Here is a 57223-nt window from a genome sequence, read left to right on the forward strand (position 1 = left end):
GCTCGAAAGTCGGGCTCCGAGCTTGCACATCATCGAATCGTCGGTGACGCTGCGTTCACGGAAACGAATGGGTTGGGAACTCGGTGCCCAGGGCCGCGCAACCGGATACGTCACCACTCTCGGTGGGTCGTCGTGGACGCTTCCACGGTGACTGTCCGCAGCTTCCGGCTCTTCAGGACGGTCGACGATGGTGTCCGGTTTGTAGCATATCCCTGGAGCGACTCCGTGTTCTGAGTTGCCAACAGTGCAAATACGGCGTTACCTGGACATCTATGACCTCCCGAACGCACGTACCGGTCGATTCGTCCGACCCTGACCGTCACCGGGTCGACGCAGGCGAGAGCGGGATCTCTACGGCATCGACGTCGTCCATCCGCCCACCTCGACTCGACAAAGTGGTCTTCGGCGTTGCAGCGGTCGTTGTGGTCGCCATCATCGTGTGTGGACTGGTGGTACCCGACAGTCTCGAGTCCGTCTCGTCGTCGACGTTGAACTGGCTCGTGACCAACCTCGGCTGGCTCTTCATTCTTGCCGCTACCGGGTTCGTGATCTTCTCGCTATATCTGGCGGTGTCCAAGTTCGGGCGTATCCCGCTGGGTGCAGACGGTGAGAAGCCCGAATTCAGGACCGTCAGCTGGATCGCCATGATGTTCAGCGCCGGAATGGGTATCGGCCTGATGTTCTACGGCGTCTCCGAGCCGCTGACGCACTTCGTCACACCACCTCCGGGAACGGACGGTGGCGTCGGAACCGCCATGGCCACCACCATGTTCCACTGGAGCCTGCACCCGTGGTCCATCTACGCAGTGATGGGCCTGGCGATCGCGTACGGCACGTACCGCCGCGGGCGTAAGCAACTCATCAGCTCCGCGTTCATTCCCTTGATCGGTCGCCGCGCCGAAGGTCCGATCGGCAAGGTCATCGACATCCTGGCCATCTTCGCGACGCTGTTCGGTACTGCAGCATCGCTGGGACTCGGTGCACTGCAGATCGGTTCGGGCTTCGAGGTGGTCGGCTGGATCGGTCAGAGCGGCACACTCTTGCTCGTCGCCATCGTCGCGTTGCTGACGCTGGCGTTCGTCGCATCGGCGGTGTCCGGTGTGTCCAAGGGCATTCAGTGGCTCTCCAACACCAACATGGTGCTTGCGCTTGTCCTGGCCATCTTCGTGTTCGTCGTCGGTCCGACGGTGTTCATCCTCAACATCATTCCGACGAGCATCGGCGACTACGCGTCTCAGCTGTTCGACATGTCCGCTCGGTCGGCAGCGAACTCGGATCCGGAGACGGCCTCGTGGCTCTCGTCGTGGACCATCTTCTACTGGGCGTGGTGGATCTCCTGGACCCCGTTCGTGGGAATGTTCCTGGCGCGCATCAGCCGTGGCCGCACCATCCGTGAATTCATCGTCGGTGTCATTCTGATCCCGAGTGCTGTGTCGCTGGTGTGGTTCGCGATCTTCGGCGGTGCCGGTATCGGTGAACAGCAAGACGGCATCGACCTCGCGACCCGCGACAGCACCGAATCGCAGTTGTTCGGAATGCTCGAAAACCTGCCCCTGTTCGGCATTTCGACCGTTCTCGTCATGGTGCTTGTCGGTATCTTCTTCGTCTCCGGAGCGGATGCCGCGTCGATGGTGATGGGATCGCTGTCGCAGCGCGGAACACTCGAGCCGAGCAAGTGGGTCGTCGTGTTCTGGGGCACGCTGACCGGCGCAACAGCGGCAATCATCCTGTGGACCGGCGGTTCCGACGCGCTCAACGGACTGCAAACGATGACCATCATCGCCGCGGCACCCTTCGTGGTGGTGATGATCGGACTGTGCGTCTCGTTGTACAGGGATCTGAGCAACGATCCAATGATTCTGAACCCGCCACCTCGGCGCAAGAAGGACAAGGTTTCGTAGAGCCTGTCGACTCCGGCCCCGAACTGCAGCAATGCGGTTCGGGGCTTTGTCGTTGTGCGTGGGTCTCGATCGGCCGCGTGTAGTTGCGTCAGCTTTCGTAAGATTTGGCGCGATCCAGCACGGACCACAGGAGTTCGTACAAACCGAACACCGCAGCACAGACCAGAACCACCCACCAGAACTCTGCCCCGAAGATGGTCAAGACGATCAACTGCGACAGCACCAGCATTCCGAAGAACATCCGCCATCGGCGCTGCTTACGCTTCTCGAATGCGGCATTCGGGTGCTCGGTGTAGTCGACCGGGCGCATAGGTTCCACTACCCCCACGGTGCCACAGGTCATCCGGTTGCACTGGAAGTAGAACGTTCCAATTCGACTCCGTCTGCCATCGTGGTGCCGTGAAGATCGTATCGATCAATGCGTGGGGCGACGGCATGTGCGACGAGCTGACCGACCTCGTCGGAGGTGCCGATACGCGAACAGCGATCTATACGAAAGGGATTCGGAGTGCCAGCTACATGTTGGTCGCGACATCGGAAGTGTCAGACCACCGAGCACTGATGCTCGAGTTCGGGTGACATCGCTCGCCGAGTTCGAGCGACGGTCAGGGCACAGCCTGGGTGTGCATGCGGTTGCCGTAGGTGGCGCGTTCGGCGGCACCGCGTAAGGCGTTCGAGATCGCGTACATGGCGGGGGTGTATTGACGCCGAGCGAGCGAGGCGATGTAGATGACTCGCGTCGGCACGTGGTCCGATTCCGGGAAGTCGATCGTAGTGACGTCGGGTCTGTGATGCACCACCGACAGTCGGGGGACCATGGCGATGCCGACGCCGGCCGCGACCATGGCCTCGATCTCCTGGTAGTCGTGGGCCTCGTACACGACGTCGGGCTCGAATCCTGCTACGCGACAACTGCGATAGAGAACCTCCGCTGCCGGGTGGTCGTTGCTTCGAATGATCCACCGTGCGCCTCGGAGGTCGTGCAGGGACACGTCCTGTCCTCGGCGATCGTCGTCGATCGGTAGCAACAGCACGGTCTGGTCTTCCATCAGAGGCTCGAGTGACAGCGAACGTTCCGCCTCCTCGGTCCAGGAGTAACTCCACAGCAGCGCCAGGTCGATTTCGCTCGAATGGAGCATGTCCAGCAGTTGTGGGCGAACGGCCGACCGAACCCGAACGTCGACACCCGGCCAGCGCGAGTGGTAGTCCTTCAGCGCATCGGAGAGCAGCGACGCACTGACAGTGGGAAACGAGCCGAGCCGGACCGAACCGCGTTCGAGTCCCCGGATGGCTTCGAGATCGCCGCTTGCGGCCCGCATCTCCCGTCGGAACAGGCGGGCACGGCTGGTGAGAATTTCACCCGCTTCAGTGAGCTGTACGCCGCGTGGCAAGCGGGTCAACACCGGTTGTTTGATGCCGTGTTCGAGCTTGCTGATCCGTTGGGATGCCGCGGAAGGGGTCATGTTCGCCCGTTCGGCACCTGCGGTCAGGGAGCCGGCCTCGGCAATGTCGAGAAGAAGGAACAACGTCACGATGTCGAACGTGTGGTTCATACGAATGTCCTTCAGCTCAGCTAAACGAGGGGGTAGTAAAACGATATTGTCCTAAAACGCATCGGTCAATAATGTGACAAGGGCAACGTTCGAGTGCGGATGTAACCCAGCACCTACCGGCCACCCGAAAGACCTTCCATGACCTCCATCGAGATCCTCCCGCTCATCGCTTTGGTTGCGATGTTCGTGATCGCAACCTTCTTCCCGATCAACATCGGCATCCTCGGCTTCATCGGTGCCTTCGTGGTCGGGTACTTCGCACTGGGATTCGACGACAAGGAAATCCTGAACGAGTTCCCCAGCTCGATCGTGTTGACCATCGTCGGCGTCACCTACTTCTTCGGTATGGCAAAACGCAACGGCACCATCGATCTGCTGGTGAACAGCTGCATCAGAGCGGTGCATGGCCGGGTGACGGTAGTGCCGTGGGTGTTCTTCTTCGTCGCCTCGGTGTTGACGGCGCTGGGCACTTTCAGTCCCGCCGCAGTTGCGCTCATCGTGCCCGCAGCGATGGCATTCGCTGCTCGGACCGGCATGAGCCCGCTGGTCATGGGCATCATGGTGATCAACGGTGCCCACGCAGGCGCGTTCTCACCGATTTCCGTATCCGGTGTTCTGGTCCGCGACATCGTCGAGTCCAACGGCCTCGCTCTCGACCCGTGGACCCTGTTCTTCGCCAGCTACGGCATCAACCTGCTGCTCTCGGTCCTCACTGTGACGGGCTACGCAGCCCTGGCTCGGATGAAGGGCTTCGCGTACACCGCAACTGGATCCTCCGACCCCGCACCCGGCAGCGGCCCGGTGGGCGGATCACCCGTCCGGCCTTCCGTCCCCACCGGCAGCGAAATGGGCGGCGGCAGCACTTCAGGCGGCAGCACCCAGGTGCTCACCCGTCCGACGACAACCACGCTGGTCGACGCACCGGCCCCGGTCACGTTCGTACAGAAACTCACCCTCTTCCTCATCGGCGCTCTTCTGGTGCTCGTTCTGGTCCTGCACCTGCCGATCAGCTTCATCGCGATCGCCGCAGGAGCCGTTCTGGCGTTCACCGATCTGAAGAAGCAGAACGAAGCCATCGCAGACATCAGCTGGTCGACGGTTCTGCTGGTCGCGGGCATGGTCACCTACATCTCGATCCTGCAGGAGGTCGGCACCATCGACCATCTCGCCGAGATGGCCATCACCATCGGAGCTCCGATCATCGTGGCCATCGTCCTCTGCTACGTCATCGGTGTCACCTCGGCGTTCGCGTCCTCCACCGCCCTGCTGGCCGCTGTCATTCCGCTGGCCATGCCGTTGCTGGGAACCGGTGCACTGCCCGTCGTCGGAGTGGTGGCCGCCCTGGCGATCTCGGCCACCGTCGTCGACGTCTCGCCCTTCTCGACCAACGGTGCGCTCGTCCTGGCCAACGCGCAGAACATCGAGCGCCCTCGCTTCTACCGTCAGCTCTTGCTCAACGCAGGAATCGTCGTGGCCATCGCGCCTGCCCTGTGCTGGTTGATCCTGGTCGTCGTTCCGGCTCTCCTCTGAGTGGACCGGTCGCGTTAAGCACTGCTGCATGGCATGAACATATTTCGTAATTGTGCTTGATCCTCCACTGTCGCAGGGTGGAAGGATCGGATACCGATCGGAAGGCACAGCAGATGTTCACTCTTCGTGGAACGTGGATGCGTGGGGGCACCAGCAAGTGCTGGTTGTTCAATGCAGTCGACATCGACCCGTACGTTGCCGACGCCGGCGGGCTGGACAACATCCTGACCGCAGCCTTCGGTTCCGGCGATCCACGGCAACTCGATGGAGTGGGTGGGGGCAGCTCGACGACCTCCAAGGCAGCCATCGTGCGACGCTCGAGCGCACCCGGTATCGACGTCGACTATCTCTTCGCTCAAGTAGCCATCGAGAGCCGAACCGTGGAGTGGGGCAGCAACTGCGGAAACTGCGCGACGGCGATCGGTCTCTATGCAGTGCAGACCGGTCTCGTCGCCGTCGACGATCGCATCACTGTCGTGCGGATGCGCAACGAGAACACCGGCGCGATTCTGGCGGCGGAGATCGCCACCCCGGGCGGACGCATTCCTGCGGAGGGAGACGCGTCCGTCCCCGGAACCACTGCCCTCGGCGTCCCGGTGGGGTTGACCTTCACCGATCCGGCCTCGGACCGAGTGACGATGCTTCCCACCGGTGCCGAGATCGATCGGGTTTCTCTCGGCGACAGAGAGTTCCGAGGAACGTTCGTTCGGGCCGGTGCTCCCGCAGCCTTGTTCGATGCCGCGGATTTCGGGCTCGGCGGGTCCGAGAGCAACGACCTCGTCGCCGCTCACGTTCCCACGCTCATTGCGCTGCGCACGAAGGCGGCTCTACGAATGGGGTTGAGCACACCCGAGGAGCCTGTGTCGCATGCTGTTCCGAAGGTCGGCATCGTCGGACCTCCGGCGGACTACACCACGACCACCGGGGAGCGCGTCCTTGCCGCAGACTACGACATCTCGGTGCGGATGCTCTCCATGATGGCCCCGCACCCGGCGATCGGACTCACGTCGGCGGTGGCCGTGGCAGCGGCCGTCACAGTCACCGGAGGTGTGGTCACCGCCAATGCCCGCATCGGCTGGCCCGGATCACTCCGCATCGGCACTGCGGCAGGCGTGCTCGATGTCGACTACGTCATGGACGGGGACGGATTTCTGCACTCGGTCACGCTTCATCGGGCGGTGCGACGTATCGCCACCGCCGATCTGTTCGTGGTGCCCGTGCGCACACTGGTCGGTGCCTACTCGGCCTGAGCAGCATCGCTTTTCAGAGGCGGGCCGCCACGTCCTCGAACATTTTGAGGAGCACGGTCGCGCTCGGCGACAGCTTCTGTTCCGCCAAGTGGGCCAGCAGGATGCGCCGAGACGGTGCGCCCTTCAACGGAACCAGGCGCACGTCGTCGCGAATGTTGGACAGTGCCATGCGCGGCGCGAACGAGACGCCGAGGTCCACGGCCACCATTGCCTGAGCTTCCTGGTAGTCGTTCGCAGCGAACGAGACCGAGGGCGAGAACCCGGCGGCATGGCATGCGCGTTCGAGCGCCGTACCGACGGGATGGGAATCTTCTCGAGTGATCCACTGCTCGTGCTCCAACTCGCTCATATGAACTGAAGTGCGCTCGGCCAGATGGTGATTGACTGCAACGACGAGCATCGTCGGGTCGATCATGAGTTGGTGCACGGTCAGTTCTGCGTCGGTGATTCGAGCCCATTCGTAGTCCCAGAGCAACGACAGCTCCACCTCTCGGGTGTCGAGCATTCCCCGTAGTCCAGCGAACCGGGAGCTACGAACCGTCAGGGCTACCGCGGGATGGCGAGATTTGAACAGCTTCACCACGGGCGGTAACAGGCTGGCACCCGCCGTGGGGAAGGTCCCTATTCGCAGTGTTCCTGCGCGCAGGCCGGAGAGGTCTTCGAGTTCGTTTCGCGCAGCGCGCAATTGAATCTCGATTCGTTCTGCGTGACGGACCAGAACTTCACCGGCTTCGGTCAGGCGAACGCCCCTGGCATGGCGCTCCAGTAATGGTTGCCCCGCTTCGAGCTCGAGTTTGCTCAGTTGTTGTGAGACCGCAGATGTGGTGAAGCTCAGCCGAGTTGCGGCTGCTGTGATGGATCCGGTTCGTACGACCTCCAGCAGAAGCAGCAGGCGTCGGGTATCGAACATGCGCGAACCGCCTTCAGTAAAAGTTAAGGGATCTCGACTTTTTCGTAATTGTACTCGACGGCTGTGTGATGCAGGCTATGTACAACACCAATACGAGAGCTGCATCACACGAGCGCTCCGCTCCCTGAATGTTCAACGGCTCGAACGTTTTCGAGAGCACCGATCGAAAGGCAATCCGAGGATGTATTCATTGCGTGGCACGTGGATGAGGGGAGGGACCAGCAAGTGCTGGCTCTTCAGTTCCGTCGACGTCGAGCCACTGATCGAACAAGCAGGAAGCCTGGACGAAATACTGGTTTCCGCCTTCGGATCCGGGGATCCACGCCAGCTCGACGGCGTCGGCGGTGGTAGCTCGACCACATCCAAAGCAGCGATCGTCAGTAGGTCCTCCGAGGACGGCATCGATGTGGACTACCTCTTCGCACAGGTTGCCATCGGCGACCGAAAAGTGGAGTGGGGAAGCAACTGTGGAAATTGTGCAACAGCTATCGGGCTTTATGCGCTGCAGCAGGGCTTGGTCGCGGTCGATCAGGTCACCACCGTCGTGCGACTGCGCAATCGCAACACCGGGGCGGTGCTGCTCACCGAGATCGACACCCCGGGCGGGGTTGTACCGTCCGAGGGTTCGGCCCAGGTTGCCGGCACGTCCGCGCTCGGAGTTCCGGTCGGGCTGACGTTCGTCGACCTCGCCGCCGATCGCACCCGCCTGCTCCCCACCGGCGCAGTCGAGGACACCGTCGAACTGGGCGGTTCACGGTACCGCGGCACCATGGTCGTCGCCGGAGCCCCCGCTGCATTGTTCGACGCATCCGATCTGGGAATGACCGGTGCGGAGACCACTGTCGAACTGGCAGAACGTGTTCCGCTGCTGGTCGAACTGCGTCGGAGCGCGGCACTGCTGATGGGTCTGTCTCGCCCGGAGGATCCGATCACCCATGCGGTGCCCAAGGTCGGCATCATCGCGCCGCCAGTGGATTTCCGCCTCGAGGACGGAACAGTTGTCTCGGCAGGCGAGTACGACGTCTGCGTGCGGATGCTGTCGATGATGGCACCACACCCGTCGATCGGTCTGACGTCGGCAGTGGCGGTCGCCGCTGCGGCAACCGTGCGCGGCGGTGTGGTGGATCGAGTCATCGGCGGTGCCACTACCTCGACCCTGCGCCTCGGAACGCCTGCCGGTGTGCTGTCGGTCGGCGTCGACTTCACTGCGGACGGCAATCTCACCAGCGTGACCCTGCACCGGGCAGCGCGCCGGATCGCGACAGCGGAACTGTTCGTTTCTGTTGCTGCTAGCGCACTTTCGATCGGATAGCTCCATCTCTGAACACGGTATCGACGTCTGAAGAAAAGGAAGACCATGAAGGTTAGTATCGAGAATCTGAGCCTCGCCTACTCGGGAAACACCGTCGTCCGCGACCTCGACCTGGAGATCGCCGACGGAGAATCCCTGGTGTTGCTGGGGCAGTCCGGCTGTGGCAAGACCAGCACGATGCGCTGTGTCGCAGGGCTCGAGACCCCGAGCGCCGGCCGCATCACCATCGGTGATCGCGTCGTCCACGACTCCGACAAGAACAAGACGATCCCGCCGCACAAGCGCAACGTGGGCATGGTCTTTCAGTCCTACGCGGTGTGGCCGCACCGGACGGTGTTCGACAATGTGTCGTTCTCACTGAAGATGCAGAAGGTCGACAAGACCGAAATGAACCAGCGCGTCCTCGAAGCCCTCGATCTCGTAGGGCTCGGGGAAATGGCGCACCGGGGAGCGAGTCTGCTCAGTGGTGGTCAGATGCAGCGCGTGGCGCTGGCTCGGTCTTTGGTGATGCGTCCCAGCGTGCTGCTCCTCGACGAGCCGCTGTCGAACCTGGATGCGCGGCTGCGTGAACGACTCCGGATGGAATTGCGCGAGTTGCAGCTTCGCCTCGGACTGACCACCGTGTACGTCACGCACGATCAGGTCGAGGCGTTCGCCCTCGCAGACCGCATTGCGCTGATGCAGGACGGACGCATCGTGCAGATCGGTACTCCGGAGGACATCTACACCGCACCGAGATCGGCCTCGGTGGCCGAATTCCTCGGTGTCGGCAATATCTTCCGTGCCACGGCTGCGTCGGGAACGCGCTCGATGATGGAGCTGACGGAGTTCGGACAGATTGCAGTGTCGGTCGATGCAGCGTCGGCGGCCGATGGCCCCGTCGTGGTGTGCTTGCGGCCCGAGGATCTGCTGGTTACGCCGTTGGACGATGCCGAGCCCGAGGGCCAGTCCTGGATGGGGACAGTCGATGTCGCCAGCTACCAGGGAGCGTCCATTCGGTACCGCGTGACACTGGACGACGGTCCCGAGATCGAAGCCGTCGCCACCGGTCACGCCAGCCGCATCCTGGGTATGGGAGAACGTGCACGGGTCACCGCAGTTCCCGGTGGAGCTCAGGTTCTCGTCGACGATCGCGTCGCCTCCGAGGCGGTGCCGGTATGAGCGCCCCTACCGACGATCGGCCTGTCAGCACCACGAAGCCGTCGGTCGAGACGCCTGCACCCCAGCGCAGACCCGGGCTCAAGAAGTGGATTCCGACGCTTCTGCAGTTGGCTCTGCTCACCGTGATCGTGCTGTTCCCGATGTTCTTCATCGTGATGGGTGCATTCACCGACAACGCCGAGCGCACGTCGCTGTTCGACTTCGGTAACTTCACCCTCGACAACTTCGCGCTGCTCGGCTCCTCGACCGCGCAGAGTGCCTTGTGGAACTCGGCACTGGTCGGCATCGGGTCCTCGATCGTCGCGCTGGCGATCGGGTGCACGCTCGCTTTCCTGGCCGCGCGAACCAACGTTCCGGGTCGAAAGATGATCTACGGCATCGGTATTGCGCCGCTGTTTCTCCCGGCGCTCGTCGGGGCACTGGCCTGGGCGCTGCTGGCCGGGCCGGCTACCGGGTACATCAACCTGGTGCTGACGGCGATCGGTCTACCCGGCTTCATCGACATCTACAGCTTCGGCGGAATGATCTTCATCCTCGGCATCTACTACGCGCCATACCCGTTCCTGATGGTCCACTCCGCGCTGTCGCTGATGAACCCCGACCTCGAGGACGCGGCCAGCCTGCACGGTGCGAAGCTGACGAAGATGCTGAGCAAGATTACGTTCCCACTCGTCATGCCGGCCGTGATCGGTTCGGGGATACTGGTTTTCGCGCTCACCGTGGAGAACTTCCCGGTCGCACAGGTGATCGGCGTGCCCGGCGGAGTCGACACCCTGCCGACTCTGATCTACCGACTGATGAACGCGTCGCCGGCCCGCGGCAACGACGCTGCCGCGGTAGCGGTGGTGCTCACCGTCCTGCTGGTCGCCGTCGTCGCATTCCAGCAGCGTGCAATGAGCAGCAAGGAGTACACCACCGTGAGCGGCAAAGGCGTCCGGGCGCGGCAGGTTCCGCTGCGTGCATGGCGCATCCCGGCTGCAGTGTTCGCTTGGGTCTACTTTGCACTGGCCGTTCTCTTGCCGCTGATCGCACTGGTGTTGGCTGCGCTGCAGACCAGCCCGTACGTGGCGAACATCGGTCAGCTCTTCGACTCCGGTGCGCTGTCGTTCTGGGGACTGGGAGAAACGTTGCGCAGCGCGGACTTCCGCAGCGTGATGACCAACAGCGTCATCGTCGGTGTCGCTACAGCTGCGATCGGTACCGCCTTCTGCTTCGCCCTGGCGTACACGAGGTACCGCACCAACGCTCCAGGTCGAAAGCTGTTGGAGTACCTGGCAATGTTGCCGCTCGCCGTTCCCGCCATCGTGCTCGGTCTTGGTCTGCTGTGGACGTGGCTGGCGCTTCCTCTGCCGATCTACGGAACACTCGCGGTGCTGGTGATCGCGTTCGTCGCTGTCACCATTCCGCAGGGCTACCGCGGTGTATCGGCGTCGATCATCCAGCTGGACAAGGACTTGGAAGACAGCGCGGTGATGCTGGGTGCACGGCGGCACCGCGCGATCTCCTTCGTCACCGCTCCGTTGCTCAAGGTAGGGCTGTCCTCCACATTCCTGCTGCTGCTGATGTTGTCGATGCGTGAACTGACCGCAGCTCTGTTCCTGTTCACCTCCGATACCCGGTTGCTGTCCATCGCGATCTTCGACGCCTACGACAACGGATCGTTCCAGTCGGCAGCCGAGTTGAGCCTGCTGTACTGCGTCGTGATCGGTGTGCTCGCCGTCCTGTCGCGCCGCTTCGGATCCAAGGAAACCGTCTGATGAGAAAAATGGTCACAGCAATCGCGCTCAGCGTCGCAGCGGCAATGGGCACAGCATGCTCACCACCGCCCGAGCGGCCGGATCTGGCTCGGGCGGCGGAGGAGATCATCACCGATGACGGCCTCGTCATCGACGGTGAGCAGATCGCCGATCCTGACCTGTGGACGCAGGCTCAGGCCGAGGGCGGCATCACTCTTTACAGCGGCTACACCGCAGTCACCGAGGCCACGGTGCTGAAGAATTTCGAGAAGGACACCGGACTCGACGTCAACCTCGTTCGGCTCACACCCAACCGCCTCTACGAGCGACTGGTGGCCGAGTACGGTGCGGGCCGATTGGACGCAGACGTCGTTCGGATCTCCGATGCCGGCTTCGTGAGCGGACTCAGCAAGCGTGGTGTGTTCCAGCCGTACACACCTCCGACGGCGACGGAGCTGCAGGACGACGTCGTGTTCGACGGCGGCAACTATTACCGGACCTTCGACCCGATCTACACGATGGGCTACAACAGTGCGCTCATCGAGGGCGACGACAGGCCGGCGGCGTGGTCGGATCTTCTCGACGATCGATGGAAGGGGAATCTGGGTATCGCTCAAGCCGGAGCGGGCGGTAGCGCGTTGGCGTTGACGCGATTCCAACGGGAGGTTCTCGGCGACGACTACCTGCGCGAATACTCCTCGGAAGCGCGAGTATTCGATTCTATCGGGGCCCAGCTCGATGCGCTCGCCCGCGGCGAGATCGAAGCAGGGACCGTGGTGGTGAGTAGCGTCAACATCGCAAACAACGAGAATGCGCCGGTCAACTTCGTGGTACCGGAGGAGGGACTTACGGCCTACGACTACTACACCGGTGTGGCGTCCACAGCGAAAAACATTGCGGCCGCGCAGGTATTCATGAACTGGAATCTCTCCAAGAGGGGTCAGCAGGTGTTCAGCGATCTCGGTGAGTACTCGGTGCGCAACGACATCGATCCACCGGTGATCCGCGGAATAGAGCTGCCGGAATTCACCGACCCCAAGGTCAACCGGATCACGCAGTCGGAGTCGATCGAAAATTCCGCGGACGACCAGGAAACATGGAACGCGATCTTCGGTTACAACGAATAGGCAGCGTGGAATCGGGGTCGCTGCGTCCAGTGGACCGGCGGCTCCGATTGCTGTTCCAGGCACGGCGACAAGTCTTGGCGAGAAGCGCACCGACGATGGACGCGCGTGGTCCCATCAGCGAACTGCCGTCACCGCAATTCTGGCCGCATTTCCGATGGCCTGATCGACGAGCGGAAGATACAGATCCATCCGCGCGGCCCGGGTGAAGACCGACACCGCGACGGGCTGCTCGCCCGGAAACGACACCACGGCAACCTCGTTGCGGATGGGTCCGATGGTGCCGGTCTTGCCTGCGACCTCTACATCCGGGTACGGAATCCCACTGCGAATTCTGTGCGGCCACACTTGCTGGGACAGAACTCCTCTCATGTACCTGCACTGTTCCGGTGAAGCGGCAGTGCCCGACCAGATCGCACGGAGCACCGCGTTGCTGTCGCGGGGTGTGGTGCAGGAGGTGTAGGCGGGATCGAAACCCGCACTGTCGATCACCGAGTAGTTGCTGGCCAGCAATCCCAACGCCTCGTCCGCGTTCAACCTGCCGGTGTCCCGCACGATCTGGTCACCCAGTGTCTTCGTGCCACCGACGATGCGGGTGTCTTCGAGCCCGAGTGAGTCGATCACCCGCGAGAGTGCATCGAGGCCGAGTGCACCGAGAAGTGCGTCCGCCGCAGCATTGTCGGAGACAGTGATCATCGAACGCGCGACGTCCCGCCAACTCATCGTCACCGGATCGGCGTAGCTCGCTATTCCCGTCGGCCCCGGACTGCACTGCGCCGGGACGAGCCGCACCGAATCGGTTGCGGCCAAGACGCCCTCGTCGAACGCGCGCGCAGTGGCAACCAGCAGCACGATCTTCCACACCGACGCGGCAACGACCGGATCGTCGCCCTCGAAGTCGACGACCGTGCCGGTGCCGTCGATTCGCTCGGCGCGTACCCAACCGCGGCAGCCGGCATCGGCGAATACTGCGCGAAGCTCTTCGTCGGTCGTGTTCATCTGCAGGCCTGCAACAGGATTCGATCGATGAGACTCGTCAGGGACTGCGCTTCTTCGTCGCGGTGCACGATTCGAACCCGCAGTGCGACATCGTCGGCAGCGAGGTCGAGGTGCTCGGTTCCAGGCAGTACCGGGCTCGCGGCCGGAACGAGTCCGAAGCAGCGACCCGACGCGACGCCGATAGCGGCATCGCGAACGGTGTTCGCGGTGAACACCTCTGGGTCGAGAGCATGGCGTCTGAACGCGTCGAGAATCAGATCGTGTGCGGGTGGATTGGCACTGCGAGGCATGGTCGCGAACGCGAGATCGGACAACATCGTCAGTCGTGGCCGCTCTGCCCGAGCCGAGCGATGTCCCGCGGGAACTCTGACTCGCCGGGGGAGTGCGATGACCGGTCCGGCGAGCAATCGGTCGAGTACCACCGGATGATCGACCACCGCGAGGTCGAGGTCGTGTGAGCGCACCCCGTCGAGCAACGACACTGCACCGGCGGTCTCCACACGTGCCTGAACGCCAACGGATGCGGCGATCCGCGCGGCGATCCCATCGTCCAGTTGAGGGATGAGGCCGATGCGAACCGTCCCGGACGTAGTGAGTGATTCTGCGGTGGTGGTCAATCGGCGCGCGTCGTCGACGATCAACCGGGCTCGAGGCAACAGCGCAGCGCCGTGCTCGGTGATGGCGGCGCCGTCCGGCGTTCGCTCCACGAGTGTGAGTCCGAGGTGCTTCTCCAATGCCTTGATCGCCCGCGACACCGGTGGCTGCGTCACGCCGAGAGTTGCCGCGGCGCGGCCGAAGTGACGTTCTTCTGCGACGGCGACGAAATACTCGAGATGGCGAACCAGGTCCACCGACCTATTGAAACACGCTCAGCTGCCCCGATACCGAAGAGGAATGATCCGGCCGGGCCTCGGGACTTGGCCCCATGGTGCCCCCATGTGATCGGGTGACTCCCATGCGTACCTCGACCTCCACCCGACTGATCACCGCTATCGCAGCGGTGACTTTGACGCTCTCCACAGGCGTCGCGTGTTCGGCGACGACCACCGCAGAACCACCGCAGACCGACACAACCACCACCGAACAGGCCGTCGATGAGCAGTCCAGTACCGAACAGGTCTATCTCGACCTCGAGGCCAGGGATACTGCTCGACTCGGCGTCAGTGCTGTCGATCTCGCCTCGGATTCCACCGAAAGTCATCGCGGCGACGAACGTTTCGCGTTCTGTTCGACGTTCAAGGTGTATGCCGTCGGTGCCGTTCTTGCCGCCGTCGATGCAGGTGCACTGCAGCTGAGCGACACCAGAACGATCACCGCGGCGGATAAGGTGCCCGAGTCGGCCGTCGATTGGGAACCCGGGTCGGTAGTCACGATCGCAGACTTGGCTTCGGCCGCATTGACCGAGAGCGACAACACCTCCGGCAATTTGTTGATTCGCGAGGCCGGTGGAACTGCGGCTCTCACCGAGTTCGCGAGGTCGCTGGGCGACACCGAGTTCCGGCTCGACCGCACCGAGCCCGAACTCAATACCGCTATCCCCGGAGATCCACGCGACACCACAACACCGAACTCGATGGCCGCCGGCTACCGAACCTTGCTCGACGGCGATGTACTGACCGCGGCCTCACGCGAACAGCTGTTGGCCTGGATGGCCGATACTCAGACCTCCGACGCCCGGTTCCGCGCCGGCATCCCCGATGGGTGGACTTCGGCGGACAAGACCGGCACGGGCAGTTACGGCGTCTCGAACGATGCAGGGCTGTTGCTGGGACCGGACGGGCAACGAATTCTCGTGGTCGTCCTCAGTGCTACGACGTCGAACAACGAAGATTCACCGGCCATGAACAGTCTCGTCTCCGATGCGACGCGACAGGTCGTCGACGGATTGGCATGATCTCGACCGTCTGTGCCGTTGCGTCAGGGCGCGGACAATCGAGTTCTCTCCGAGGGGGATTCGTCATTCCATGGATTGGACTCCCATGCGAGATTAAGGCCGAACGCGACGGCTGCGCCGACGACCACCATCAGCGCGCATTTCCAGAACGGCACGTCGGAGCCGAAGCCCCAGATGAGAGCCAGCGCGATGATAGCTCCGACCACAGGGCTGAAGAATGCCCGAGTCGCTCGATTCATCGAGTACCTCCTGAAACGTCCAACCGAAGTGTATTTGCGTACCGTAAGTAACGGTAAGGAAGAATGTGCCTCGGTTCAACCCCTCGACGTTCCAGCTCACTCACCTGCAGTGATTCTCAATCCTCCGCGCGGCGGACGGCGTCGACCAGTGGGATCAGATCCGGCTCGGTCGACGCCTCGTCGAGTGCCTCGCGCAGCGCCGCATCGTTGGTCGGTCGCGCGGCCTCGAGCAGGGCCAGGCCTTCTTCGCTGACGTCGGTGTAGATGCCTCGGCGATCGGTGGGGCACAGGTACCGAGTGAGTAGTCCGCGGTCTTCGAGTCGGGTGACCAGTCGCGTCGTCGCACTCTGGCTCAGCACGACGGCGTCGGCCACCTGCTTCATCTGCAGATGCCCGCCCTCCCCGTCGTGCTGCCTGCCCAGGACGTCGAGCAGCCAGTATTCACGAGCACTGAGGTTGTGCTCGGCCTGTAGTGCGCGTTCGATCCGACCCTCGATCCGGCCGTGCAGCACCGCCAGCGCCAGCCAGTTCTGCGCCAGCGCCGTCAGCGCGGGGTCGTGTGCGGTCATTGCCGTGCCTTTCGATGCCGGTACTCGTGACCACCCACCGTACCGCGCCGACAATTAACGGCGTCTGCAATTACCGGTCTACGACGGCCTGCGGGCGACGATGCGTCGAGCATGCGCGAGTACCGGGGCATCGACCATCTGGCCACGGAAGGTGAAGACGCCGCGGTTCTGGGCGACGGCGTCGAGCACGTCGGTGGCCCAGTCGAGTTCCTCGGCGGTGGGTGCATAGGCCTGGCGAACGACGGGGATGTGGCTCGGGTGAATGGCCACTTTTCCGTCGAAGCCGATAGCCACGGCATCCTCGGACTCCGCGCGGACACCGTCGAGATCGGGGATGTCGAGGAACACCGAGTCCAACGCGAACACCCCACGTGCCTTGGCTGCGAGCAGCGTCTGCGACCGAACATGCTGCGCCACAGCACGATACTGTCCATTGGAATGCCTGCTCGAGTTGCCACCCATTGCGGCCACCAGATCCTCGGCACCCCACATGGCACCGATCGCATTGTCGGCGGCGAGGGCGTCGAACACCGTCATCGCGCCGAGCGGAGACTCGATCAGCGCGACGACATTCAACGGAGCCAAAGCCGCAATCTGTTCGGCCGATTCGCATTTGGGGAGCATCACGGTCGTGTACTCGGTCTGCTGCAACGCCGCGAGGTCCGCAGCCTGATCGTCGGTGCCGTGCGCGTTGACGCGGACGATGGTGCGCGCTGGATCCAGTGGGGTCGACAGGACGGACTCACGAGCACCCGCCTTGTCCGCCGCCCCGACCGCATCCTCCAGGTCGAGGATGACGACATCTGCTCGTGCCGCCGCCTTCTCGTAGCGCTCGGGGCGGTCTGCCGGGCAGAACAGCCACGCCGGTCCCGGCGGAACCCAGGTCACGACGCCTCCTCCGGTGGTTGCATCCGGACGAGCGTCTTGCGGACGGCAATCGCGACGACGTCCCCGTGTTGGTTTCGACCGGTGTGGGTGAACGTCACGATGCCCTCGCCTGGGCGGGATTTCGATTCGCGCTTGTCCGAGATCACGGTCTCGGCGTAGAGGGTGTCTCCGTGGAACAGCGGCTTGGGGAACGACACCTCCGAGAAACCCAGGTTCGCCACGATGGTGCCCTGGGTCAACTGCGTCACCGACAGTCCGACGAGGGTGGAGACGGTGAACATCGAATTCACCAATCTCTGGCCGAACGCCGTTGTCTCGCTGTAGGCCGCGTCGAGGTGCAGGGCCTGCGTGTTCATCGTCTGCGTGGTGAACAGCGTGTTGTCGGCCTCGGTGATGGTGCGGCCGGGTCGGTGCTCGTAGACGGTGCCGAGTTCCATCTCCTCGAACCACAGGCCACGTTGCCGAATTCGCTTGTCGCTCACAGTCCCAGGCTCCGCGCGATGAGCATCAGCTGAACCTCGGTTGTCCCCTCACCGATCTCGAGGATCTTGCTGTCGCGGTAGTGACGAGCGACCACATATTCGTTCATGAAGCCGTACCCGCCGTGGATTTGCGTCGCATCGCGCGCGTTGTCCATCGCGGCCTCGGAGGCGACGAGCTTGGCGATGGACGCAGCTTTCTTGAACGGCTTGCCCGCCAACATCAATGCCGCCGCGTCGTAGTACGCGGTTCGCGCGGTGTGGGCGCGGGCCTCCATGCGGGCGATCTTGAACGAGATCGCTTGATTGCGGCCGATAGGTTGACCGAATGCTTCACGTTCCTTGGCGTACTTGACGCTCTCGTCCACGCAACCCTGTGCGGCACCGACCGAGACGGCGGCGATCGCGATCCGGCCCTCGTCGAGGATGTGCAGGAAGTTCGCGTACCCGCGACCTTCCTCGCCGAGCAGATTCTCCTGCGGCACGCGCACATCGGTGAAGCTGAGCGGGTGTGTGTCCGACGCGTTCCAGCCGACCTTGTTGTAGGCGGCCTCTGCGACGAATCCCGGGGTATCGGTGGGGACGAGGATCGACGAGATCTGCTTGCGTCCCGTTGCTTCGTCGACGCCCGTCACGGCGGTGACGGTGACGAGCTCGGTGATGTCGGTGCCGGAGTTGGTGATGAACTGCTTGCTGCCGTTGATGATCCAGTCACCACCGTCGCGCTTGGCGGTGGTCTTGGTGCCACCCGCGTCGCTGCCGGCGCCGGGCTCGGTGAGACCGAACGCGGCCAGGGCCTTGCCTGCGGTGAGCTTGGGCAGCCACTGCTGCTTCTGCTCGTCGTTGCCGAATCGGTAGACGGGCATTGCGCCGAGCGAGACGCCGGCTTCGAGGGTCATCGCAACGCTCTGGTCGACCTTGCCGAGTTCCTCGAGGGCCAGGCACAGCGCGAAGTAATCGCCGCCCATGCCGCCGAATTCCTCGGGAAACGGCAGCCCGAACAGGCCCATTTCGGCCATGCCGGCAACTACCTCGTACGGAAAGGAATGCTCGGCATCGTGTTTCGCCGATACCGGTGCGACGACGGTGCGGGTGAAGTCGGCAACGGATTTGACCAGCTGCTGGTACTCGTCGGGCAGATTCGCGGACGACAGATGATCGGTCATGATGGGTCCTGTTCGGTGTGGTTGGGGACGATTCGGGCGAGGACCTGGTCGACGCGGACCTGATCCCCCACTGCAACAGTCAGTTCGACGGTGCCGTCGATCGGGGTGGTGAGGGTGTGTTCCATCTTCATCGCCTCGACGACGACGATGGCCGTGCCCGCGCTGACGGCGCTGCCGGTGGTTGTTCCGATCGCGATGATCGAGCCCGGCATGGGCGAGAGGATCTCGGCATCGCCGGAGTGCGCGTCGTCCTCGCGGACGCTCGCCTCGGCGATCCGATCGACTCGCCAGGTGCCTCGGGAGCTGGAAATCCATGTTGCCGAGCCGCTTCGAGCGAAGGTCATCGATTCGCGTAGACCGTCGAGCACCAGATCCACCGAATTCTCGGTGGCCGTTGCCCGCAGGGTACGCGGCGATCCGGCGTCGACGACGACCGTTGCCGCGGCTGTCGTGCCGGTGATCGCTACGTGCGCCGTTCGACCTCCGGACGCGAGACGACGATGGAAGGACGCGTGCTTGCCGACTCGCCAACCCGATGGTGCTGCCCAGATGTCCTGTTCCGCGGTCTGCCACGCGTCGAGCCACTGCACTGCGGTGGCGGCGATCAGCGCCTCGTCGGTGGCCTCGGCGGCGACGAAATCCTCGACACGGCGGTCGAGCAGGCCGGTGTCGAGATTACCGGCACGAACATCGTTGTCGGCGAGCAGGAACCGAGCGAACTCGATGTTGGTGACGACCCCGAGTACTGCGGTGTCGGCCAGTGCACGATCGAGGCTGCGCAATGCGGTCGCGCGATCGGGGCCGTGCGCGATGACCTTGGAAAGCATGGGGTCGTAGTTGCTGCCCACCTCCGTTCCGACGGCGAGACCGGAGTCGACGCGAATCCCCGGCGCAGAGGGCTCACGCAATCCGACGACGGCACCGCCGGTGGGGAGGAATCCGCGGCCGGGGTCCTCGGCGTAGACGCGGGCCTCGATGGCATGTCCGGTGAGCAAGATGTCGTCCTGCGCGAGAGTGAGGGGCTCGCCCGATGCCACCCGAACCTGCCATTCAACGAGGTCGAGACCGGTGACCATCTCGGTGACCGGGTGCTCGACCTGAAGACGAGTGTTCATCTCCATGAAGAAGAACTCGTCGGGGCGATCGGCCGAGACGATGAATTCGACCGTGCCGGCACCGGAGTAGTCGACACTGCGGGCAGTGTTGCAGGCGGCCTCGCCGATGCGTGCGCGGGTTGCTTCGTCGAGCAGGGGAGACGGAGCCTCCTCGATGACCTTCTGGTGCCTGCGCTGCAGACTGCATTCGCGTTCGCCGAGGTGGATGACATTGCCGTGTCCGTCGGCGAGGATCTGTACCTCGATGTGCCGGGGCCGCAACACGAATCGCTCGAGGAAGAGGGTGTCGTCTCCGAAGGACGAGGCCGCCTCCCGGCGAGCGCTGGTCAACGCTGCAGGCAGATCCTCGGCGCGCTCGACCAGACGCATACCCTTGCCGCCGCCACCGGCGGAGGGTTTGACGAGCACTGGGAATCCGACGTCCGGCGCGCCGGCGACGAGGTCGGCGTCGGTAAGGCCGGGGCGGGAGATTCCCGGAACGACGGGTACGCCGAATGCGCTGACGGCAGCCTTCGCGGCGATCTTGTCGCCCATCACTTCGATGGCTTTCGCCGGGGGCCCGAGGAATGCGATTCCGGCTTCGGCACAGGCGGTTGCGAACTCGGAGTTCTCGGAGAGAAAGCCGTATCCGGGGTGAATGCCCTGCGCGCCTGTGCTGTTCGCGGCCGCGATCACCTTGGCGATGTCGAGGTAACTTTCGCGAGCGTTCGCGGGTCCGAGCCGTACGGCGGTGTCGGCCTCACGGACGTGCCGGGCATCGGCGTCGGCATCGCTGTACACGGCGACGGTACGAATTCCCATGCGGCGCAGTGTTCGTGCGACCCGCACGGCGATCTCGCCGCGGTTGGCGATCAGAACGGTGTCGATCATGGTGGTCATACCTCTCACATCCTGAATACGCCGTAGGAGACCGGCTCGAGCGGCGCGTTGGCGCACGCCGAGAGCGCCAGTCCGAGAACCTGCCTGGTATCGGCCGGGTCGATGATGCCGTCGTCCCACAGGCGGGCCGTCGAATAATAAGGGTTGCCCTGACTTTCGTACTGGTCACGGATGGGAGCCTTGAACGATTCCTGGTCCTCGTCGCTCCACGGCTGACCGGCAGCGTCGAGTTGTTCGCTGCGCACCGTGGCGAGCACCGACGCCGCTTGCTCACCGCCCATCACCGAGATTCGCGCGTTGGGCCACATGAACAAGAAGCGTGGTGAATACGCTCTGCCGCACATCGAGTAGTTGCCCGCGCCGTAGGAACCGCCGATGACGACGGTGATCTTGGGGACGCGGGCACAGGCGACCGCGGTGACCATCTTCGCGCCGTGCTTGGCGATGCCACCTGCCTCGTAGTCGCGGCCGACCATGAAGCCGGAGATGTTCTGCAGGAAGACCAGCGGAATGCTGCGCTTGTCGCACAGTTCGATGAAATGCGCGCCCTTCATGGCAGATTCGGCGAACAGTACGCCGTTGTTGGCGACGATTCCGACGGGATGGCCGTGGATGTGGGCGAATCCGGTGACGAGCGTCTTGCCGTATTCGGCTTTGAACTCGTCGAATTCACCCGCGTCGACCACCAGGGTGATCACCTCACGCACGTCGTACGGAGTGCGTGGGTCGGTGGGGACCACGTCGTACAGATCGGTCTGGTCGGCTACCGGTGCGCGTGTGGGAAGAAGGTCCCACGGCCGCGGAGTGCGGGGCCCGAGGGTGGAGACGATGCGGCGGACGCGGTGGAGCGCGTCTCGATCGTCCTCGGCCAGATGGTCGGTGACGCCGGAGGTCTTCGAGTGCAGATCACCACCGCCGAGTTCCTCTGCGGTGACGACCTCGCCGGTCGCCGCCTTAACCAGAGGCGGGCCGCCGAGAAAGATCGTGCCCTGATTCTTGACGATGATCGCTTCGTCGCTCATCGCCGGCACGTAGGCGCCGCCCGCAGTGCAGGAGCCCATGACGGCAGCGATCTGCGCAATTCCTTTGGCGCTCATGGTCGCCTGGTTGAAGAAGATGCGGCCGAAGTGGTCGCGGTCGGGAAAGACCTCGTCCTGGCGCGGAAGGAATGCTCCGCCCGAGTCGACGAGGTAGATGCACGGCAGAGTGTTCTGCAGTGCGATCTCCTGCGCGCGTAGATGCTTCTTCACCGTCATCGGGTAGTAGGTGCCTCCCTTGACGGTGGCGTCGTTGGCGATGATCACGCATTCGCGACCGGAGACGCGGCCGATGCCGGCGATCACGCCTGCGCCGGGGCACTCGTCGTCGTAGAGGCCGTTGGCCGCCAACGGTGAGATTTCGAGGAACGGGCTACCGGGATCGAGAAGCTCGTCGACGCGGTCGCGGGGGAGGAGCTTGCCGCGGGCGATGTGCCGTTCCCGAGACTTCTCGCTCCCGCCGCGGGCAGCAGCGGCCAGCTTCTCTGCGAGCTCACTGGTGAGAAGCTCGTGATCTGCCCGGTTGGCAGCTGTGTCGATCGCCATGAGGTGCACGCCTTAAGGGGTTGGACGTCGGTGTCACGAAAGTTCAGTTAATCGTTGATAACTGACACGATAGTAAACTACGATTAACTGAGTGTCCAGAGTCGAGGAGGTGACGGTGCAGGAGTCGGAAGCGAAACCGACGACCGTGCGTGAGCAACGCAAGGCCGAGCGTCGGCAGCAGTTGCTGGGCGCTGCAGCATCACTGTTCGCCGAACGCGGGTTCACCTCGGTGCGACTGGAGGATCTGGGCGCGGCCGTCGGTGTCAGCGGACCGGCCGTCTACCGGCACTTCCCCAACAAGGAGGCCGTGCTCGTCGAGTTGATGGTCGGGATCTCGGAGTATCTGCTCGACGGTGGCCGTGCGGTGGTCGATCGTGGTGAGGTCGCCGCGGACACCGTGTCCGCGTTGGTCGAGTTCCACCTCGACTTCGCCTTCGACACACCGGCATTCATCAGAATTCAGGATCGCGACCTGCAGAGTCTTCCGGAGGGTGCGCGCCGCAAGGTGCGCCGAATGCAGCGCGAGTACGTGGAACTGTGGGTCGAGGTGCTGTGTGCCGTCGACCCGGAATTGAACGAGTCCGACGCGCGAACCACGGCGCACGCGGTCTTCGGTCTGATCAACTCGACGCCCTACAGTGCGGGGCGTACTCCGTCGAAGAACGCTCGTCCGGTGCTGCGGGCAATGGCGCTGGGGGCGTTGGGGGTTGCTGCGCCGAGCCGCGCAGCATCGACCTGAGCGTCCACCTACACCGACGCGCGCTCGGCTTGCTCTGCCTGTCGGCGGGTGGGCTCGGGCGGACGAGCGCGACGGGATCCGATCACTCCGGCGGCAACGGCACCGACGAGGAACACTCCACCGACCGCGGATCCCAGGAGCGGTCCCCGGGTGGTCACCCACTCCAACTTGTTGGCCGCGTCGCGTGCCGAGGCCACCTGCTCGAGGCGACCCGTCTCGTCCAGGGCGAGTGAGGCCTTGAAGATCGTCACCTCGGGGACCTTCGGATCTCTCGCGAAGTACTGGTACGGCGTTTCCTGTCCCCACACCAGGCTCCCGCTCGTGGGCTCGACGTAGATGTCGCGCACGTTCGAGTACCAGCGCTTCATCGTGATCGGCTCGTCCCCGTCGCCCAATCCCCACTTCGATGCCGGGAGGGTCACCGAGTTGATCGGCGACTGCGTGGTGGTCGAGAGGTCGGCTTCGGTCACGATCGATCGGAAGTGATAGATCGGCAGCCCCTCCATGGTGAGCTCCTCGACGAAGTTCGCCTCGAAGCTCGTCCACGCCGTCGCGTCGTAGACCGTGTACGTGATCGGCTGGGTATCGAAGGGAAAGCGATGCTGTAAGCCTGTGCGCGGCAAAGGAATGGCCGGCGAGTCGACTGTGGTCTGCAAGGATCCGGCGGGTTCGACGGGTAGTCCGGTGCGCCGGTCGCTCGTCACCCGATCCACCGAGGCGGTGAGCAGACCCGCGTCACCGTCGCGGTCGGCCCGTCTCACGGTCGCTCCCACTTGGAAGGTGACGCGGTCTGCGTCGGAGGGATCCTCGACGGTGATGTACCGCTGGAGAACGAGGGGTACATCCGTCGCGATGGAGAGAGGGCCGGGTCCGGTGATCGTCGTCGAGTCGAGGACCTCACCGCCCGCACCGTCCGCCGTGGTGGCCACCGTGGTGGCGTCGATGTCGAGTGGAGTCACCGCCAGGCGGTCGTACACGAGGGTGGGCAGAAGTAGAGCGACGACGATCGCGAAGGATCCCAGCCCCGCGAGCAAGCACATCGCGATTCTCACCCGTGACATGAACACCGTCCCAATTCTTTTCGTTTCCGGCCGTCTCATCCTGCCGTGGCGAGAGCCCCGAATGTCCGCTTCTGCGTTGTGACCTGTCAGCATGTTCGTGGGAATTTACAGAGACATCAACCGATGTTGAGAATTTCCGAAAAGGTGCACACTGGGGTCACTCGTCATTTGCCGCACAACGCTGAATCGGGGGACGACACATGGCGACCGGTATCGATCGAGGTACAACGGTCGATCACGGCAATCGTTGGCGAACCATCGGGACGTTGCGAACCGGGCCCGGTTCTGCAGTCCTGCCGTTCGGCTGGGGACCGGCGATCGTGTTGGTGCTCGTGGCCTTCGTGGACCGTATCGAATTCAGCCTCGTGGCCGCGGTTCTTCCTCAGCTGCAGGCCGAATGGGGTTTCGGCGACGCGGTGGCGGGATCGCTGCCCAGTGCGTCCGCGATCGCCGCGGGTGTCCTCGCGATACCGGCTGCATACCTCGCCGACCGTCACGATCGCGGCAGGATCGTGACCTGGGTCGTCGTTCTGTGGTCTCTGGCAACTCTCGGTTCGGCGCTGGCACCCACCTTCCTGATCTTCTACCTCGTGCGGGTCGGTCTTGCCGCCGCGGAGGCCGTGGACAACCCGGCCAGTGCGAGCCTTCTTGCCGACTTCTACCCGCCTGCAACACGATCCACTGCGTTCGGTTGGTGGCGAACCTCGGCGTACCTGGGCGGGGCGGGCATAGTCCTGGGTGGTGTGCTGGCGGACTGGCTGGGTTGGCGCGGGGCGTTCATGGTCATGACGATCCCGGGACTGCTTGTCGCAGTGCTCGTCTCACGTTTGAGAGAACCCGAACGCGGATACGCAGACCGGTTGGCGGCCCGCGCAGACCCGAGTGCGCAGATTCCTACGCCGTCCGGACCGCTTCCCACCCAGCTGCGCCGACTGCTGCCCATCCGAACGCTGTGGTTCACCGGCGCGGCTCTGACGGTCATGAGTCTGTCGATCGGTGGACTGACCTTCTGGCTGCCGAGCCTGCTGCAACGTCGGTACGGCCTGTCCGAATCGGCCGCCGCGACGGCAGGCGGAGGAATGACACTGCTGGGAATCGTGTTCGGCACGCTCGTCGCGGCGATGGCAACCCGTCGAGCCGTCGTCGGCACCAGCCTGGCGCAATGGCGAGTACTGCTGGGCGGTAGCGGAATCCTGGTGGGAAGTGTGTTCATGTCGATCGCGCTCGGCATGAACTCCACGGTGATGTTCGTCGTTCTTCTCACCGTGTTCGCCTTCTTCTCGGCCTTCGCTCTTCCTACGCTCACCGCCTGTGTCGCCGACGTGGTTCCGGCACGCGATCGGGGTCTCGGATTCGGCATGCTGCAGATCGCCGCGACCGCGGGCGGTGCCGTCGGGCCGCTCATGGTCGGTGTGGTGTCCGACGCGGCGGATTCACTCACCGTCGGCCTGATTCCGCTTCTTCCGCTGCTGGCGATCGGGGGAGTGTTCGCCCTCCTGGCCTACTGGTCCGTGGAACGCGACTCGACGCGCGTCCTGGCCGAGGCTGCGCGGGAAGAGTAATTCGTTGTCGTCGGTCACAATGTTCTTCATGACGAGTGAGCTATCGCGCGCCGAGGTCGGCCGGCGGCAGAGTCGATTCACTCCCGACGAGATCCCCCGCCTGCTGGCCATGGCCGGAGTCGTGGCCGCCCTGCACGTGATCGGGTGGGGGTTGTTCACCCATTACAACTCCATTCCGAGCATCCACAACCTCACCGGAGCGGACGGCAGGCTGGTCTACGCCGGAGCCGGCGTGTTGGCGTACACCCTCGGGCTCAGGCACGCGTTCGACGCCGATCACATCGCCGCCATCGACGACACCACCCGCTTTCTGCTGCAGAAGGGCAAGCGGCCGTTGGCCGTCGGGCTCTTCTTCTCACTCGGTCATTCGACCGTCGTATTCGTCTTCGTCGCCGCCATCGCGTTCGTGGCCTCGCAGGCGACGGCGTTCCAAGACGCGTTCGCCGGAGTCGGCGGCATCATCGGCACGCTGGTGTCCGGAACGTTCCTGTATCTCATCGCGGCGTTGAACATCGCAGTGCTCGCCGGAATCGTCGGAGTCTGGCGACGCGCGAAACGCGGTGAGTTCACCGAAGCCGGACTCGACGAGTTGCTGGCCAAGCGCGGCCTGATGAACCGATTGTTCCGGGGGCGCTACGACAAGCTGATCGACCACTCGTGGCAGATGTACCCGCTGGGTCTGCTGTTCGGGCTCGGATTCGATACCGCCACCCAGGTCGGTCTGCTCGCGATCGCAGGCACGACGGCCATGGCAGGAGGACTGCCGCCGATGGCGATCATCGCGCTGCCGGTTCTGTTCGCCGCGGGCATGACCACCATGGACACCATCGACGGCATCTTCATGTCCAAGGCGTACGGCTGGGCGTTCGTGACGCCGGTGCGCAAGATCTACTACAACATGACGATGACGGGACTGTCCGTCTTCGTTGCTCTGGTGATCGGCACGGTGCAGCTGTCGACCCTGCTCGCCGAGCAGTACGGGCTGACCGGCGGACTGTGGGACGCGCTGGCCGTCGTCGATTTGAATCTGGCCGGCCAACTCGTCGTCGGCACGTTCTTCGTCGTGTGGATCGGAGCGGTCGTGTATTACAAGGTGGCGCGCATCGACGAACGCGGTGGCTTCACACACTCGAACGAAATGGAGAACCAGTGAACTCTCGGCGTCGGATCGGTGTCCTCGCAGTTGCCGCGGCGCTCGCGTCGAGCATGGCGACGGCGCTGCTGGCCGTACCTGCTTCCGCTGCACCGGCTATCACTCAGGAGATCGGTGACGTCGTCTCGACTCGCGATCTGGACCGAAACCTCTGGATTCCCGGCGCGGCCTCGGCCGAGGTGCTCACCTACGTCACCACCGACACCTTCGGTGAGAAGGCTCTGAGCACCGGCACCGTCTTCCTGCCGCCGGGAACTGCGCCGGACGGTGGCTGGCCGGTGATCTCGTGGGCCCACGGCACTTCCGGGCTCGGCGATGCGTGTGCGCCGTCTCTGATCGGTCCGACGTACGCCGAGCGGGATCTGCCGTACCTGGCGAACTGGCTCGCGCAGGGCTACGCCATCGTCGCCAGTGACTATGCCGGCCTCGGAACACCCGGATTGCCAACGTATCTCGACGGTCGAACCACGGCCCACAACGTGGTCGACATGGTCAAGGCGGGCCGCAACTACAGCGAGGACCTCTCGCGTTCCTGGGTGGCCGTCGGCCAATCGCAGGGCGGTGGCGCTGCGATCTACACCGCCCGGTACGCGACCGAGTTCGGCGGCCCCGATCTGGACTACCGCGGGGCGGTCGGAACCGGAACTCCGGCGTACATCGAGAAGTTGATCTCGATCGGTGGACCGGGCGTACCGCCGGTGGAACTACCGTCGGGCCTGACCGCCTATGTCGCGTACATCGGCGCGTCGCTGCGCTACGCGCATCCCGAGCTCGGGCTGGACGACATCCTGACTCCGCTCGGGAAGAAGTACGCAGACCTGGCCGAGACGACGTGCGTATCGGATTTCGAGGCACAACTCGACGGTGTGACGATCGGCGACTTCTTCACCGCGCCACTGACCGGTCTGCCGAACTTCACCGCCGTCCTCGACGACTACATGGCAATGCCCGAAACCGGTTTCGACAAGCCGTTCTTCATGGGCAACGGCCTGCAGGACATCGACGTTCCGTTCCCGACCACCGCCGCCTACGTCGCCCGTCTGACGGCCAACGGTCAGCCGGTGACGTTCCGGGCCTACAACACCGATCACAGTGGAGCCTTCGTGCAATCGCAGGCCGATACGATTCCGTTCGTCGCGAACCTGTTTCGCTAGTTCACCGGCCGCTTGCTGGGCAGCCCGTAGGCGCGAGCGGTGAACAATTCCAGCACCGTGCGCGGCAGCAATCGCTGGGCGAGGAACACCGCCGGAGCATTGCTGCCGACCGCGTAGATGGGCAGTGTCTTCTTGTCCTCGACGGCTTTGAGGACGGTGAGAGCGACGGTCTCTGCCGTGATCCCCTCGGCTTCTTTGGCGTCCAGCTGTGAGATCACCGTGGTGAAGTCACGGAGATACGGCGAATGCGGGCCGCAGTATTTGGTTCGACGGGCCGAGAGCCCGGTGGCGATAGCGCCGGGTTCGACTGTGGTGATGTCGATTCCGTAGGGCTTGAGCTCGTAGCGCGCGGCCGTGGCGAACCCCTTGATCGCAGCCTTGGTGGCGGCGTACGACGAGCGATAGGCCAACGGAAAGCTCGCGAGCATCGACCCGATGTTGACGATCTTTCCGCTGCCACGATCTCGCATGCCCGGTAGCACGGCCTGGGTCAACTCGATCGCTCCGAAGACGTTGAGCTGGAACAGCCGGGTGATCGCCTCGATGGGCAGCTCTTCGAGTGGGCCGCACTGGCTTTCGCCTGCGTTGTTGATCAGCACATTCACCGGGGTGTCGGTGATGCCGTCCACGAACCGCCGGATCGATGCCGGGTCGGTCAGATCCAGGTCGCGGTAGTCGACGCCGGGTATCGGGTTCGCCACCGAGGAGCTGTCGCGGCTCGTTCCGATGACGTGGTAACCGCGAGAGATCAGAACCTCGGCGACGGCCTCGCCGATTCCGGACGTCGCTCCGGTGACTATTGCAGTGTTCATCTACGCCTCTTGTTCACGGTGCGGGTAGGTGCCGGCTTCGTCGCGACAGGTGCCGGGCATTCTGTCCTGCGAAAAGCTGTGGTCGGCACTTTGGTGTGCAGGGACGGCACCGAGGTGCCCGACGCCATGACCGTGCGGTCCGGCCGCACGATGGCGGCGACAGCGTGGCCGCGGCGCAGCCAGACCCCCAGCTCCGACGACGCCGCAACCTCGACGACGACGGCTCCGCGGCGTTCGATCTCTCGACGGTGCCCGACGGCCAGGGGTGTCGACGAGACGAACAGGAACCGGCCCGGTGCGAGGTCGTCCAGACGAGCTCCGCCGTCCAACGGGCTGTTGGGGCAGAGCTTTCCGGCCAGTGTGCGAACCGGAACGGGTGAACGCAGCACGTACGGCGATCGAGCGAGTGACGGGGTGGTGCTGGCGGTGACCTTCTCGCCGATGAACGGCAGATAGCCGAGGGCGGGTGCGATGTTCGCGCGCATGATGCCGGTGAGCCGGCTGCCGCCGGTCATGGCCCATCCGATCGCGACTGCCAACTCGATCATCTGCTTGGCGTGCGTCTTTCGTTCTGTCTCGTAGCTGTCGAGCGAGGTCTCCTTCAGATGCCCGTCGAGCACGCCGACGAGCTTCCAGACCAGATTGCGCGCATCTCGGAGTCCTGCGCCCATCCCCTGCCCGATGAAGGGCGGCGTCAGATGCGCGCTGTCGCCGAGCAGGAACACCCGGCGATCACGCCATCGGTCGACCACCTGTGCACGGAAGGTGTACTCCGCGCTGCGAATCAGCTTCATGTCCGGGATCTCGCCGGAAACGAACCACGGTGCGATGAAAGGGTGGATGGCCGAGAGATCGGTGAACTCGTCGAGGGTCTCGCCGTCGAGCATCCGGAACTCCCAGCGGTAGCGGGTGGGGCCGATGCGCATGTACGTCGCCGATCGCTCGGAATCGCACACCTGGTGCACGCCGTCCCACTGTTCGAGATCGACGTCGGTCTCGATGTCCACGACCAACCATCGCTGCTCGAAACCGAGATCCTCCATTTTCGAGCCGATGGACCTGCGCACCACACTGTTGGCACCGTCGCAGCCGAGGACGTAGTCGGCGGTCACCCAATGTCCAGTCCCGTCCTCGGTCGAGTCGTACCGGACCCGAACCGAGTCCTTCAGGTTCTGTACATCGGTGATCTCGCATCCGCCACGCATCTGCACGGAGTCGTAACGCGCGATGTGGGAACGCATCAGACGTTCGAGTTCGGGTTGATCGAACATGTTGGCCTGCGGGTAGCCGTGCGGTCGCGCATCCGGATCGCGCTCGAACTCGGCCAGGGTTCGAATCCGCTTGTCGCACAACCTCAGTCCGCGACCGGGGCGGGAGATGGCCGCGAAGTCCTCGGCCAGGCCCAGATCGCCGAGGATGCGGTACACCTCGTCGTCGAGATGGACTGCCCGCGGCTGCGGGTAGACGTCCTCCCATCTGTCCAGCACGAGGCACGGCACGCCGTACCGGCCCAGCAACAACGCAGCGGTCATGCCCGTCGGACCGGCTCCGACGATCACCACTGGAAAGTGCGTGCCGTCGGACTCGGTACCGGTCATCGGTAGGAGACCCGGGTGCGCTGGACTCCCAGATCGAGGGCTCCGTCGGGAGTCGAGCAGGTCAGTTCGAGGACGTCGCCGTCTTTCAGAAACGCGGGATTCTTGGCCTGCTTCTTGAAGAAGACCTTCCACTTGACCGACGGAGGAACCAACGATCCGATCATCTCGATCGGCTTGGCGGGGGCCTTCAACGCGGTTCCGCCCGGAGTGCCGGTGAGCAGCAGGTCGCCCGGGTCTATCCGCTGGAACTTGCTCAGCGCCTTCAGCGACTCGACCGGGCGGTAGATCATGTCGGCGACCGTACTGTCCTGTCGCACAGAGCCGTTGACCCGCAGGGTCAGTGCGAGTTCGCCGAACCGATCGAACTCGCCGGCCTCCAGGAGAACCAGGCGCGGCCCGACCGGAGTGAAGGTGGGATACGACTTGCCCTCGTAGAACTGAGTTTTCGGCAACTGGACGTCGCGGGCCGAGACGTCGTTGGTGAGCACGAGCCCGGCGATGTACTCGGCCACGTTGGAGGCGTCGACCTTGGTTCCGACGGTGAGGGTCTTGCCGAACACCAGTCCGATCTCGATTTCGTAGTCGAGCAGCTTCACGTGCGGCGGCTTGATCACGTCGTCGGTGGGTCCGCTGATGGAACCGGACGTCTTGCGAAAGAACGTCAGCGGCACGGTGTCGGGGTTCATTCCCGAGTCTTGGACGTGGGAGACGAAGTTGGTCATGTTGGCCATGACGCGGCAAGGCGCCGTCACCGGCGAGATCAACGACAATGTCTCCACGGCAACGACATCGGTCGAACTGCGGGCGGATTCAATGGCAGGCCGATCGGCGAGGAGCTCGGCGGTGCTGACCGCGGAGGTGTCGATGCGTGACGCGCCTGCGGGGGTTTCGACCCACCACGCGTCGGCGGTGCGGAGTACAGCGATGCTCATGAGGATGCCACTTTCATCAGGCCGCGAAGGCGATCGGTGTCGAACTCGTTGTCGTTGCGCAGTGAGGAGAGGATCGATTTCAGTTCGTGCAATGACGCTCTGCTGGGAGCGATTCCGAGGAAGTCCTTCGACGCAGGCGGCCCCCACTGGGCCAGCCCGGACGCCGTCATCGGGGCCCAACCGGGTTCGAGGGAGTTGTCGAACATGTCGCCGTCGCTGAAATGCTCCACCAGGAAACCGTCGGGATCACGCCAGTAGTCGAAGATCTGGCTGCCCTGGATGTGTCTGCCGATGCCCCACGAATGTCGGTACCCGCGTTGGGTCAGGTACTCGCCGCCCGCGGCGATGGCATCGAGATCGGACACCTGGTAGGCGGAGTGCACATACCGGTTGGACGGGCCGAGAGTCATTGCGAGAGTGTGATGATCGGACGGAGTGTTACCGCGATCGCAACGGATGAAACTCATCACCGGACCGCGATCACGCTGGCCGTCGTAGTAGAGGAAGTCGCTGACGATCAGGCCGAGGTGATGCAGATACCAGTCCAGATTCTGGAGGTAGCCGGTGCGCTGGAGCACCACATGTCCCAGGCGCTGGACTCGGGCGGGCTGACGCGGTGGCCGCTGCGTCGCGTTGAGTCGAAAGCGCGGATCACCGAAGTTGTAGGTGTGCGCTTCCTGACCGGGAAGTTCGGGATGCTCGGTGTATCCGGACACCACCTGGACGGGCTGCCCGCCCGGATCGGTGAGCGTGACCGCGACACCGCCGAGTGTCTCGGGGAGCCGTTGGACCCGCTGCCCGGTTGCCTCGGCCAATCTCATGAGGTCGCCGTCGTCGGCGGCGGCGAAGGCTGCGCCCACGAAGCGTGTTCGCTTGCCGCGGCGGATGATCACACACGGTGCGCCGACCTGCGTGCCGCGCAGATGGATCTCCTCCGGAGTGCGAAGCGAGACGGTGAAACCGAAGGCGACAGCGAACGCCTCGGCCTTGGTCAGATCCGGCTTGCGAAACTCCAGCCAGGCGATGTCTCGAACCTTGATGATCGGATCTTTCGCGCGACCGGGGTGCTCGCCGGGGAGTGCGCCCTGGTCCACGTGCATGTCCTTGTGGCCGTCGACGTCGTGTCCCATGAAGCCCTCCCTCGTTGGTGACAATATCGTCACCTATGACAGCACTGTCAGTCAATAGTATTGACAAATTCGTCAGCGGTGAGGAAGAGTCAGGGCGTCGACCAGCGGCAGACAGAAGTAGGGAACATGACAGAGACCCCGAATCGGCTCGAGCGGCGCAAAGCGCGCACGCGCGGCGCGCTGATCGCAGCGGCGCAAGGATTCATCGCCCGCGGCGAACTGAACGCTCCGATCGCGGAGATCACCCAGGCCGCCGACGTCGGGATGGGGTCCTTCTACAACCACTTCGTCAGCCGTGAGCAGCTGTTCCAGGCCGCGGTCGACGGTGCCCTGGAACTGCTGGGCAACTATCTCGATTCGTTGACCGACAGCTCGGCCGACCCGGCGGAAGCCTTCACCCGGTCCTTCCGGATCGCAGGTCGTCTGTTCCGGTTGCAGCCGGAACTGAGCCGCGTACTCATCCACTCCGGCCCCGAATTGATCACCTCGCAACACGGTCTCGGTCCGCGGGCGGCCAGAGACATCCAGGCCGGAGACGCCGCAGGCTACTTTCGGGTACCGGACCTCCAGCTGTCTCTGGCGCTGGTGGCGGGCGCGCTGATCGGCCTCGGGCAGTTGTTGCTCGAGCAACCCGATCGAGACGACATCGAGGCGGTCGACCGCATGGCCTACGGCGTTCTGCTCGCCCTCGGTGTACCCGACTCCGATGCCCGGGACCTGTGCGCACGATCTCTACCACCAATGAGCGACGTACCCGCCGTGATCGGGGAGGGCCGGTAGCCGGACCCGCCGGCAAGACTCAGTGCGCGTGCGCCTTCTCCAGGTCCCGGATGATCTCGGCGATCGCGCGGTCCTTCGCAAGTCTGCGTTCCAGAATCGGGTTGAGAACCCCGCGGAACCAGAAGTACGGCATCCAGGTGGCCGGCGCGATGATGCGGGCCCGACGCGTGCGGACCGAGTGCACGAGCAACTCCGCGGCGCGCTGCGAGGGCAGTCGCCGATTCAGCGGCCACGGCAGAAATCCGCCGATCCGCCGGCCCATCGGATCGCTGTCGAGGGTGTTGCGGGCCAGATCGGTATCCACCACACCGAAGTACGCCAGACCCGCTGTTGCGCCCACGGCCGCGAGTTCGATTCGCAGCGCGCGGCCGAGCTGTTCGACCGCCGCTTTGCTTACCATGTAAGCAGACCCGCCCATGCCGGGAGTGAAAGCGGCACAGGACGATACGAGCAGAATGTGGCCACCGCTCGCGACGATCTCGTCGGCCGCAGCGCGCACGATGTTGAGCACACCACCGAAGTTCACGGCCATCACCGAGTCGAAAACCGCGCGGTCGACGGTCCTGATGGTGGCGGGCGGGGGTGTGATGCCGGCGTTGGCGATCACGATGTCGAGACCGCCGAATTCGCTCACCGTCGCGGCCACGCAGTCCGCCATCGCATCGGAATCGGTGACGTCGCCGGTGAGCAGCAGGATCCGTTCGGATCGCGCAGCGTCCGGCGGAAAGTCTCGATCGACCACAGCCACCAAGGCTCCCGCGGATACCAATTCCGCGACCGACGCGGCTCCGATTCCACGCGCTCCACCGGTCACCAACGCCACTTTCCCGGCCAGGTCGATTCGGTTCTTCATGCGAGGTCCTTCGTCGTCACGAGCTCGGTATCGGCCGGGGAATCCACACTGCGCCAGTGGTAGTGGCCGAGATCGATCGTCGACATACGCTGGGTGAAGTTGCGCACCGAACCGGGCCAGTACGTCACATTTCGACCCGACGGGCTCAGGTAGTAGCTGCTGCACCCGCCGGAGTTCCATACCGATCCCGCGAGCGTGCGGTCGGTGTGTTCGACGAACGTCGACTGCGCGCGCATGCTCACTTCGAGCGCCGTGATCGCGTTGGAGTCCATGGCGCGCAACGCCGCGAGGATGTAGTTCACCTGAGCCTCGATGGTGACCACCTGCGAGGTGTACACCACCGAGTTGGGGCCGAGCAGCATGAAGAAGTTCGGGAAGCCGTGCACCGTGGTACCCCGGTACGACGACATCTCGCCGTCGGGCCATTTGTCCGCCAACGACTTTCCGTCGCGGCCGACGATGCGCCGAAAGCCGGTGTGGCCGGACACGGCGAATCCCGTCCCGAGAACGATCGCATCCACCTCGTGCACGGTTCCGTCGGTGGTGACGATGCCCTCGGGCACGATCCGAGCGATGCCGGTGGTCTCGACGGTGACGTTCTCTCGGCACAGTGCGGGATAGAACTTGTTCGAGAAGGTGGGTCGCTTGCAGCCGAATTCGTAATCGGGCGTCAGCTTCTCGCGAAGAACAGGATCTTTGACCTGACGACGCAGGTGGGCACGCCCCATGGCCGTGAGCGGTGCCAGCAACGAGCGATGGCCGATGAGTCCGGGTACCAACGCTTCCTGGAACAGATCGAACACCCGGCGCATGGCCCGCTGGGCCCGGGGGTACTTCCGAAGCACGGACCTGCCGGATTCGGAGATCGGGCGGTCGGGGTGCGGAAGAATCCATGTCGGCGTCCGCTGGAACAGAGTCAGGTGCGCGGCCTCGGGGGCCAGGCGCGGAACGAACTGCACCGCAGATGCTCCGGTGCCGATGACGGCGATGCGTCGACCCTCGGCGGAGTGCTCGTGGTCCCACTTCGCCGAGTGGAACACTCTGCCCGAGAACGATTCCAGGCCTTCGATTCTGGGCGTGGCCGGTTCGCTGAACGGTCCGAGGGCTCCGATGAGGATGCGCGCCGACCACGTTCCTGCATTCGTCCGCACCACCCACCGGGCCTGCTCGTCGTTCCAGGTTGCGTCCAGTACCTCGTGGCCGAAGCGGATGCGATCCCTGATCCCGAACCTGTCGGTGCAATCGTTGAGGTATGCCTCGATCTCGGGCTGCAGCGGGTACAACCGCGTCCAGTCCGGGTTGGGCGCGAACGAGAACGAGTACAGCGCGGACGGGATGTCGCACTGCGCACCGGGATAGGTGTTCACGTGCCACGTTCCCCCGACCGCGGTGTCGCGCTCGAAGATCAGAAAGTCGCCGCGTCCTTCCTGCTCGAGTCGGATTGCGGCACCGAGGCCGCCGAATCCCGCGCCGATGATCGCGACGTCGATGTGTGGCATCGCCGTGCCGGATTGTGTTGCAGTCATCAGAGTTCGAGCTCCTTCTACAGATCGAGGACGAGAACTTCGCCGTCGACGGCACCGCGCGAGACGCACAGGGTGAGCGAGTTCTCGCGTTCGGAGGCATCGAGAACGCGGTCGCGGTGATCGACGCGTCCGCCGACGAGACCGACCACGCACGCTCCGCAGAAGCCCTGTCGGCAGGAATAGGGCTGGTCCGGCCTCGATCGACGGAGGGCATCGAGTGCGGTCTCCTGGGCACCGACCTCGACGATCTCCCCGGAGCGGGCGAGCTGCAACACGAACGGCGTGCCGTCGACCACCGTTGCGGGCGCGAACAATTCGGTGTGGAATCCACGGACGGCCGTACTCGAGAGGGCCTCGGCACGAAGCCTGCTCGCCAGTGCCGCAGGCCCGCAGACGTACATCGCGGAGGTGCCCATCCCGAGATCGACGATGTCCGCCGGAATCGGAAGTCCATTGACATCGTCGGTCTTGACGATCACATGACCACGTGAGGTCAGGGCCAACTGCTGCAGCACGGCAACGAACGGCAGACTCGCCCGAGACCGACCGTGGTAGTACAGCGTCCACCGCGCTCCGTCCGCGGCAGCACGTTCGATCATCGCCCGGATGGGTGTGATGCCGATTCCGGCGGCCACGAAGAGGTAGTGCTCGGCCTCGGCCATCGGAAAGGCGTTGCGGGGTCCGCGAACTCGGAGGACATCGCCGCGGGTGAGGGTGTGAATCTCGGTGGACGCCGTGCCGCCGGGGATCTTGCGGACGCTGATGCGGTAGCGATCACCTGCGCCGGGGCGGCCGGCGAGCGAGTACTGCCGCACGGAACCGGACGGGGTGGTGACGTCGATGTGGGCGCCGGGCAACCAGTTCGGAAGCGGTGCAGCGTCTTTGCGGGACAGCAACAGTGAGCGAACGTCCTCGGCCTCGTCGATCGTCTCGTCGACGACGGTCTCGAATTCGTATCCGACGCTTCGCCGGGGCCGCGCCGGGGACAGGGCCGTGACGATCGAAAAATCGGTGACAAGCTTGGCGTAGAGGCGGGACGCGGCACCGACGGCCCGCAGTCCGATGCCGGGTGCCGTCACGTCGACCTCGCCCAGATGGCTGTGTACCGGAGGCGCTGTGGTCGTCACTGCTGGGCCGCCAGTGCTGCCGGGGAGATCGCCAGATACTGCACGGCCTTGTCGATGTCGCCCATGTTCGAGGGATGGAAGCCCGGGCGAATGTAGAGGGCGAGCTGTACGAACAGGAACGACAGACCGGGGATCAGGTGCTTACGTGACGCGCGTGCGAAGGCGATCGGCCAGGGCGTCCGCAATCGGCGTCTGCCGGTGCGCGGCGTGGCAACGGAGTTCTGGTACAGGTACGCGGCGGTGCTGAACCACAGCACGGCCAACCCGGCACTGGCGACGACTGCCGTTCGGGCACGGCGGAATCCGCCACCGTCGACGTACTGGAACGCGTCGAATGCGACGTTGCGGTGCTCGAGCTCTTCCGCGCCGTGCCAGCGCAGCAGGTCGAGCATCGTGGGGTCGACGCCGATGCGGTCGAATTCGGTGTTGTCGAGCAGCCATTCGCCCACCACAGCCGTGAAGTGCTCTGCCGCTGCGTAGATTCCGAGGCGCTCGTTCAGCCATGCTTTGCCTGCGCGGCCGGTGAGGCCGTGGTCGCCGAACACCACACCCACGGCGAAACGAATGCGCTGCAGAATCGGTTCGATGTCCACTCCGTGCGCAACGAGATAGTTGCGGAAGCTCTCGTGGGAGGACGCGTGCGTTGCTTCCTGGCCGACGAATCCCACGACCTCCTCGTGCAGCCTGCGGTCGTCGATGAACGGCAGCGCCTGGGCGAACACGTCCGCCATCGCTCGTTCTCCCTCGGGCAGGACCAGGTGCATCACATTCCAGAAGTGGGTGGCGTACCACTCGTGGGGGATGTACTGGAGTGGAACGCCGGACCAGTCGAATGTCACTGCGCGCGCGACGATCGCATAGGACTCGTCCGTGTACTGCTCGTTCGCGTCGACCGCCTTGTTCCGAGACATTCCGAACTCCGTTTCTGCAGGATGGTCACCTGATGCTACATAGCAACAGTATGTGTCGCAATGTTGCATTCAGTAGGAGTTGGACGGCCGATAGGATCGAACGATGCAGCCAGATGGTGACGACGGGCCGATCCTCGATGCCGCCCTGGAACTGTTCGGTGAGGTGGGAATTCCTCGGACCACCATCGGCGACGTCGCCAAGCGCGCCAGGATCAACCGGGTGACCGTCTATCGCCGGATCGGGTCCAAGGACGACCTGGTGCGAGCCGTCATGGCGCGGGAGTCGTCGCGATTGTTCGTGGCGGTGGCGGCTGCGGCTGCGGAACAGACGTCACGCGCGGATCGGGCCGCCCACGGGTTCGCGACCACGATCGACTCGGTGCGCACCAATCCGGTGTTGATCAAGATGTTCGATTCCGAGAGTTCGTTGGTGCTCGAGCAATTGACCACGAACGCATCGGCATTGCTCGTGTCCGCGATCAACGCTGCCGCGCACATTGCCAGGGGTGAACTGGAATCCGACACCTTCGCCGTGCCCGATGCTCCGGAAATCGTTGTGCGCGTTGTGCATTCGATCTTGCTGACCCCGTCGGCCGCCGCCCCGCTCGATACCTACGACGATCTGCTCGCGTTCGCGCACCGCAGCATCGTGCCGCTTCTCGTCGGAACCACCTGACGCGTTCCTCCTCGAATTCAGGCCCGCGGCACGTACGAGTCGAGTACGCGGAGCAGAGCGCCCTTCAGCTCGGCCCGATTGCCACCCGGTGTCGGCCTGGCGATCTCGTGCAGGGTGTAGCCGTCGATCAGGGCCAGGAAGTGCCGAGCCGGTAGATGCGGTTCCTCGATGCCGAATGCTCCCAGCGCGGCCTCGGCCGCCTCCTCGATCATCCGCATGATTCGATGCACCGACACCGCGAGCTCCGGTCGCCTACGCACGGCGAGGTACGCCTCGAACTGCACGAGGGAGTCGTCGTCCTCCGGAGAGGACAGCAGTGAGACGAGGTCCATGATCGCGTCGGCGAGATCGTCGCGAGTGAGTCCACCGGATTGCGCGACGTCGAGTAGAGCGGTGACCTTGGTCGTCACGTTCTCGGCGATTCGAGTGATCGCGGCATCGATGAGTTCGCCGACCGAGCCGAAGAAATAGCTGGTCGTCGACGGCGGGAAGCCGGCCGCGTCGGCGACGGACCGAAACGAGACGCGTTCGAGTCCGCGTGTTCCGATCACACCGATGGCGGCGTCGACCAGGGCGTCGCGACGCTCCTGGCCACGCGCGTATCGAGTCTTCCGGCGCTCTTCGGTCATGGCTACAACGTAGCCGGGGTGTTGTCGCTGAGCTCCATCGCAGTGCTCTCCAGCAGGCACTTCTCGCCAATCCTGGCCGAGTGGCCAATATTGAGTTACTGTCGCCGCTACATCGAGCAGCCCGGAAAGGAGCACCGATGAACGAGATCTCGGAAGCCTCGCGTGTGGACGTGGTGGTCGTCGGCGCAGGACTCGCGGGTCTGACTGCCGCCAGGGAACTGACGGCCGCAGGGTTGACCGTCCAGGTTCTCGAGGCCAGAGACCGGGTGGGCGGACGGACGGTCAACCACGCACTCGGGGAGAACGCGGTGGTGGAGACCGGCGGACAGTTCGTCGGTCCGACGCAGGACCACATTCTCCGCCTGGCCGCGTCCGTGGGCGTCGGGACGTTCCCCGCGTACGACATCGGATCGAGCGTCTACGTCAAGAACGGACGCGCCCGACGCTTCGACGGCGGAGTGCCGCCGGATCTGGCGGCGCTACCCGACGTCGGGATGCTGGTGGCGCGAATCGATCGGGCTGCCGGGCAGATCCCCGTGGGTAGACCGTGGTCGGCACCGCGTGCCTCCGAGTGGGACACGCAGACTCTCGCCACCTGGGCCCGAAAACACTCGGCCACCGACGGCGGTGTGGAACTGCTCGACATCCTGCTCGGTTCGGTGTTCGGCGGCACATCCGCCGATGTGTCGGCGCTCTTCGGCTTGGCGTACGTGGCCGGGGCAGGCAACGAGTACACCCCCGGCACCGTCGACCGCTTGATGAGTGTCGCTGGGGGAGCGCAGCAGTGGCGATTTCTCGGTGGCTCACAGGCGATCTGCATCGAAATGGCGTCGCGACTCGGTGATTCGGTCCGCCTCGATACTCCCGTGCGCCGCGTGGAGCAGCATCCGGATCGCGTGGTGGTGCACAGCGATACCGAGTCGTGGGTGGCCCGATCGGTCGTCGTCGCGATTCCGCCTGTTCTGGCCACCCGAATCGACTGGAGCCCTTCGCTTCCCGCGGCGCAGGAGGCACTGTTCCAGCGGATGAACTTCGGCGGACTGGCCAAGTGCGAGGCCGTGTATCCCGAACCGTTCTGGCGCACGAGCGGGCTGTCCGGCCAGGCACTCTTTCGCGACAGCGACGTACCGGTGTCCTCGATGTTCGACAACTCGCCTCCCGACGGAAGCCACGGAGTGCTGATGGGATTCGTCGGCACCTGGGGCGCGCGCCATCGAGGCGGCCGAAACTGGTCCGAGGGCAACGAATCCGAGCGCCGCGGTGAGGTGCTGCGTGCTTTTGCCTCGGTGGTGGGTCCGCGCGCATTGGAACCGACGGAGTGGATCGAACTGGACTGGACCGACGAACAGTGGACGTGCGGTGGGCCGACCGCGGTGTTGACCCCCGGAGTGTTGACCGGGCTCGGACGGTGGCGCGATGTTCCGTTCGGCCGAGTGCGATGGGCCGGTGCCGAGCACTCCGACTATTGGAACGGATACATGGACGGTGCCGTGCGATCGGGTGAAAAGGCCGCAGCAGAAATACTTTCGACCGAAGGAGATCTCTCGTGGAACAACGCTTCGTAGTCTCGGCTCATCGCACACTCTCGGTGAGCCCCGAGGAGGTCTGGGCACTGACCGGTGACACCAGCCGCTATGCGGAATGGGTGTCCGACGTCCGTGCCGTCACCGCTCATCACGGCACCGCACGCACAGGTGGCGTCTACACCGAGAAAGTGGCGGCACTCGGCCGCTTCACCACCAACGCCACGTGGACCGTCCGGCATCTGGAACCGAACCGACTGCGAGTCGATTCGGGTCAGGGATTCGCGCCGCTCACCAACGTGGCCAACGTCTTTCGCTTCGCACCGCTCAGCGGCGGAACCTCGACCGCGATGACCTTCGAATTCTGGTTCGACGTCTCCCCGCGCTGGCTGGGACGGATTGTGCGACCCATCGCCACCGCCGGGATGTCCGCACGATTCGACATCTCGATGTGCAACCTGGAGGCGCTGATCCTCTCCGAGCGAACCGCGACGATCCGATGAGGGAACCGGCGGAAGTCCTCACCCTCGGGGTGCACATACTCGACACCCTGGTACGGCCGGTGACCGAGATTCCGCACGGTCAGACGGCGGTCCTGGCGGAAGAGATCGCGATGTCCGCCGCGGGGACCGCCGCGGGAACGGCACTGGTGCTGTCCCGGCTGGGTGCCGCGGTGCACACCGCGGGAGTCGTCGGCGCTGATTCGGCAGGCACGTTTCTACTGCAGCTCCTCGCCGACGAGGGCATCGACGTCTCGCTCGTCCATCGGATGGAGGGAGCGCAGACCTCGGCGTCGGTATTGCCGATCAGGCCGGACGGATCACGGCCGGCTCTGCACGTCATCGGAGCCAACGGCTATCTGGCCCAGCATGTTCCGTGGAACATGTTCCACAACGTCGACTTCCTGCATCTGGGCGGACCCGAATTCTTCGGACCGGACACCGCACGCGACATCGCGCGCCGCGCCCACGAGGACGGCGTCGTCGTCACCGTCGACAGCCTGGCACCGTCGGTTCCGGAAGGACTCGGTGCGTTCGCCGCCGCGCTGCCCCACGTCGACTACCTGCTGCCCAACGACGAGCAGGTCCTCGGCTGGACCGGCAGCGCCACTGTCGAAGACGGGTGTCGTCGACTGCTCGAGCTCGGAGCGTCCTGCGTGGTGGCCACCGCGGGGGCCTCGCCCACTCTCGTCGTCACGAACAACTCGGCCGTCGAGGTCCCCGCGTATGCCGTGGACGTGGTGGACACCAGCGGATGCGGAGATGCGTTCTCGGCCGGGTTCGTTCGGGGCCTGTCCCTGAGCATGAACGCCGTGGAGGCTGCCGAACTGGGCAATGCGACCGCCGCGCAGGTGGCGCAGGGCCTCGGAACCGACTTCGGTACCTACGACCTCGAATTCGTTCGGAAGTTCGCACGTACCTGCAGGACCATCTGATGCCGGCCGACGTCGACGAGCTTCGGCAGTCCGTCGCAACGACCGCCCGGCACCTGGGCCGACGGGGCCTGGTTCTCGGTACCGCAGGCAATGTCAGTGCACGCGCGGGTGATGTGGTGGCGGTGACGGCGACCGGGCTGGTGTTGGCGGACGCGACGATCGAGGACGTCACGGTTGTCGGTATGGACGCCGTCGTGCGCGCCGGTGCATGCGAACCGACCTCGGAACTGGGCTTGCACCTGGGCATCTACGCGTCGTCCGAGGTTCGGGCTGTGGTGCATGCGCACTCTTCTGCGGCCGTTTCTGTCTCGATTGTCGCGGACGAACTGCCGCCCGTGCACTACGCACAACTCGCCCTGGGTGGGACCGTCCCGGTGGTGCCGTTCGCGCCGTTCGGTACCACCGCGCTCGCCGACGCGGTGGTGGCGGCGATGCGTTCGAGGTCAGCGGTCATCATGGCCCACCACGGATCGGTGGCCACCGGTCGCGATCTCGATTCGGCACTGTCGAACATCGAACTGCTGGAATGGCTCTGCGGGGTCTATCTTTCCGCTGCCGCAGTGGCGACGCCGCGCACCATGACCGAAGTGCAGCTGGCCGCGACCCTCGACGAGGTGGTCCGCCGTGCCTACGGAACCGCGGCACCCGTGCGAGGGGACTGATCGATGACCACCCGGGTACGCCCGCTCTGGATTGCCGTGTTCTCCGTGGCGTGGCTGGGCTACTGGATGGCCAATCTGGTTCCACTGCAGCTGCTTCTGCCCGAGCGTTTGCAGGAGATCGATCCGCAATCGAAGGTGTTCGACTTCGCGGTGATCAACGCGGTCTCCGCCGTGGTGCTCCTGATCGGTCTACCCGTGTGCGGGTCGCTGTGCGATCGAACACGCAGCAGGTTGGGGCGACGGCGCGTCTGGTTCGGCGGCGGTGTCCTGTTCTTCGCCGGTGGGTTGGTGGTCACCGGGCTGCAGAGTACCGTCCTCGGAATCGGGACGGCGTGGTCGGTGGCAATGCTCGGATTGAGTGCTGCCACAGCGGGTTTGACGGCCGTGGTGGCCGATCGCGTGCCGGACGAGCAGCGCGGAACGGTGTCGAGTGCGATCTATGCACCGCAGGCACTGGGCGTGGTGGCGGGCCTGGCGCTGGTGTCCACGCTTGCTCTGTCGGTGTTGGGCGGGTACTTCGCCGTGGCGCTCGCCCTGGTGGTCTGCTCGGTGCCGTTTTTGCTGACGTATCGCGAAACCGGTGCGCCGACAGCGCTGTTGAGTCTGCGCAGCATCGTTGCCTCACTTCTCGATTCGTTGCGTCACCGCGACTTCGCGTGGGCCTTCGGGGGTCGAATCCTGGTCAACGTGGCCAACTCGCTCGGCACCTGCTACCTGCTGTTCTTCCTCACCGATGGTCTTCGAGTCGCCGATCCGACGGGATCGCTGCTCGAGGTGACCGTCGTCTACCTGATCGCCTGTGTGGTGTGCACGTTCACCTTCGGGCCGTTGTCGGACAGGATGCGTCGCCGAAAGATCTTCGTAGCGGTTGCGGCATCGATGCAGGCCGTCGCCGGCTTCGTCCTGGCTATACATCCCACGATGGATGCGACATTCGTCTCGGCGGCGTTGCTGGGCGGCGGATTCGGCGCGTACATGGCCGTCGATCAGGCACTGGTGACCGGGGTTCTTCCGTCCGCCGACAGTCGGGCGACCGATCTCGGCGTGATGAACATCGGGGCGATCGTTCCACCTGCCCTGGCTCCGCTGCTCGCGAGCGTGTTCCTCTCCACCGTCGGTGGATACCCGGTGCTGTTCGCGGCGGTGGGGATACTTGCGGCGCTCGGGGCCGTGGTGACCTGGCAGGTGAAATCGGTGCGCTGATCTCTCAGCGGCGGTGACGAAGCCCCAGCACACGGTCGATCAGCGGCATGACCCACCGTCGGCGTCGCAGCGTCACCAGCTCGAATCCGGGGATATCGAACAGCTTCGTGACGCGGCTGTGCGTGCGGCAGAATTCTGCGAACCCTTCGTCGCCGTGTACCCGGCCGAAGCCGCTGGCACCGACGCCGCCCATCGGAACCGATCCCATTCCGGCGAACGCGATCACCGAGTTGACGGTGACCTGACCGCACACCAGCTGCGCCGCAATCTCTTTGCCGTGCGTGCGGGAGAACACCGATGCGCCGAGGGCGTACCGATGATCGTTGCTCAGCTCGATCGCCTCCTCGATGCTGTCGACCTCACGGACGGTGACCGTGGGGCCGAACGTTTCCTCGCGAACGGCCGAGCAGTTCTCGGGCGTGTCCACCAACACGGTGGGTCCGACGAATCGCTCGCCGATCGACGGCAGTCCGCCGATCAGTGCTCGGCCACCGGCCGCCTCGGCATCGGCGAGGTGGCGCCGGACGATGTCGATCTGGCTTGGCATGGTCATCGGTCCGTAGGTGGCCGGCGCATCGCCACCGGGCGCGATGGCACGGGCGTGCTGCACGAGGGCCCCAGTGAATTGTGCTGCGACACTGCGCTCGACGTAGACCCGCTCCACTCCGACGCACGTCTGGCCGCCGTTGGTGAATGCACCCCACGCCACCGCCTCGGCAGCCGCTGCGATATCGGCGTCGGCTGCAACGATCACCGGATCCTTACCGCCGCATTCGAGAACCACCGGCGTGAGCGTCTCGGCGCACGTGGCCATGATCTTCGATCCGGTTCTCGTCGAGCCCGTGAACGCGATCTTGTCCACGCCCGAGCGGCACAGTGCGGCACCGGTGTCGCCGTATCCGGTCACCAGAGACAGAATGCCGAGCGGGAGAGCAGGATTGGCCTCGTGGAAGGCGCGGACGTAGCGGGCCGCCACCGCGGGGGTGTACTCGCTGGGCTTGAACACCACGCAGTTGCCTGCGGCCAGAGCCGAACCGATCGCACTGTTGGGGGCATAGAGCGGGTAGTTCCACGGGCCGATGACGCCCACGACGCCGAGAGCGACCTTGTCCACGTGTGCGGAGTAGTTCGCCAGCAGCAGGCCGGGGTTCACTCTGCGTGATCGCATGAGTCGCGGTGCCTGCTTTTCCGCCCACGCGATGTGTTCGAGGGTCAGGACGATCTCCAGTAGCGCATCGTCGGCCGGTTTGCCGTTCTCGCGATGGATCAGATCGATGAATTCGGCGCGGTGACTCCAGATCTCGTGTCGCCAGGCCCGCAGGTGCCGGGCGCGAGTTCGCGGCGGTAGTGCCGCCCAGGTGCGCTGCGCCCTCCGCGCGAGGCCGACCGTTCGCGCGACGGACTCCGCCGAATCGATGGTGAACGAGGCGATCGGGCTGTCGTCGATGGGCGAGATCGAATCGAAGGTGGCTCGCGTACGGACCTGGCTGGTCACAGGGAAGCTCCGAGCGCATCCTTCGCAACGTGGGCGTCCCGCAGTTCGCGCTTGAGGATCTTGCCTGCGCCGCTCATGGGCAGTGCCGTGACGAACTCGATGGTGCGCGGGGTCTTGTATCCGGCAACGAGAGTGCGGGTGTGATCGCGGAGCTCCTCGACATCAGGCGAGAACCCCTCGGCCAGCACGACACAGGCGTGAACGCGTTCGCCCCACTCGCCGTCGGGAACACCGATCACGGCGCACGCCAGCACCGAGGGGTGCAGGCTCAGTGCGCTCTCGACCTCGGCGCTGTAGACGTTCTCGCCGCCGGTGATGATCATGTCCTTGAGTCGATCGACGACGAACAGGAATCCGTCGGCGTCGAGGTAGCCGACATCTCCGGTGTGCATCCAACCGTCGCGAACGGCCGCGGCGGTTTCGTCCGGCTTGTTCCAGTAGCCCAGCATCACGTGTCCACCGCGAACGCAGATCTCGCCGACGGACCCGGTGGCCAACTGCTCGTCGTCCGGGCCGAGAATCTGGATCTCCGAGTGCGGGGCCGCGCGACCGGCCGAGCCGATGCGTTCTCCCACATGGTGTTCCGGCCAGAGCAGCGACGCGACCGGTGCGAGCTCGGTCATGCCGTATGCCTGAGTGAGGCGGGCCTGCGGGAGTCGGGCGAGGGTCCGCTCGAGGACGCCCGCGGAGATCGGGGATCCTCCGTACAACACGCGGCTGAGCGAGGAGGTATCGAATTCGCTCAGCGTGGGGTGATCGACGAGAAGCTGAATCATGGTGGGTACCAGCAGCACATCGGTGACCGAATGCGTCGCGATGGCACCGAGCACGGCAGTCGGCTCGAAGAACGGAACCATGACGTGGGTGCCGCCGAGCATGACCTGACCCACCCATGCGGCCAGATCGGCGAGGTGGAACATCGGCGCGGCATGGAGCAGGATCGACGCGTCGTCGAGCAGCTGTCCGGTCGCCACCGTTCCCAGGCCCGAGGTGACGAGGTTCGCGTGCGAGAGCATGACGCCCTTGGGGAAGCCGGTGGTGCCACCGGTGTAGAACAGGCCGGCAAGGGCGTCGCCGCTGCGTCGCGCGTCGGGAACGGGATCGTGGGACGAGATGAGGTCCTCGTACGAGACCATGCCCTCGGGGGTGGCCCCGTCCCCGCAGTAGACGATGGTCTGCAGGCCGGCGCATGCGGGGCGCAGTGCCGGGACCATGGCACCGAAGGTGTCGTCGACCAGCAGAACCTTGGTGTCGGAATCGTTGAGTGCGTACGCGACCTCCACGGGCGACCACCGGATGTTCACGGGGTTGAGCACGGCGTCGGCCCACGGCACCGCGAGCAGGTACTCCGAGTACCGGTCGCTGTTGAATGCCAGCATCGCAACTCGATCGCCGGCCTCGACGCCGATGGAGTGCAGGCCCGCAGCCAGTCTTGCCACTCTGTCGAGTTGCTCGGCGAAGGTACGAACGCGATCGCCGAACACCGTTGCTGCCCGGTTCGGTGTGGTCGACGCGGAGCGGTGAAGGCCCTGAGTGAGATACATGGCGAGTCCCTTGTGCGAGTGGGGGGCGAGGGTGCCCGAGGTGAGTACCGCCACAGTTCCACCTTGTTGGCACAGTGTCAATAGGAGATACGGGCGGTTACCACTCGCAAGGACCGCCGAAATGGATTGTCCGGCTAACGGTCTCGGGCGTCGTCCAGGGAGCGCGCCGTGCCGAGGACGGTGACGAGCACATCGGTCAACAGAATCTCGACCTGCTCGCGCGTCAGTGTGCCGCGCACCAACCATTCGCGGCCCGCGGCCTTGACCATGCCGCCGAACGCGCGCACGGCCGAGGTAGCGATTCGACGGTCACCACCCCTGCCCTCGAATGCCGTTGCGTCCAAGACGCGTTCGGCGGCCAGGTCATCGGCCTCGTCCAGAATCCGAGCAACCTGCTCGTCGACACCCGATCCGCTCGCCACCGACACCCAGGCCGTACCGTGCGTCTCGATGACGCCGACCAGCCAGTGGACGCTGCCCCGGGCCCGGTCCTCGAGCGAGCCTGTCGGCAGGTGCACGTCCTCGATCGGCGGCACGGTGACCAGGAAGCGAACGCACTCGAGGTACAGGTCGCGTTTGCTTCCGATGTAGTGGTGGATGAGCCCGCGTGCGACGCCGGCCGAGGCAGCGACGTCCGACATCGAGACCTCGGCATAAGGCTTGTCGCCGAACAGGCGAACGGCCGCGGCCAGAATCTGCGTCCGTCGCTCGTCCGGTTCCAGTCGATTCCACTTGGGTGTACTTGCAGCCGGCATGGTTGTCATGATTGCACCGAACCGACGTCGCGAGGCGTCAGAGGTACCGCTCGGTGCGGGAGCGCAGTGATGTCGGCACGACGAACCGGTCGCCGTACCGTGCCTGCAGGTGGTCGGCCCGCTCGACGAATCCCCGAATGCCGCCGTCGAACTGATTGACGAACTGCAGCACGCCACCGGTCCACGCGGGGTAGCCGATGCCGAGGATGGAGCCGATGTTCGCATCGGCGACGGTCCGCAGGACACCCTCGTCCAGGCATGCGATCGAGTCGAGCGACTGCGCGACCAGCATGCGATCCATCATGTCCTCGAACGGAATTCCGTGATCGGGACGGTGATAGTGCTCCACCAGGCCCGGCCACAATCCTGCCTTGGTGCCGTCCTCGGTGTACTCGTAGAAGCCGCGTCCCGCCTTGCGTCCGGGGCGATCGAATTCGTCGACCAGGCGATCGACCAGCGCATACGAGTTCGAGACGATCCACGGTCGACCGTCGGCGCGCGCGGCCTGCGCCATGCCCTCGCGGATGTGCCGAGACAGGGTCAACGAAATCTCGTCCATCAGGGCCAGCGCACCGGACGGATAGCCCGCCTGGAGAGCGGCCTGTTCGACGGTGGCCGGATGCACGCCCTCGGCGACCAGCGAGATCGCCTCGTCCATGAACCGGCCGATGACGCGGGTGGTGAAGAAGCCGTGACTGTCTCCGACGACGATCGGGGTCTTGCCGATCAAGCGAACGAAGTCGAATGCGCGGGCGAGCGCGGAGTCGCTGGTGTGTTCTCCCACAACGATTTCCACCAACGGCATCTTGTCCACCGGGGAGAAGAAGTGCGTGCCGATGAAGTCCGAGGTGCGCGAGACTCCCGTCGACAGTTCGGTGATGGGCAGTGTCGAGGTGTTCGAGCACAGCAGTGCGTCGGCGGTCAGATACTTGTCGACCGCCTCGAACGCACCCTGCTTGACGGCGGGATCCTCGAACACGGCCTCGACGACCAGATCGCAACCCTCGGCATCGGCCGCGTCGGAACTGGGTGTGATGAGCGCGAGCACCGCATCGGCCTCGGCCTGGGTCTTACGTCCCTTCGCGACGGCCTTGCCGAGAATCGAACGCGCGTAATCCTTGCCGCGCTCGGCGGATTCGATCGAGACATCGCGCAGCACGACGGGAACCCCGGCCGAGGCGACGACGTAGGCGATGGCAGCACCCATCATTCCGGCACCGATCACCAGGACCTTCTCGGGTACTCGGTGCGGTTCGGCGCTCGGACGCGAGCCGCCCTTGTGGATGGATCCGAGATCGAAGAACATCGATTGGATCAGATTGCCCGAGACCGCTCCGCAGGCGAGCGAGGTGCAATGCCGGGTTTCCACCAGCGAGGCCGACTCGAAGTCGAGTACCGACCCTTCCACGGCCGCAGCAACCACCGCGATCGGAGCGGGCATGGGTGCGCCCTTGACCTGCTTGCGTACCGTTGCAGCGAAAGCGGGCAGCTGCGCAGCCAATGCGGGTGAGGCTGCGGTGCCGCCGGGAATCGTGAATCCTTTCTTGTCCCAGGGCTGTGACGCTTCGGGATTGGCGAGAATCCAGGCACGTGCACGTGCCATCATCTGCTCGTCGGTGTCGACGACCTCGTCGATCAATCCGAGTTCGAGGGCCTGCGTCGGCCGATACCGCTGGCCCTGGCCCACCACCTGTGTCAGAGCCTTGACGATGCCGAACATCCGAACCGTCCGGGTGACGCCGCCGGCCCCGGGGAGCAGCCCGAGAGTGACCTCGGGAAGCCCGAAGCGAGCTCTGCTGTTGTTCAGCGCAATTCGATGATGGCACGCCAGCGCAATCTCGAAACCGCCGCCGAGTGCGGTACCGCCGAGCGCAGCCACCACGGGCTTGCCCAGCTTCTCGAGGCGACGAAATTTGTCCTTGGTGAAATCGAGGGCGTCGGCGATCGCCGCGTGGTCCGACGGACCGGCGTCGCGCAGCAATTCCAGATCGCCACCGGAGAAGAACGAATCCTTGCCCGAGGTGACGATGATGCCGTCGAACGCATCGAGGTTGGCCTCGAGCCAGTCGATCGTCTGCTCGAGTGACTCGCCGAACGCGGCGTTCATCGTGTTGGTGGACTGCGTGGGGTCGTCCATCGTCAGCACGAGTACGCGGTCGTTGCCGATCTCGCCGGTGATCGTGGGGGTCCGCAGAGTTGCTGTGGTCATCGAGGTCCTCGGGTCGTTGTTCTCTCGCGGGATGGTCACAGGCGCTCGATGATGGTGGCGACGCCCATTCCGGCACCGATGCAGAGTGTGATCAGTGCGTAGCGCTCGCCCCGACGTTCGAGCTCGTCGAGGGCCATTCCGGTGAGCATCGCGCCCGTTGCGCCCAGTGGGTGGCCCATCGCGATCGCGCCACCGTTGACGTTGATGCGTTCGTGGTCGATGTCCAGCTTCTTCGCGTAATTGAGTACCACCGAAGCGAATGCCTCGTTGACCTCGAACACCGCGATGTCGTCGAGAGTGAGCCCCGCCGCAGCGAGCGCTTTGTGCGTGGCCGGAACCGGGCCGGTGAGCATCAGCGTCGGGTCCGATCCGGCGACGACCCCGGCCACGACGCGTCCGCGCGGGGTCAATCCGCCTGCGCGACCGGCCTCTTCGGAGCCGATCAGCACCATCGCGGTACCGTCGGCGATGCCGGAGGAGTTCCCGGCGTGGTGGACGTGATCGATGCGCTCGACCTCGGTGTACTTCTGCATCGCGACGGCATCGAACCCGGCGAGCGCCCCCATCCGGGCGAACGACGGTGTCAGGGTGGCGAGATCGGCCATGGTGGTCTCGGGTCGCATGATCTCGTCGTGATCGAGCATCAGCCGGCCGTTCGCGTCGAAGACCGGGATGACCGACTTCTCGAAGTGGCCCATCGACCAGGCGTGTGCCGCGCGCTGCTGGCTGCGCACCGCGAAGGCGTCGACCTCGTCGCGGTCGAACCCCTCGATCGTCGCGATGAGGTCTGCACTGACTCCCTGCGGCACGAAGTAGCTGCCGTAGTTGGTCAGCGGGTCGCACGGCCAGGCACCGCCGTCCGCCCCGAGCGGGACACGAGACATCGATTCGACGCCACCGGCGACGATGAGCTGATCCCAACCGGACCGAACGCGTTGCGCCGCAGTGTTGACGGCCTCCAATCCCGATCCGCAGAAGCGGTTGAGCTGAACGCCGGCGACACTGTCCGGCAGTCCGGCAACCATCGCGACCGTCCGGGCTATATCGCAGCCCTGGTCGCCGACCGGGGTGACGACACCGAGCACGACGTCGTCGATCAGGCCAGGATCGAGCTGCGAGTGGCGAGAGAGCAACGTGGACAACGTGTTCGCGGCCAGATCGACCGGTTTGACGGTGTACAGCGAACCGGAGCTCTTACCGCGGCCACGTGGGCTGCGAACCGCGTCGTAGAGGAATGCCTCCATGGGGTGCCTTTCTGGGGCAACAAGATTGCCGAGTACTACAGGGAACGAGAGATGAGGTCTTTCATGACTTCGTTGGCACCGGCGTAGATGCGCGCGATGCGGCCGTCGACGAACATGCGAGCGATGGGGTATTCCTCCATGTAGCCGTACCCACCGAAGAGCTGCAGGCAGCGGTCGACCACCTCGAACTGTCGGTCGGTGGTCCAGTACTTGACCATCGCTGCGGTGGTGACGTCGAGGCTGCCCGAGATGTGCTGTGCCATCGCGTCGTCGACGAAGGTGCGGACGACGCGGCCGATGGTGGCGCATTCGGCGAGCTCGAACTTGGTGTTCTGCAGATCGAACAGTGTCTTACCGAAAGCGTTGCGCGACTTGGTGTATTCGACCGTCTGTGCGACGGCGGCATCGATCATCGCGGCGGCGGCGATGCCGCAGATGAGGCGTTCCTGGGGGAGTTGCTGCATCAACTGCGCGAAGCCGCGGCCTTCTGTTTGGCCCAGGAGATTTGCGGCGGGGATGCGAAGCCCGTCGAAGGTGAGTTCGGCTGTGTCCTGGCCCTTCTGGCCGATCTTGTGCAGCACGCGTCCGCGGTGGAAGCCCTCGGTGTCGTCGGAGACCTCGGCGACGAGCAGTGACAGTCCCCGGGCTCCCGCGGACGGATCGGTCTTGGCGGCGATGATGATCAGATCGCAGTGAGCTCCGTTGGAGATGAACGTCTTTCCGCCGGTCACCACGTAGTCGTCCCCGTCACGCACTGCGCGGGTGGTGATGCCCTGCAGATCCGAGCCGGTGCCCGGTTCGGTCATGGCGATGGCGCCGATCCACTCTCCCGAGCAGAGCTTCGGCAGCCACTGCTGCTTCTTCTCCTCGGAGGCGTAGGCCAGGATGTAGTGCGGAACGATGCCGCTGTGCACGCCCAGCTGCATGGACGAGTCGCCGGAGCGCACCTGCTCGGAGAACAGCACCGCCTCGTGGCGGAAGTCGCCCCCGCCTCCGCCGTACTGCTCGGGTACCGACATGCCCAGCAGTCCGAGACTGCCTGCGGTGCGGTAGACCTCGCGGCTGGGGCGTCCGGCAGCCGCGAACTCCTCGCGGTGGGGCGCGACTTCCTTCTCGAAGAATCCTCGGGCGAGCTGTCGCACGTCGGCGAGCTCGGTGGTGAGGTCGCTGGGGGTGCGGTCTGCGAGTGCAGTCATGGTGGGTCCTTGGCTCGAAGCGCACCTGTGGGTTATTGGCGCTGTGCCAATAATGATGGCGCGGGGTTGCCGCGGATGTCAACCAGGTAGTGCTCCCCGGGGACTGCTGCCGGAGTTCTAGCTGTCGACCGAACGCAGCAGTGCCACATCCGAGACGAGTCGGATGTGGTCGGCCATGGCCCGTCCTGCCTCGGCCGGATCCTGATTGCGCACGGCCTCGGCGATGCGTCGATGATGCTCGAGCGAGGCCTGTGGACGGTTCGACTGCGACAGCGATTCGATGCGGGTCTCGCGAATGAGACCGGCGATTTCCCCCATGAGCCTGGCGAGCAGCGGTGAGTGTGCCGCCTCGGTGATGGCGTGATGGAACAACTCGTCGCCGGAGTCTCCTCGATCGCCGTCGGTGATCTCGGTGGCCATGACGGACAGGGCGTGGTCGATCGCGGCCATTTCACTGTCGCTGCGACGCGTGGCAGCGAGTTCGGCGAGCTTGACCTCGAGTGCCTCGCGGGCCTCGATCACCTCGGGTAGCCGGTCTGCGTGCTCGCGTAGAGCACGAATTGCCATGTCTCCCACGGGCCGTCGTACGAGCACTGCGCCGTCGCCGTGCCGGACCGACAGGATGCCCTGTACTTCGAGGGCGACGAGGGCCTGGCTCAGAGATGCTCGACTGACCCCGAGGTGTCCGGCCAGTTCACGCTCGGGCGGAAGTCGATCGCCAGGGTTCATCTCACGGTCGGCGATGTGCTTGCACAGCTGTTCGACGATGACCTCGTACAGCCGTGGTCGGGTCACGGGGCGAATTTGCTCAGCCACTGTGTCACTCGCTCTCTGTTCCTCTGGACCTCCACCCTAGTCGCCGCAACGCACGTAACGGCGGACACATCGGGGGTTGACAAGTGATCCACTTCACTGGTTGAGTCCTATTGACTCAGTGGCCAGTCCAATTAGCCACTGGAGATCCTGGGCAACCGCTCGGGTGACACCACAGACGGACCGGAGACCTTCGATGTCGACCGAGTTGATACCCATCCTTGCGCTCGTCGTCATGTTCCTCGCCGCAACCGTGTTCCCCGTGAACATGGGCGCGTTGGGGTTCGTGGCGGCGTTCTTCGTCGGAACACTTGCCGTGGGCATGGGTGCCGACGACATCATTGCCGGCTTCCCGAGCAGTCTCTTCCTCACGCTCGTCGGCATCACCTACCTGTTTGCCATCGCGCAGAACAACGGCACGGTCGACCTGCTGGTCCGCGGAGCCGTTCGACTCGTCGGAGGCCGGGTGGCACTCATTCCATGGGTGATGTTCGGCATCACCGGAGTCCTGACCTCGATCGGTGCGCTCGGACCGGCCGCGGTGGCCATCGTCGCCCCGATCGCCCTCGGATTCGCCGCGCGCTACAAGATCAACGCCCTGCTCATGGGCATGATGGTCATCCACGGCGCGCAGGCAGGCGGATTCTCGCCCATCAGCATCTACGGTGTCACGGTCAACAACATCGCCGCCAACGCGGGACTCGTCAACAGTCCGCTCACACTCTTCCTCGGCAGCCTGTTCTTCAACGCCGCAATCGGTGCTCTGCTGTTCATGTTCCTCGGTGGCCGCTCCCTCATCGGACGCAGCGTGCACGACGAGGACGGCACGCGTCCCGATGGTGACACCGGCGGAGTCGGCGGTTCGGGTTCGCGAACGGTCATGCGCGGCTTCGGTGCGTCGACGCCTCGTCCGTCCGGTCAGACGGTCACGGTCGAGAATGCGCCACCCCTGGCCACCGCGGTCAAGGCCATCACCTTCGATCAGATTCTCACGCTCGTCGGCCTGGCCTCGCTGGCTCTGTTCGCCCTCGTGCTCGACCTCGACGTCGGATTCATCGCGATGACGGTGGCCGTGATCCTCGCACTCGCATCGCCCAAGGCCCAGAAGGGCGCGATCAACCAGATCAGTTGGTCGACGGTGCTGCTCATCGGTGGCGTGCTCACGTTCGTCGGGGTGCTGCAGGAAGCCGGAACCGTCGAGTACGTCGGCGATTCGGTCGCCAGCATCGGCATCCCGCTTCTGGTGGCGCTGCTGCTCTGCTACATCGGTGCCATCGTCTCGGCCTTCGCGTCGTCCACCGCGATCCTCGGCGTCACCATCCCGCTGGCGGTTCCGTTCCTGCTCGCCGGTGAGGTGGGAGCCATCGGAGTCATCGTGGCTCTGTCCATCGCATCGACCATCGTCGACGTCAGTCCGTTCTCGACCAACGGAGCCCTGGTGCTCGCCAATGCCCAGGACATCGACCGCGACGTCTTCTACAAGCAGATCCTCAAGTACAGCGCACTGGTGGTGGTCATCGGCCCGCTGATCGCCTGGGCATTGCTGGTCGTACCCGGCTGGATGTAGCGGTACTGCAGCTGAAAGCAGACGCTCGATGATGGCGGCACGTGTGTTCGACGTGCCGCCATCACGCGTCTGAGCTGGGCAAAGGCGCGTACATCGTTACTTGACATCGCCGTGGTTCGCTGGTCCAATTGAATTGGCTAGTCCACTGGCCCAGTAATCCAATCGGACTTCGGGTCCGGCTCCCACCTCGCTTCGACGTAAGGATCAATTCGATGCCCCTCAACACGACAGGCAGAACCGGACCGCTCGAAGGCACCGTGGTGGTCGATCTGACCCGCGCCCTGGCCGGTCCGCATGCGGCGATGATGCTCGGCGACCTCGGCGCAGACATCATCAAGGTCGAGACCCCGAAGGGCGGCGACGACACCCGCGTCTGGGGTCCCCCCTTCGTCACTCCGCGCGATGCCGAGCGCGAGTCGACGTACTTCCTCTCGGCCAATCGCAACAAGCGGTCCATCGCGCTCGACCTCAAGACCGACGACGGCCGAGAAGCGTTGGAGCACATGATCGAACGGGCAGACGTACTGCTCGAGAACTTCCGTACCGGTGTTCTCGACCGACTCGGCTTCTCGCCCGAGCGGATCGCCGAGATCAACCCGCGCACAGTGGTGCTGTCGATCAGCGGCTTCGGTCACGACGGCCCCGAGGGCGGCCGCTCCGGCTACGACCAGATCGCTCAGGGTGAGGCCGGGCTGATGTCCTTCACCGGCTCGGGTCCCGAGGACGTCCAGCGCGTCGGCGTTCCCATCGCGGACCTGCTGGCCGGAATGTACGGAGCTTTCGGCGTTCTCGCTGCACTGCGTGAACGCGACCGCACCGGCCGCGGCAAGGTCGTCCGTACCTCGCTGCTCGCCAGCGTCGTCGGAGTGCACGCCTTCCAGGGCACCAAGTGGACCGTCGCAGGCGAGGTCGGCGCGGCGCAGGGCAATCACCACCCGTCGATCTGCCCGTACGGATTGTTCCCGACATCGGATGGCGCAGTGCAGATCTCGGTGGGCAGCGAGGGACTGTGGCATCGGTTCTGCGAGGGTTTCGGCATCGACCCCGATCTCGAAGGCATGGCCACCAACCCGCAACGGGTGAACAGTCGCGACGATGTCATCGAACTCGTGTCCAAGATCTTCCGCACGTACGAGACCGAACCGCTGCTGGCCCTTCTCGACGAGATCGGTGTTCCCGCAGGCAAAGTGCGCAACGTCCAGGAAGTCTACGAGTGGGAGCAGACCAAATCCCAGGGCCTGCTGGTGGACGTCGAGCACGCGACGTTGGGCACGGTGACACTGCCGGGACCGCCACTGCGGTTCTTCGAATCCGACGGCACCGAGGTCACCGAAACCAATCACCTGGCACCGCCGGTGCTCGGTGCCGACGACGAACTCGTCCGCGACTGGCTGAAAGAGGCGACACGATGACCAGAATGACCGCCCTCGAACTCCTCGATCTGGTGATCGATTCCGGCAGCTTCGACTCCTGGGACACCCCGACGGCCGACTACGTCATCGACGACGAGTACGCAGGCGAACTCGCCGCGGCACGCGAGAAGACCGGCCTGGACGAGTCCGTGCTCACCGGCTCCGCGACCATCCGCGGCCGCAAGGTGGCCATCCTGCTCGGCGAGTTCGCGTTCCTGGCCGGCTCGATCGGGGTCGCGGCGGGCGAGCGCCTGGTCAACGCCGTACACCGCTCGACCGACGAGCGGCTGCCGCTGCTGGCGCTGCCGACGTCCGGCGGAACCCGAATGCAGGAGGGCACGGTCGCGTTCTTGCAGATGGTCAAGATCACCGCCGCGATCACCGCGCACAAGGCGGCGAACCTGCCGTACATCGTCTATCTGCGGCACCCCACCACCGGCGGAGTGTTCGCGTCCTGGGGATCGCTCGGTCACGTCACCGTCGCCGAGCCCGGTGCTCTCGTCGGATTCCTCGGCCCCCGCGTTTACGAGGCGCTCTACGACGCGAAGTTCCCCACGGGTGTGCAGACGTCGGAGAATCTCCAGGCCCACGGGCTCATCGACGCCATTCGTCCGCCCGAGCAACTCGGCGAGATCGTCGATCGCGCTTTGCGGATCATGACCGACATCCCGTCCTACCGCCCACGCACCGTCGAGGCGCTCGAATGGAAGATCGAGGACGTACCCGCGTGGACGTCCATTCTGGCCTCGCGCAGAGCCGATCGCCCCGGGGTCCGTGAGCTGCTGTTCAGTACCGCAGCAGATGTGCTGCCGCTCAACGGAACCGGTCAGGGTGAATGGGATCCGGGCCTGATTCTTGCCCTCGTCCGGTTCGGCGACATGCCCTGTGTTCTGCTCGGGCAGGACCGACGCGGTCAGACGACGAAAACGCCGCTCGGTCCCGCAGCGCTTCGCGAGGCTCGACGCGGAATGCGTCTGGCCCAGGATCTGAAGCTTCCGCTCGTCACCGTCATCGACACGGCGGGTGCCGCACTGTCGAAGGAGGCGGAGGAAGGTGGCCTGGCCGGCGAGATCGCACGGTGCATCGCGGACATGGTCGACCTCGAAACCCCCACGCTGTCATTGCTGTTGGGGCAGGGAACCGGCGGCGGCGCACTCGCTCTGGTGCCCGCGGACCGCGTTCTCGCCGCCCAGCATGCGTGGCTCTCGCCGCTGCCGCCCGAGGGGGCATCGGC

Annotated in this window: 53 protein-coding genes (2 of these 53 only partly in view); 24 read left to right on the forward strand and 29 right to left on the reverse strand. The window is 64.7% G+C overall.

Annotation, left to right across the window (positions count from 1 at the left end; genetic code table 11):
- Together R3P95_RS17020 and R3P95_RS17025 are read left to right on the forward strand one after the other, a co-directional pair.
- Positions 1-151, forward strand: partial view of an Lrp/AsnC family transcriptional regulator gene (locus R3P95_RS17020; protein ID WP_317548974.1) — the final stretch only. The gene continues 890 nt to the left of window position 1, outside the view; 151 of the gene's 1041 nt are visible here — the last part of the coding sequence; the start codon falls outside the window, past its left edge; it ends in the stop codon at positions 149-151.
- Between the two features lie 121 nt (positions 152-272).
- Positions 273-1901, forward strand: coding sequence for a BCCT family transporter (locus R3P95_RS17025; RefSeq protein WP_317548975.1), 1629 nt, complete (start codon positions 273-275; stop codon positions 1899-1901).
- An 88-nt stretch (positions 1902-1989) separates the two neighbouring features.
- Here the strand turns inward: R3P95_RS17025 and R3P95_RS17030 are convergent, their stop codons facing one another.
- Positions 1990-2220, reverse strand: coding sequence for a hypothetical protein (locus tag R3P95_RS17030; protein ID WP_317548976.1), 231 nt, complete (start codon positions 2218-2220; stop codon positions 1990-1992).
- An 80-nt stretch (positions 2221-2300) separates the two neighbouring features.
- Between R3P95_RS17030 and R3P95_RS17035 the strand changes: the two genes are divergently transcribed.
- Complete coding sequence (locus tag R3P95_RS17035) at positions 2301-2480, forward strand: hypothetical protein (protein ID WP_317548977.1); 180 nt, start codon at positions 2301-2303, stop codon at positions 2478-2480.
- Positions 2481-2506: 26 nt separating this feature from the next.
- Here the strand turns inward: R3P95_RS17035 and R3P95_RS17040 are convergent, their stop codons facing one another.
- A complete protein-coding gene (locus R3P95_RS17040) occupies positions 2507-3454 on the reverse strand; it encodes a LysR family transcriptional regulator (RefSeq protein ID WP_317548978.1) in 948 nt (315 codons plus the stop codon).
- A gap of 138 nt (positions 3455-3592) precedes the next feature.
- Between R3P95_RS17040 and R3P95_RS17045 the strand changes: the two genes are divergently transcribed.
- Together R3P95_RS17045 and R3P95_RS17050 are read left to right on the forward strand one after the other, a co-directional pair.
- Positions 3593-4984 (forward strand): SLC13 family permease, encoded by a 1392-nt coding sequence (locus R3P95_RS17045; RefSeq protein ID WP_317548979.1) that lies wholly within the window; start codon positions 3593-3595, stop codon positions 4982-4984.
- 113 nt (positions 4985-5097) lie between these two features.
- Positions 5098-6234: a PrpF domain-containing protein gene (locus R3P95_RS17050; RefSeq protein WP_317548980.1), complete on the forward strand. Its 1137-nt coding sequence runs from the start codon at positions 5098-5100 to the stop codon at positions 6232-6234.
- A gap of 13 nt (positions 6235-6247) precedes the next feature.
- On the opposite strand, the gene R3P95_RS17055 is transcribed toward R3P95_RS17050, so the two are convergent.
- Entirely contained in the window at positions 6248-7144 is an 897-nt protein-coding gene (locus R3P95_RS17055) for a LysR family transcriptional regulator (protein WP_317548981.1), read from the reverse strand.
- 181 nt (positions 7145-7325) lie between these two features.
- On the opposite strand from R3P95_RS17055, the gene R3P95_RS17060 reads away from it, so the two are divergent.
- From R3P95_RS17060 to R3P95_RS17075, 4 genes are read left to right on the forward strand one after another with little or no spacing between them, the layout of a single operon-like run.
- A complete protein-coding gene (locus R3P95_RS17060) occupies positions 7326-8456 on the forward strand; it encodes a PrpF domain-containing protein (RefSeq protein ID WP_317548982.1) in 1131 nt (376 codons plus the stop codon).
- A 45-nt stretch (positions 8457-8501) separates the two neighbouring features.
- Entirely contained in the window at positions 8502-9617 is a 1116-nt protein-coding gene (locus R3P95_RS17065; protein WP_317548983.1) for an ABC transporter ATP-binding protein, read from the forward strand.
- Complete coding sequence (locus tag R3P95_RS17070; protein ID WP_317548984.1) at positions 9614-11374, forward strand: ABC transporter permease; 1761 nt, start codon at positions 9614-9616, stop codon at positions 11372-11374. The genes R3P95_RS17065 and R3P95_RS17070 overlap by 4 nt, the downstream gene beginning before the upstream one ends.
- Positions 11374-12480 (forward strand): ABC transporter substrate-binding protein, encoded by a 1107-nt coding sequence (locus R3P95_RS17075; RefSeq protein ID WP_317548985.1) that lies wholly within the window; start codon positions 11374-11376, stop codon positions 12478-12480. The genes R3P95_RS17070 and R3P95_RS17075 overlap by 1 nt, the downstream gene beginning before the upstream one ends.
- A gap of 114 nt (positions 12481-12594) precedes the next feature.
- Here R3P95_RS17075 and R3P95_RS17080 read toward each other — a convergent pair whose 3' ends face one another.
- On the reverse strand, positions 12595-13476 hold the full coding sequence (locus tag R3P95_RS17080) for a serine hydrolase (protein ID WP_317548986.1): 882 nt from the start codon (positions 13474-13476) through the stop codon (positions 12595-12597).
- Entirely contained in the window at positions 13473-14327 is an 855-nt protein-coding gene (locus tag R3P95_RS17085; protein ID WP_317548987.1) for a LysR family transcriptional regulator, read from the reverse strand. The genes R3P95_RS17080 and R3P95_RS17085 overlap by 4 nt, the downstream gene beginning before the upstream one ends.
- Before the next feature lie 104 nt (positions 14328-14431).
- Here R3P95_RS17085 and bla point away from each other — a divergent pair, with 104 nt between their 5' ends.
- Positions 14432-15370: a class A beta-lactamase gene (gene bla, locus R3P95_RS17090; protein ID WP_317548988.1), complete on the forward strand. Its 939-nt coding sequence runs from the start codon at positions 14432-14434 to the stop codon at positions 15368-15370.
- 23 nt (positions 15371-15393) lie between these two features.
- Here the strand turns inward: bla and R3P95_RS17095 are convergent, their stop codons facing one another.
- From R3P95_RS17095 to R3P95_RS17125, 7 genes are all read right to left on the reverse strand, one after another.
- Positions 15394-15609 (reverse strand): hypothetical protein, encoded by a 216-nt coding sequence (locus tag R3P95_RS17095; RefSeq protein WP_156516371.1) that lies wholly within the window; start codon positions 15607-15609, stop codon positions 15394-15396.
- 116 nt (positions 15610-15725) lie between these two features.
- Positions 15726-16178 carry a MarR family winged helix-turn-helix transcriptional regulator gene (locus R3P95_RS17100; RefSeq protein ID WP_317548989.1) on the reverse strand — a complete coding sequence of 151 codons (453 nt, stop codon included), beginning with the start codon at positions 16176-16178 and terminating at the stop codon, positions 15726-15728.
- A 78-nt stretch (positions 16179-16256) separates the two neighbouring features.
- The gene (locus R3P95_RS17105; RefSeq protein WP_068054903.1) at positions 16257-17066 is read right to left on the reverse strand and encodes an HpcH/HpaI aldolase/citrate lyase family protein; all 810 of its coding nucleotides are present in this window, start codon (positions 17064-17066) and stop codon (positions 16257-16259) included.
- Positions 17063-17548: a MaoC family dehydratase gene (locus R3P95_RS17110; RefSeq protein ID WP_331712071.1), complete on the reverse strand. Its 486-nt coding sequence runs from the start codon at positions 17546-17548 to the stop codon at positions 17063-17065. Before R3P95_RS17110 ends, R3P95_RS17105 begins: the two co-directional genes overlap by 4 nt.
- Positions 17545-18711 carry an acyl-CoA dehydrogenase family protein gene (locus R3P95_RS17115; protein ID WP_068054906.1) on the reverse strand — a complete coding sequence of 389 codons (1167 nt, stop codon included), beginning with the start codon at positions 18709-18711 and terminating at the stop codon, positions 17545-17547. The genes R3P95_RS17110 and R3P95_RS17115 overlap by 4 nt, the downstream gene beginning before the upstream one ends.
- Positions 18708-20705 carry an acetyl/propionyl/methylcrotonyl-CoA carboxylase subunit alpha gene (locus R3P95_RS17120; RefSeq protein WP_149407138.1) on the reverse strand — a complete coding sequence of 666 codons (1998 nt, stop codon included), beginning with the start codon at positions 20703-20705 and terminating at the stop codon, positions 18708-18710. Before R3P95_RS17120 ends, R3P95_RS17115 begins: the two co-directional genes overlap by 4 nt.
- Before the next feature lie 5 nt (positions 20706-20710).
- Complete coding sequence (locus tag R3P95_RS17125; RefSeq protein ID WP_317548990.1) at positions 20711-22288, reverse strand: carboxyl transferase domain-containing protein; 1578 nt, start codon at positions 22286-22288, stop codon at positions 20711-20713.
- Between the two features lie 91 nt (positions 22289-22379).
- Here R3P95_RS17125 and R3P95_RS17130 point away from each other — a divergent pair, with 91 nt between their 5' ends.
- Complete coding sequence (locus tag R3P95_RS17130) at positions 22380-23027, forward strand: SACE_7040 family transcriptional regulator (protein ID WP_068054913.1); 648 nt, start codon at positions 22380-22382, stop codon at positions 23025-23027.
- Between the two features lie 8 nt (positions 23028-23035).
- Here R3P95_RS17130 and R3P95_RS17135 read toward each other — a convergent pair whose 3' ends face one another.
- A complete protein-coding gene (locus R3P95_RS17135) occupies positions 23036-24088 on the reverse strand; it encodes a DUF3068 domain-containing protein (protein WP_317548991.1) in 1053 nt (350 codons plus the stop codon).
- Positions 24089-24288: 200 nt separating this feature from the next.
- Between R3P95_RS17135 and R3P95_RS17140 the strand changes: the two genes are divergently transcribed.
- Genes R3P95_RS17140 through R3P95_RS17150 form a run of 3 tightly spaced genes read left to right on the forward strand, consistent with a single transcriptional unit; the run spans position 24289 to position 27957 of the window.
- Entirely contained in the window at positions 24289-25650 is a 1362-nt protein-coding gene (locus R3P95_RS17140) for an MFS transporter (protein ID WP_068054919.1), read from the forward strand.
- A gap of 28 nt (positions 25651-25678) precedes the next feature.
- Positions 25679-26803, forward strand: coding sequence for a Nickel transporter NicT (locus tag R3P95_RS17145; protein ID WP_317548992.1), 1125 nt, complete (start codon positions 25679-25681; stop codon positions 26801-26803).
- Positions 26804-26856: 53 nt separating this feature from the next.
- Positions 26857-27957, forward strand: a complete 1101-nt coding sequence (locus tag R3P95_RS17150) for a lipase family protein (protein WP_317549080.1) — start codon at positions 26857-26859, stop codon at positions 27955-27957.
- Here R3P95_RS17150 and R3P95_RS17155 read toward each other — a convergent pair.
- Genes R3P95_RS17155 through R3P95_RS17170 form a run of 4 tightly spaced genes read right to left on the reverse strand, consistent with a single transcriptional unit; the run spans position 27954 to position 32429 of the window.
- Complete coding sequence (locus R3P95_RS17155; protein WP_317548993.1) at positions 27954-28769, reverse strand: SDR family oxidoreductase; 816 nt, start codon at positions 28767-28769, stop codon at positions 27954-27956. The genes R3P95_RS17150 and R3P95_RS17155 overlap by 4 nt on opposite strands.
- Positions 28766-30367: a bifunctional 3-(3-hydroxy-phenyl)propionate/3-hydroxycinnamic acid hydroxylase MhpA gene (mhpA, locus tag R3P95_RS17160; protein WP_149407142.1), complete on the reverse strand. Its 1602-nt coding sequence runs from the start codon at positions 30365-30367 to the stop codon at positions 28766-28768. The genes R3P95_RS17155 and mhpA overlap by 4 nt, the downstream gene beginning before the upstream one ends.
- Positions 30364-31299: a fumarylacetoacetate hydrolase family protein gene (locus R3P95_RS17165; protein WP_149407143.1), complete on the reverse strand. Its 936-nt coding sequence runs from the start codon at positions 31297-31299 to the stop codon at positions 30364-30366. Before R3P95_RS17165 ends, mhpA begins: the two co-directional genes overlap by 4 nt.
- A complete protein-coding gene (locus R3P95_RS17170) occupies positions 31296-32429 on the reverse strand; it encodes a VOC family protein (RefSeq protein ID WP_068054955.1) in 1134 nt (377 codons plus the stop codon). Before R3P95_RS17170 ends, R3P95_RS17165 begins: the two co-directional genes overlap by 4 nt.
- A gap of 126 nt (positions 32430-32555) precedes the next feature.
- Here R3P95_RS17170 and R3P95_RS17175 point away from each other — a divergent pair, with 126 nt between their 5' ends.
- Entirely contained in the window at positions 32556-33209 is a 654-nt protein-coding gene (locus R3P95_RS17175; protein ID WP_068054958.1) for a TetR/AcrR family transcriptional regulator, read from the forward strand.
- Between the two features lie 19 nt (positions 33210-33228).
- On the opposite strand, the gene R3P95_RS17180 is transcribed toward R3P95_RS17175, so the two are convergent.
- The 4 genes from R3P95_RS17180 to R3P95_RS17195 are packed head-to-tail and all read right to left on the reverse strand — an operon-like array spanning position 33229 to position 37626.
- On the reverse strand, positions 33229-34062 hold the full coding sequence (locus tag R3P95_RS17180) for an SDR family NAD(P)-dependent oxidoreductase (protein ID WP_149407144.1): 834 nt from the start codon (positions 34060-34062) through the stop codon (positions 33229-33231).
- Complete coding sequence (locus R3P95_RS17185) at positions 34059-35588, reverse strand: flavin-containing monooxygenase (RefSeq protein ID WP_149407145.1); 1530 nt, start codon at positions 35586-35588, stop codon at positions 34059-34061. The genes R3P95_RS17180 and R3P95_RS17185 overlap by 4 nt, the downstream gene beginning before the upstream one ends.
- 17 nt (positions 35589-35605) lie before the next feature.
- On the reverse strand, positions 35606-36715 hold the full coding sequence (locus R3P95_RS17190) for a PDR/VanB family oxidoreductase (RefSeq protein WP_262498521.1): 1110 nt from the start codon (positions 36713-36715) through the stop codon (positions 35606-35608).
- Positions 36712-37626, reverse strand: coding sequence for a metal-dependent hydrolase (locus R3P95_RS17195; protein ID WP_068284246.1), 915 nt, complete (start codon positions 37624-37626; stop codon positions 36712-36714). Before R3P95_RS17195 ends, R3P95_RS17190 begins: the two co-directional genes overlap by 4 nt.
- Before the next feature lie 103 nt (positions 37627-37729).
- Between R3P95_RS17195 and R3P95_RS17200 the strand changes: the two genes are divergently transcribed.
- The gene (locus R3P95_RS17200) at positions 37730-38302 is read left to right on the forward strand and encodes a TetR/AcrR family transcriptional regulator (protein ID WP_094687520.1); all 573 of its coding nucleotides are present in this window, start codon (positions 37730-37732) and stop codon (positions 38300-38302) included.
- A gap of 17 nt (positions 38303-38319) precedes the next feature.
- Here the strand turns inward: R3P95_RS17200 and R3P95_RS17205 are convergent, their stop codons facing one another.
- The gene (locus R3P95_RS17205; protein WP_149407146.1) at positions 38320-38931 is read right to left on the reverse strand and encodes a TetR/AcrR family transcriptional regulator; all 612 of its coding nucleotides are present in this window, start codon (positions 38929-38931) and stop codon (positions 38320-38322) included.
- A gap of 137 nt (positions 38932-39068) precedes the next feature.
- Between R3P95_RS17205 and R3P95_RS17210 the strand changes: the two genes are divergently transcribed.
- The 5 genes from R3P95_RS17210 to R3P95_RS17230 are packed head-to-tail and all read left to right on the forward strand — an operon-like array spanning position 39069 to position 43754.
- Positions 39069-40496, forward strand: coding sequence for a flavin monoamine oxidase family protein (locus tag R3P95_RS17210; RefSeq protein ID WP_149407147.1), 1428 nt, complete (start codon positions 39069-39071; stop codon positions 40494-40496).
- Entirely contained in the window at positions 40478-40957 is a 480-nt protein-coding gene (locus R3P95_RS17215; protein WP_094687523.1) for an SRPBCC family protein, read from the forward strand. Before R3P95_RS17210 ends, R3P95_RS17215 begins: the two co-directional genes overlap by 19 nt.
- On the forward strand, positions 40954-41889 hold the full coding sequence (locus R3P95_RS17220; protein ID WP_149407148.1) for a carbohydrate kinase family protein: 936 nt from the start codon (positions 40954-40956) through the stop codon (positions 41887-41889). The genes R3P95_RS17215 and R3P95_RS17220 overlap by 4 nt, the downstream gene beginning before the upstream one ends.
- Complete coding sequence (locus tag R3P95_RS17225; RefSeq protein ID WP_149407149.1) at positions 41889-42551, forward strand: class II aldolase/adducin family protein; 663 nt, start codon at positions 41889-41891, stop codon at positions 42549-42551. The genes R3P95_RS17220 and R3P95_RS17225 overlap by 1 nt, the downstream gene beginning before the upstream one ends.
- A gap of 3 nt (positions 42552-42554) precedes the next feature.
- Positions 42555-43754 carry an MFS transporter gene (locus R3P95_RS17230; RefSeq protein WP_149407150.1) on the forward strand — a complete coding sequence of 400 codons (1200 nt, stop codon included), beginning with the start codon at positions 42555-42557 and terminating at the stop codon, positions 43752-43754.
- Positions 43755-43758: 4 nt separating this feature from the next.
- On the opposite strand, the gene R3P95_RS17235 is transcribed toward R3P95_RS17230, so the two are convergent.
- The 7 genes from R3P95_RS17235 to R3P95_RS17265 form a co-directional block, all read right to left on the reverse strand.
- Complete coding sequence (locus tag R3P95_RS17235; RefSeq protein WP_149407151.1) at positions 43759-45249, reverse strand: aldehyde dehydrogenase family protein; 1491 nt, start codon at positions 45247-45249, stop codon at positions 43759-43761.
- On the reverse strand, positions 45246-46793 hold the full coding sequence (locus R3P95_RS17240) for a long-chain-fatty-acid--CoA ligase (RefSeq protein ID WP_149407321.1): 1548 nt from the start codon (positions 46791-46793) through the stop codon (positions 45246-45248). Before R3P95_RS17240 ends, R3P95_RS17235 begins: the two co-directional genes overlap by 4 nt.
- Before the next feature lie 134 nt (positions 46794-46927).
- Positions 46928-47557: a TetR/AcrR family transcriptional regulator gene (locus tag R3P95_RS17245; RefSeq protein WP_188078763.1), complete on the reverse strand. Its 630-nt coding sequence runs from the start codon at positions 47555-47557 to the stop codon at positions 46928-46930.
- 28 nt (positions 47558-47585) lie between these two features.
- Positions 47586-49757 (reverse strand): 3-hydroxyacyl-CoA dehydrogenase NAD-binding domain-containing protein, encoded by a 2172-nt coding sequence (locus R3P95_RS17250; RefSeq protein WP_149407152.1) that lies wholly within the window; start codon positions 49755-49757, stop codon positions 47586-47588.
- 35 nt (positions 49758-49792) lie between these two features.
- Positions 49793-51001 carry an acetyl-CoA C-acetyltransferase gene (locus R3P95_RS17255; RefSeq protein ID WP_149407153.1) on the reverse strand — a complete coding sequence of 403 codons (1209 nt, stop codon included), beginning with the start codon at positions 50999-51001 and terminating at the stop codon, positions 49793-49795.
- A gap of 35 nt (positions 51002-51036) precedes the next feature.
- Positions 51037-52197: an acyl-CoA dehydrogenase family protein gene (locus tag R3P95_RS17260; protein ID WP_149407154.1), complete on the reverse strand. Its 1161-nt coding sequence runs from the start codon at positions 52195-52197 to the stop codon at positions 51037-51039.
- Positions 52198-52314: 117 nt separating this feature from the next.
- Positions 52315-53013, reverse strand: a complete 699-nt coding sequence (locus R3P95_RS17265; protein WP_149407155.1) for a FadR/GntR family transcriptional regulator — start codon at positions 53011-53013, stop codon at positions 52315-52317.
- Between the two features lie 193 nt (positions 53014-53206).
- Between R3P95_RS17265 and R3P95_RS17270 the strand changes: the two genes are divergently transcribed.
- From R3P95_RS17270 to R3P95_RS17280, 3 genes are all read left to right on the forward strand, one after another.
- A complete protein-coding gene (locus R3P95_RS17270) occupies positions 53207-54577 on the forward strand; it encodes an SLC13 family permease (protein WP_068054349.1) in 1371 nt (456 codons plus the stop codon).
- A gap of 212 nt (positions 54578-54789) precedes the next feature.
- Positions 54790-55989 (forward strand): CaiB/BaiF CoA transferase family protein, encoded by a 1200-nt coding sequence (locus R3P95_RS17275; RefSeq protein WP_094669687.1) that lies wholly within the window; start codon positions 54790-54792, stop codon positions 55987-55989.
- On the forward strand, positions 55986-57223 hold the 5' portion of the coding sequence (locus R3P95_RS17280) for a carboxyl transferase domain-containing protein (RefSeq protein ID WP_094669688.1). Its footprint extends 265 nt past the window's final position; 1238 of the gene's 1503 nt are visible here — the first part of the coding sequence; the start codon lies at positions 55986-55988; the stop codon falls past the right edge of the window. The genes R3P95_RS17275 and R3P95_RS17280 overlap by 4 nt, the downstream gene beginning before the upstream one ends.

Source organism: Rhodococcus cercidiphylli (genome assembly GCF_033042225.1).
Taxonomy (GTDB): Bacteria; Actinomycetota; Actinomycetes; order Mycobacteriales; family Mycobacteriaceae; genus Rhodococcoides.

Bases quoted from the DNA above. Each gene is read 5' to 3' on its own strand.
- R3P95_RS17040 (WP_317548978.1), bottom strand. From the start codon at position 3,454: ATGAACCACACGTTCGACATCGTGACGTTGTTCCTTCTTCTCGACATT.
- bla (WP_317548988.1), top strand. From the start codon at position 14,432: ATGCGTACCTCGACCTCCACCCGACTGATCACCGCTATCGCAGCGGTG.
- R3P95_RS17050 (WP_317548980.1), top strand. From the start codon at position 5,098: ATGTTCACTCTTCGTGGAACGTGGATGCGTGGGGGCACCAGCAAGTGC.
- R3P95_RS17260 (WP_149407154.1), bottom strand. From the start codon at position 52,197: ATGACTGCACTCGCAGACCGCACCCCCAGCGACCTCACCACCGAGCTC.
- R3P95_RS17245 (WP_188078763.1), bottom strand. From the start codon at position 47,557: ATGACAACCATGCCGGCTGCAAGTACACCCAAGTGGAATCGACTGGAA.
- R3P95_RS17185 (WP_149407145.1), bottom strand. From the start codon at position 35,588: ATGACTGCAACACAATCCGGCACGGCGATGCCACACATCGACGTCGCG.
- R3P95_RS17045 (WP_317548979.1), top strand. From the start codon at position 3,593: ATGACCTCCATCGAGATCCTCCCGCTCATCGCTTTGGTTGCGATGTTC.
- R3P95_RS17165 (WP_149407143.1), bottom strand. From the start codon at position 31,299: ATGAGCATCGCTGTACTCCGCACCGCCGACGCGTGGTGGGTCGAAACC.
- R3P95_RS17140 (WP_068054919.1), top strand. From the start codon at position 24,289: ATGGCGACCGGTATCGATCGAGGTACAACGGTCGATCACGGCAATCGT.
- R3P95_RS17155 (WP_317548993.1), bottom strand. From the start codon at position 28,769: ATGAACACTGCAATAGTCACCGGAGCGACGTCCGGAATCGGCGAGGCC.
- R3P95_RS17200 (WP_094687520.1), top strand. From the start codon at position 37,730: ATGCAGCCAGATGGTGACGACGGGCCGATCCTCGATGCCGCCCTGGAA.
- R3P95_RS17135 (WP_317548991.1), bottom strand. From the start codon at position 24,088: ATGTCACGGGTGAGAATCGCGATGTGCTTGCTCGCGGGGCTGGGATCC.
- R3P95_RS17055 (WP_317548981.1), bottom strand. From the start codon at position 7,144: ATGTTCGATACCCGACGCCTGCTGCTTCTGCTGGAGGTCGTACGAACC.
- R3P95_RS17250 (WP_149407152.1), bottom strand. From the start codon at position 49,757: ATGACCACAGCAACTCTGCGGACCCCCACGATCACCGGCGAGATCGGC.
- R3P95_RS17220 (WP_149407148.1), top strand. From the start codon at position 40,954: ATGAGGGAACCGGCGGAAGTCCTCACCCTCGGGGTGCACATACTCGAC.
- R3P95_RS17270 (WP_068054349.1), top strand. From the start codon at position 53,207: ATGTCGACCGAGTTGATACCCATCCTTGCGCTCGTCGTCATGTTCCTC.
- R3P95_RS17115 (WP_068054906.1), bottom strand. From the start codon at position 18,711: ATGACCGATCATCTGTCGTCCGCGAATCTGCCCGACGAGTACCAGCAG.
- R3P95_RS17230 (WP_149407150.1), top strand. From the start codon at position 42,555: ATGACCACCCGGGTACGCCCGCTCTGGATTGCCGTGTTCTCCGTGGCG.
- R3P95_RS17205 (WP_149407146.1), bottom strand. From the start codon at position 38,931: ATGACCGAAGAGCGCCGGAAGACTCGATACGCGCGTGGCCAGGAGCGT.
- R3P95_RS17095 (WP_156516371.1), bottom strand. From the start codon at position 15,609: ATGAATCGAGCGACTCGGGCATTCTTCAGCCCTGTGGTCGGAGCTATC.
- R3P95_RS17150 (WP_317549080.1), top strand. From the start codon at position 26,857: ATGGCGACGGCGCTGCTGGCCGTACCTGCTTCCGCTGCACCGGCTATC.
- R3P95_RS17065 (WP_317548983.1), top strand. From the start codon at position 8,502: ATGAAGGTTAGTATCGAGAATCTGAGCCTCGCCTACTCGGGAAACACC.
- R3P95_RS17240 (WP_149407321.1), bottom strand. From the start codon at position 46,793: ATGTATCTCACTCAGGGCCTTCACCGCTCCGCGTCGACCACACCGAAC.
- R3P95_RS17100 (WP_317548989.1), bottom strand. From the start codon at position 16,178: ATGACCGCACACGACCCCGCGCTGACGGCGCTGGCGCAGAACTGGCTG.
- R3P95_RS17145 (WP_317548992.1), top strand. From the start codon at position 25,679: ATGACGAGTGAGCTATCGCGCGCCGAGGTCGGCCGGCGGCAGAGTCGA.
- R3P95_RS17075 (WP_317548985.1), top strand. From the start codon at position 11,374: ATGAGAAAAATGGTCACAGCAATCGCGCTCAGCGTCGCAGCGGCAATG.
- R3P95_RS17225 (WP_149407149.1), top strand. From the start codon at position 41,889: ATGCCGGCCGACGTCGACGAGCTTCGGCAGTCCGTCGCAACGACCGCC.
- R3P95_RS17210 (WP_149407147.1), top strand. From the start codon at position 39,069: ATGAACGAGATCTCGGAAGCCTCGCGTGTGGACGTGGTGGTCGTCGGC.
- R3P95_RS17125 (WP_317548990.1), bottom strand. From the start codon at position 22,288: ATGGCGATCGACACAGCTGCCAACCGGGCAGATCACGAGCTTCTCACC.
- R3P95_RS17195 (WP_068284246.1), bottom strand. From the start codon at position 37,626: ATGTCTCGGAACAAGGCGGTCGACGCGAACGAGCAGTACACGGACGAG.
- R3P95_RS17180 (WP_149407144.1), bottom strand. From the start codon at position 34,062: ATGAAGAACCGAATCGACCTGGCCGGGAAAGTGGCGTTGGTGACCGGT.
- R3P95_RS17275 (WP_094669687.1), top strand. From the start codon at position 54,790: ATGCCCCTCAACACGACAGGCAGAACCGGACCGCTCGAAGGCACCGTG.
- mhpA (WP_149407142.1), bottom strand. From the start codon at position 30,367: ATGACCGGTACCGAGTCCGACGGCACGCACTTTCCAGTGGTGATCGTC.
- R3P95_RS17255 (WP_149407153.1), bottom strand. From the start codon at position 51,001: ATGGAGGCATTCCTCTACGACGCGGTTCGCAGCCCACGTGGCCGCGGT.
- R3P95_RS17070 (WP_317548984.1), top strand. From the start codon at position 9,614: ATGAGCGCCCCTACCGACGATCGGCCTGTCAGCACCACGAAGCCGTCG.
- R3P95_RS17025 (WP_317548975.1), top strand. From the start codon at position 273: ATGACCTCCCGAACGCACGTACCGGTCGATTCGTCCGACCCTGACCGT.
- R3P95_RS17060 (WP_317548982.1), top strand. From the start codon at position 7,326: ATGTATTCATTGCGTGGCACGTGGATGAGGGGAGGGACCAGCAAGTGC.
- R3P95_RS17170 (WP_068054955.1), bottom strand. From the start codon at position 32,429: ATGGGACACGACGTCGACGGCCACAAGGACATGCACGTGGACCAGGGC.
- R3P95_RS17080 (WP_317548986.1), bottom strand. From the start codon at position 13,476: ATGAACACGACCGACGAAGAGCTTCGCGCAGTATTCGCCGATGCCGGC.
- R3P95_RS17175 (WP_068054958.1), top strand. From the start codon at position 32,556: ATGACAGAGACCCCGAATCGGCTCGAGCGGCGCAAAGCGCGCACGCGC.
- R3P95_RS17120 (WP_149407138.1), bottom strand. From the start codon at position 20,705: ATGACCACCATGATCGACACCGTTCTGATCGCCAACCGCGGCGAGATC.